This window comes from Anaerobacillus alkalidiazotrophicus (assembly GCF_001866055.1).
Map to the genome: position 1 here is coordinate 1267211 of NZ_MLQS01000001.1, position 57671 is coordinate 1324881.

General features: G+C 34.3%; 49 protein-coding genes and 1 tRNA gene (1 of these 50 cut by a window edge). 45 read left to right on the forward strand and 5 right to left on the reverse strand.

The genetic code is table 11. The features are described 5' to 3' along the window. Positions 1-608: 608 nt before the first annotated feature. Together BKP45_RS06200 and BKP45_RS06205 are read left to right on the forward strand one after the other, a co-directional pair. A complete protein-coding gene (locus tag BKP45_RS06200; protein WP_071388794.1) occupies positions 609-2051 on the forward strand; it encodes an NADP-dependent glyceraldehyde-3-phosphate dehydrogenase in 1443 nt (480 codons plus the stop codon). Between the two features lie 113 nt (positions 2052-2164). Next, the gene (locus tag BKP45_RS06205; protein WP_071388795.1) at positions 2165-2959 is read left to right on the forward strand and encodes a DUF6612 family protein; all 795 of its coding nucleotides are present in this window, start codon (positions 2165-2167) and stop codon (positions 2957-2959) included. Positions 2960-3045: 86 nt separating this feature from the next. Here BKP45_RS06205 and BKP45_RS06210 read toward each other — a convergent pair whose 3' ends face one another. Beyond that, the gene (locus BKP45_RS06210; RefSeq protein ID WP_071388796.1) at positions 3046-4284 is read right to left on the reverse strand and encodes an EAL and HDOD domain-containing protein; all 1239 of its coding nucleotides are present in this window, start codon (positions 4282-4284) and stop codon (positions 3046-3048) included. Between the two features lie 423 nt (positions 4285-4707). Here BKP45_RS06210 and BKP45_RS06215 point away from each other — a divergent pair, with 423 nt between their 5' ends. The 11 genes from BKP45_RS06215 (at position 4708) to yugI (ending at position 16398) form a co-directional block, all read left to right on the forward strand. Beyond that, a complete protein-coding gene (locus BKP45_RS06215) occupies positions 4708-4965 on the forward strand; it encodes a DUF3006 domain-containing protein (protein WP_071388797.1) in 258 nt (85 codons plus the stop codon). A gap of 166 nt (positions 4966-5131) precedes the next feature. Further along, positions 5132-5602, forward strand: a complete 471-nt coding sequence (locus BKP45_RS06220; protein ID WP_071388798.1) for an S-ribosylhomocysteine lyase — start codon at positions 5132-5134, stop codon at positions 5600-5602. Positions 5603-6524: 922 nt separating this feature from the next. Further along, complete coding sequence (locus BKP45_RS06225; RefSeq protein WP_071388799.1) at positions 6525-7349, forward strand: electron transfer flavoprotein subunit beta/FixA family protein; 825 nt, start codon at positions 6525-6527, stop codon at positions 7347-7349. 3 nt (positions 7350-7352) lie between these two features. Next, positions 7353-8384 (forward strand): electron transfer flavoprotein subunit alpha/FixB family protein, encoded by a 1032-nt coding sequence (locus BKP45_RS06230; RefSeq protein WP_071388800.1) that lies wholly within the window; start codon positions 7353-7355, stop codon positions 8382-8384. Then, entirely contained in the window at positions 8377-9672 is a 1296-nt protein-coding gene (locus BKP45_RS06235) for an FAD-dependent monooxygenase (RefSeq protein ID WP_071308137.1), read from the forward strand. The genes BKP45_RS06230 and BKP45_RS06235 overlap by 8 nt, the downstream gene beginning before the upstream one ends. Further along, positions 9672-9950, forward strand: a complete 279-nt coding sequence (locus tag BKP45_RS06240) for a ferredoxin family protein (RefSeq protein ID WP_071388801.1) — start codon at positions 9672-9674, stop codon at positions 9948-9950. Before BKP45_RS06235 ends, BKP45_RS06240 begins: the two co-directional genes overlap by 1 nt. 295 nt (positions 9951-10245) lie before the next feature. Further along, the gene (locus BKP45_RS06245; protein WP_071388802.1) at positions 10246-10758 is read left to right on the forward strand and encodes an Lrp/AsnC family transcriptional regulator; all 513 of its coding nucleotides are present in this window, start codon (positions 10246-10248) and stop codon (positions 10756-10758) included. Then, on the forward strand, positions 10755-11930 hold the full coding sequence (locus tag BKP45_RS06250) for an aminotransferase (RefSeq protein WP_071388803.1): 1176 nt from the start codon (positions 10755-10757) through the stop codon (positions 11928-11930). Before BKP45_RS06245 ends, BKP45_RS06250 begins: the two co-directional genes overlap by 4 nt. Before the next feature lie 393 nt (positions 11931-12323). After that, complete coding sequence (locus tag BKP45_RS06255) at positions 12324-13466, forward strand: DEAD/DEAH box helicase (protein ID WP_071388804.1); 1143 nt, start codon at positions 12324-12326, stop codon at positions 13464-13466. Between the two features lie 445 nt (positions 13467-13911). Next, on the forward strand, positions 13912-15831 hold the full coding sequence (locus BKP45_RS06260; protein ID WP_071388805.1) for a tetratricopeptide repeat protein: 1920 nt from the start codon (positions 13912-13914) through the stop codon (positions 15829-15831). A 153-nt stretch (positions 15832-15984) separates the two neighbouring features. Continuing rightward, positions 15985-16398 carry a S1 domain-containing post-transcriptional regulator GSP13 gene (gene yugI / locus BKP45_RS06265; protein ID WP_071388806.1) on the forward strand — a complete coding sequence of 138 codons (414 nt, stop codon included), beginning with the start codon at positions 15985-15987 and terminating at the stop codon, positions 16396-16398. A gap of 311 nt (positions 16399-16709) precedes the next feature. Here the strand turns inward: yugI and BKP45_RS06270 are convergent, their stop codons facing one another. Then, positions 16710-16937 (reverse strand): DUF378 domain-containing protein, encoded by a 228-nt coding sequence (locus tag BKP45_RS06270; RefSeq protein WP_071308144.1) that lies wholly within the window; start codon positions 16935-16937, stop codon positions 16710-16712. A gap of 265 nt (positions 16938-17202) precedes the next feature. Here BKP45_RS06270 and BKP45_RS06275 point away from each other — a divergent pair, with 265 nt between their 5' ends. Beyond that, positions 17203-18366 (forward strand): iron-containing alcohol dehydrogenase, encoded by a 1164-nt coding sequence (locus BKP45_RS06275; protein WP_071388807.1) that lies wholly within the window; start codon positions 17203-17205, stop codon positions 18364-18366. Positions 18367-18563: 197 nt separating this feature from the next. After that, positions 18564-19919 carry a glucose-6-phosphate isomerase gene (locus BKP45_RS06280; RefSeq protein ID WP_071388808.1) on the forward strand — a complete coding sequence of 452 codons (1356 nt, stop codon included), beginning with the start codon at positions 18564-18566 and terminating at the stop codon, positions 19917-19919. Between the two features lie 39 nt (positions 19920-19958). Here BKP45_RS06280 and BKP45_RS06285 read toward each other — a convergent pair whose 3' ends face one another. Together BKP45_RS06285 and BKP45_RS06290 are read right to left on the reverse strand one after the other, a co-directional pair. Then, a complete protein-coding gene (locus BKP45_RS06285) occupies positions 19959-21509 on the reverse strand; it encodes a GGDEF domain-containing protein (protein ID WP_071388809.1) in 1551 nt (516 codons plus the stop codon). A 113-nt stretch (positions 21510-21622) separates the two neighbouring features. After that, on the reverse strand, positions 21623-22618 hold the full coding sequence (locus tag BKP45_RS06290) for a potassium channel family protein (RefSeq protein ID WP_071388810.1): 996 nt from the start codon (positions 22616-22618) through the stop codon (positions 21623-21625). A gap of 186 nt (positions 22619-22804) precedes the next feature. On the opposite strand from BKP45_RS06290, the gene BKP45_RS22455 reads away from it, so the two are divergent. The 12 genes from BKP45_RS22455 (at position 22805) to BKP45_RS06345 (ending at position 36274) form a co-directional block, all read left to right on the forward strand. After that, positions 22805-22963 (forward strand): hypothetical protein, encoded by a 159-nt coding sequence (locus BKP45_RS22455; protein WP_169824071.1) that lies wholly within the window; start codon positions 22805-22807, stop codon positions 22961-22963. Between the two features lie 87 nt (positions 22964-23050). Continuing rightward, positions 23051-23126: transfer RNA gene (locus BKP45_RS06295), tRNA-Ala, on the forward strand. 358 nt (positions 23127-23484) lie between these two features. Next, complete coding sequence (locus tag BKP45_RS06300; RefSeq protein WP_084787642.1) at positions 23485-23871, forward strand: hypothetical protein; 387 nt, start codon at positions 23485-23487, stop codon at positions 23869-23871. After that, on the forward strand, positions 23861-24424 hold the full coding sequence (locus BKP45_RS06305; RefSeq protein ID WP_071388811.1) for a hypothetical protein: 564 nt from the start codon (positions 23861-23863) through the stop codon (positions 24422-24424). Before BKP45_RS06300 ends, BKP45_RS06305 begins: the two co-directional genes overlap by 11 nt. A 598-nt stretch (positions 24425-25022) precedes the next feature. Next, positions 25023-26582 carry a response regulator transcription factor gene (locus BKP45_RS06310; RefSeq protein WP_071388812.1) on the forward strand — a complete coding sequence of 520 codons (1560 nt, stop codon included), beginning with the start codon at positions 25023-25025 and terminating at the stop codon, positions 26580-26582. Positions 26583-26596: 14 nt separating this feature from the next. Next, entirely contained in the window at positions 26597-28363 is a 1767-nt protein-coding gene (locus BKP45_RS06315; RefSeq protein WP_071388813.1) for a sensor histidine kinase, read from the forward strand. A gap of 293 nt (positions 28364-28656) precedes the next feature. After that, complete coding sequence (locus BKP45_RS06320) at positions 28657-29940, forward strand: ABC transporter substrate-binding protein (protein WP_071388814.1); 1284 nt, start codon at positions 28657-28659, stop codon at positions 29938-29940. A 247-nt stretch (positions 29941-30187) separates the two neighbouring features. Then, the gene (locus BKP45_RS06325; protein ID WP_071389062.1) at positions 30188-31057 is read left to right on the forward strand and encodes a carbohydrate ABC transporter permease; all 870 of its coding nucleotides are present in this window, start codon (positions 30188-30190) and stop codon (positions 31055-31057) included. Further along, entirely contained in the window at positions 31050-31874 is an 825-nt protein-coding gene (locus BKP45_RS06330; RefSeq protein ID WP_071388815.1) for a carbohydrate ABC transporter permease, read from the forward strand. Before BKP45_RS06325 ends, BKP45_RS06330 begins: the two co-directional genes overlap by 8 nt. A gap of 26 nt (positions 31875-31900) precedes the next feature. Next, a complete protein-coding gene (locus BKP45_RS06335) occupies positions 31901-34954 on the forward strand; it encodes a glycoside hydrolase family 2 TIM barrel-domain containing protein (protein WP_071388816.1) in 3054 nt (1017 codons plus the stop codon). Positions 34955-35086: 132 nt separating this feature from the next. Next, positions 35087-35272: a hypothetical protein gene (locus tag BKP45_RS06340; protein ID WP_071388817.1), complete on the forward strand. Its 186-nt coding sequence runs from the start codon at positions 35087-35089 to the stop codon at positions 35270-35272. Between the two features lie 222 nt (positions 35273-35494). After that, on the forward strand, positions 35495-36274 hold the full coding sequence (locus BKP45_RS06345) for a Cof-type HAD-IIB family hydrolase (protein WP_071388818.1): 780 nt from the start codon (positions 35495-35497) through the stop codon (positions 36272-36274). Positions 36275-36348: 74 nt separating this feature from the next. Here BKP45_RS06345 and BKP45_RS06350 read toward each other — a convergent pair whose 3' ends face one another. After that, positions 36349-37038, reverse strand: coding sequence for a hypothetical protein (locus tag BKP45_RS06350; protein WP_071388819.1), 690 nt, complete (start codon positions 37036-37038; stop codon positions 36349-36351). Between the two features lie 553 nt (positions 37039-37591). Between BKP45_RS06350 and BKP45_RS06355 the strand changes: the two genes are divergently transcribed. The 18 genes from BKP45_RS06355 to BKP45_RS06435 form a co-directional block, all read left to right on the forward strand. Further along, a complete protein-coding gene (locus BKP45_RS06355; protein ID WP_071388820.1) occupies positions 37592-37927 on the forward strand; it encodes a S1C family serine protease in 336 nt (111 codons plus the stop codon). Then, positions 37893-37973 (forward strand): trypsin-like serine protease, encoded by an 81-nt coding sequence (locus tag BKP45_RS23450; RefSeq protein ID WP_322788159.1) that lies wholly within the window; start codon positions 37893-37895, stop codon positions 37971-37973. The genes BKP45_RS06355 and BKP45_RS23450 overlap by 35 nt, the downstream gene beginning before the upstream one ends. A 184-nt stretch (positions 37974-38157) precedes the next feature. Beyond that, positions 38158-38289, forward strand: coding sequence for a YjcZ family sporulation protein (locus tag BKP45_RS06360; protein WP_139193746.1), 132 nt, complete (start codon positions 38158-38160; stop codon positions 38287-38289). A 526-nt stretch (positions 38290-38815) separates the two neighbouring features. Then, on the forward strand, positions 38816-39766 hold the full coding sequence (locus tag BKP45_RS06365; protein WP_071388822.1) for a sugar ABC transporter substrate-binding protein: 951 nt from the start codon (positions 38816-38818) through the stop codon (positions 39764-39766). 373 nt (positions 39767-40139) lie between these two features. After that, the gene (locus BKP45_RS06370; RefSeq protein ID WP_071388823.1) at positions 40140-41087 is read left to right on the forward strand and encodes a sugar ABC transporter substrate-binding protein; all 948 of its coding nucleotides are present in this window, start codon (positions 40140-40142) and stop codon (positions 41085-41087) included. A 538-nt stretch (positions 41088-41625) separates the two neighbouring features. Beyond that, a complete protein-coding gene (locus BKP45_RS06375) occupies positions 41626-42570 on the forward strand; it encodes a sugar ABC transporter substrate-binding protein (RefSeq protein WP_169824072.1) in 945 nt (314 codons plus the stop codon). A 281-nt stretch (positions 42571-42851) separates the two neighbouring features. Continuing rightward, a complete protein-coding gene (locus BKP45_RS06380; protein WP_071388825.1) occupies positions 42852-43862 on the forward strand; it encodes a Gfo/Idh/MocA family protein in 1011 nt (336 codons plus the stop codon). Between the two features lie 166 nt (positions 43863-44028). Continuing rightward, on the forward strand, positions 44029-45114 hold the full coding sequence (locus tag BKP45_RS06385) for a Gfo/Idh/MocA family protein (protein WP_071388826.1): 1086 nt from the start codon (positions 44029-44031) through the stop codon (positions 45112-45114). Positions 45115-45410: 296 nt separating this feature from the next. Beyond that, the gene (locus BKP45_RS06390; protein ID WP_071388827.1) at positions 45411-46010 is read left to right on the forward strand and encodes a sugar ABC transporter substrate-binding protein; all 600 of its coding nucleotides are present in this window, start codon (positions 45411-45413) and stop codon (positions 46008-46010) included. A gap of 8 nt (positions 46011-46018) precedes the next feature. After that, on the forward strand, positions 46019-46357 hold the full coding sequence (locus tag BKP45_RS23240) for a sugar ABC transporter substrate-binding protein (RefSeq protein WP_071388828.1): 339 nt from the start codon (positions 46019-46021) through the stop codon (positions 46355-46357). A gap of 168 nt (positions 46358-46525) precedes the next feature. Continuing rightward, positions 46526-46798 carry a phosphocarrier protein HPr gene (locus tag BKP45_RS06400; RefSeq protein ID WP_071388829.1) on the forward strand — a complete coding sequence of 91 codons (273 nt, stop codon included), beginning with the start codon at positions 46526-46528 and terminating at the stop codon, positions 46796-46798. A 733-nt stretch (positions 46799-47531) separates the two neighbouring features. Then, a complete protein-coding gene (locus BKP45_RS06405; protein WP_071388830.1) occupies positions 47532-48467 on the forward strand; it encodes a sugar ABC transporter substrate-binding protein in 936 nt (311 codons plus the stop codon). A gap of 448 nt (positions 48468-48915) precedes the next feature. Then, positions 48916-50223, forward strand: a complete 1308-nt coding sequence (locus BKP45_RS06410) for a sugar ABC transporter substrate-binding protein (RefSeq protein WP_071388831.1) — start codon at positions 48916-48918, stop codon at positions 50221-50223. 65 nt (positions 50224-50288) lie between these two features. Next, positions 50289-51683 (forward strand): carbohydrate ABC transporter permease, encoded by a 1395-nt coding sequence (locus tag BKP45_RS06415; RefSeq protein WP_084787646.1) that lies wholly within the window; start codon positions 50289-50291, stop codon positions 51681-51683. After that, positions 51683-52519: a sugar ABC transporter permease gene (locus tag BKP45_RS06420; RefSeq protein WP_071389063.1), complete on the forward strand. Its 837-nt coding sequence runs from the start codon at positions 51683-51685 to the stop codon at positions 52517-52519. The genes BKP45_RS06415 and BKP45_RS06420 overlap by 1 nt, the downstream gene beginning before the upstream one ends. Before the next feature lie 295 nt (positions 52520-52814). Next, the gene (locus BKP45_RS06425) at positions 52815-54395 is read left to right on the forward strand and encodes an alpha-amylase family glycosyl hydrolase (RefSeq protein ID WP_071388832.1); all 1581 of its coding nucleotides are present in this window, start codon (positions 52815-52817) and stop codon (positions 54393-54395) included. Positions 54396-54789: 394 nt separating this feature from the next. Further along, on the forward strand, positions 54790-56586 hold the full coding sequence (locus BKP45_RS06430) for a cache domain-containing sensor histidine kinase (RefSeq protein ID WP_071388833.1): 1797 nt from the start codon (positions 54790-54792) through the stop codon (positions 56584-56586). Continuing rightward, positions 56579-57671, forward strand: partial view of a response regulator transcription factor gene (locus BKP45_RS06435; protein ID WP_071308217.1) — the 5' portion only. The gene runs 443 nt beyond the window's last position; 1093 of the gene's 1536 nt are visible here — the first part of the coding sequence; it begins with the start codon at positions 56579-56581; its stop codon lies off the right edge, out of view. Before BKP45_RS06430 ends, BKP45_RS06435 begins: the two co-directional genes overlap by 8 nt.

Here is a 57671-nt window from a genome sequence, read left to right on the forward strand (position 1 = left end):
TTAGTCAGTTGTGTACAAATCGGAACAAATCTTAGGCCATATAATAGATTATCAACAAAAAATTAAAAGTATGAACACTTATGAGCCAGTAAAACCCGATGAACAAAGTTAATAGTAGTATAAAACTATAATTATGCACATACTTATTCAGTTTTGTGTAAAAATAGACACAGTTAAAAAAGCAATCTTAGTAATCCACATGTTAGTAAGTTCTTATCCACGTATATTGATTCATCATTAAGGTTTATGATCATCTATTTTCCCCTTTTAATAATTTCCGTCTTGCTAATTAACAGTCTTATCCCACTCTTAAGGGGCAGTAAGACCCCCACCTCAAAACTTAAGAAAATTGAGAAGTTTAGGTGGTGGATGAAGTAAAACCCCCACTGATTGAAGTGCAGCTTTATATTGTTTTTTAGATACATTAAGTAGACTTTATTCCAACTTTTAGAATTTTCAAAAAAGGTAAACAAAATAGTTGCCTGAAAGTGCTTTCAAATGTTTTAATTAGTTTTAATATGTTTTATCATTATAGGGGAAGTGATGGAACATTGTTTTAGAATTATCGTTAAAACAATTAAAAATATCTGAATGGAGTGTATTAATAAATGAAAGCTACTGAAGATTTAAAATATCAATTTTTAATAAATAATGAGTGGAGTAAGAGTACAACAGATAAATGGGTGAACATTTTTGCTCCTGAAACAAATGAACTAGTTGGTTCAGTTCCGGCGATGAGTCAAGAAGAAGTGGATAAAGCAGTTCGTTTAGCAAAGGAAGCTCAAGTGAAATGGGCAGACACACCTGTTCACGAGAGAAGTAACTTGTTATATCGTTGGGCGGACAAGCTAGAGGAAAGAAAAAATGAAATTGGAGCAATGATTGCTTTAGAGGTTGGGAAATCTCCATCCTCAGCAGTTGGCGAAGTTGTAAGAACAGCTGAAATTATTCGTTATACAGCTGAAGAGGGAGTTCGTATACATGGTGAATTAATGAAGGGAGATTCATTTCCAGGTGGATCCAAAAACAAGCTTGCGCTAATTCAAAAGGAACCACTAGGAGTTGTGTTAGCTATTTCACCATTTAACTATCCAGTTAACCTTGCTGCTGCTAAAGTTGCTCCTGCGCTTATTGCTGGTAATACGGTTGTATTTAAGCCAGCAACTCAAGGTGCAATTAGTGGTATCTTAATGGTTGAAGCATTAGTTGACGCAGGACTTCCAGAAAGTGTCGTAAATGTTGTGACAGGTAGAGGTGCTGATATCGGTGATTTTGTTGTTACTCACCCTGACATTAATATGATTTCATTTACTGGTGGAACGAAAACGGGTCAAGATATAGCACAAAAAGCGAAGATGATCCCTCTAGTATTAGAATTGGGAGGGAAGGATCCAGCAATCGTTTTAGCAGATGCAGACTTAGAACATGCTGCAGACCAAATCATTGGTGGTGCATTCTCTTATTCTGGTCAACGTTGTACAGCAATTAAAAAAGTTTTCGTAATAGATACAATTGCTGATGAGTTAGTAAGTAAACTTGAAGCAAAGATCCAAAAGCTTAAAGTAGGTAAAGCGAGTGAAGAAGCAACGGTTGTTCCACTAATTAACGAAAAGGCAGCAGATTTCGTTGAAGGCTTAATAATTGATGCTAAAAGCAAAGGTGCTACAATTGTAGCTGGCGGTTCAAGAACAGACAACCTAATTGCACCGACTTTAATTGATCATGTAACTGATGACATGGTGGTTGCGTGGGAAGAACAATTTGGTCCAGTGTTACCAATTATTCGAGTATCTAGTGTCTTTGAGGCGATTGAGTTAGAGAGAAAGTCGGAGTATGGTTTACAAGCAAGTATCTTTACAAAAAATGTTCAAGACGCTTTTGCTTTAGTATCTAAGCTAAATGTAGGAACTGTACAGTTAAATGGTAAACCAGAACGTGGACCTGACCATTTCCCATTCATTGGTGTGAAAAACTCAGGTCTTGGTGTACAAGGTGTTGGTAGAAGTATTGAGTCAATGATGAGAGATAAAGTAATGGTAATTAATTTATAATTAGGATTTGAAAGGCAGTCCAGTTTTTGGACTGCCTTTACTATTGAAAAAATTGAAACTTCTGAAAACGGTTAGCGTAAGTATTAAGGAAGTCTAAATTTTGGAGGGATATTATGTTGAGAAAATTAAAGTCGGTTGGGATTGCCATCGTATTCATGTTAGTCATGTCTGCTTGTAATAGTGAAAGTTCAGGATCTTTAACGAGCGCTAGTGATGTACTAATAAAATCGTTAGAATTAATGGAAGGGTTAAATAGTTATTCTATGAAAATGGAAAGTAATCAAACGTTGACAATAAATGATGATGAAACAGTTGAAATGTTTCTAACTTTAAATGCTGATATGACACTTGCCCCTTTAGCATTTTATCAAAAAATGATGATGGAAACAGATATGGAAATGATGAGTACAATTGAAACTGAAATGTATTTTGTTGATAATCAAATTTATATGTATGAACCTATGACTAATGAATGGATGCAATTACCTCCAGAGTTAATAGGAGAAATAGGTGCACTATCTGAATTGCAAATAAGTCCGGAGCAACAGCTAAATGTGTTAACGAGCTTTATCGATGAAATTGATATGACAGAATCGGGTAACGAATATGTATTAAAGCTTACTGGTGAAGGTACAGAATTTCTTGAAATTGCTAAACTTTTTGGTGGGGTAGGGACTGAAGATTTTGAAGAAATGTTAGAGCTGTTTAGTCATCTAGAATTAAATAACATAGATTATGAGATTTTTATTGATAAAGAAACGTTGTACCAAACAAGACTAAATATGATTATGGAAATGGAAATGGTAGTCGATGGCGAGAGGGTTCATACTGTACAGACAATGAGTGCAACAATATATGGGTATAATGAAGTTGATGAAATCGTTCTTCCAGAAGAAGTAATTAAATAGTTTAAACTAAATCAGTGGGGACTTATATCCCCACTGATTTTAGATGAAAGTATATGGTATCAAATTAAAGGTATTTCACATAAGAATTACTTAGAAAACGCTTTCGCACTATCGTATTCATTATCTATATTACTATTAATTTTTGTTGCCCACAAAATAGCATCCTCGTAATGCTTAGATAGATTTTTAGGAGCGATCAACTTTAGTTGGTTCCAATCGGCCTTTTCAATTGCGACAATCAAATCTAATAATAGCTTATATGGGCTTTGATAACCGAGTAATGCATATTTTATATCATCAGATAAAGGTAATGCTTCAAGAGTTTTTTCAAGAGGTTGTTTTAATATTACGTCTAATAATGAAAACATCCCTAACATAAAACATTCTGATTTTTTCTTAGTACCAAATAACATATCACCTAAAGATTCACACAATTTTGCTCTAGTTAATGATCTTAGTAAAAGTTCATTAGAAACAGCAGAACTATCTATTTGCTTACTTAAAGAGATGATGGCAATTAAGTTGATTAATTCATTAATTCCTAAAGTTAAGATTGCTTGTTTAATTGAAGTAATTTTTATACGTGTATAATAATCCATCGTGTTAACAATTTTTAATATTTTATAGGAAAGGGAAAGATCACACTCGATTATTGCTGTAAGATTATCAATGCACGGTTCGGGACTATGCAATTCATATAATAGATCTAAATAATCGTTTGTATAAAATGGAACATCTTGAGTAGATAAAATGACGGGCTTACTAAAGAAGTACCCTTGAAATAAGGCATAACCTTCCTTTAATGCGCGATTAAATTCAGCTCTTGTCTCAACTTTTTCGGCAAGTAGAGTAATGTTATTGAATTGGGCAATATTTTGAATAATCTTTCGTTGAGCGTAAGAAGTTTGACGAAAATCAACCTTTATTATGTCTGCATAAGTAATTAAACTTTTATTAATATCTTTAAGGAGAAAGTCGTCAAGTGCAATAGTATAACCTAGTTGTTTAAATTCACTTATAGCATCAATTATTTCAGCATCGCCTTCTACGTCTTCGAGGATTTCAATAATAATTTTTTCAGGAGAAAGAAGAAGTGGTACACGTTTTATGAGTAGGTTTCTAGTAAAGTTAATAAATAATTTTTTTCCACTAGAAATTTTTTTGTTGCCAATGCCAATAAAACTATTTAACAGTAGTTCAATAGTTGCTCCATCTCCGTCAATTTTAGTAAAGGTGTTGTTGTGACTATTTCGATATAAAAGCTCGTATCCTATTACTTCTTCGGTTTTTGTTAAAATTGGCTGCCTAGCAACGAAAATCTCCATAGTTCACCTCTTGCTTTTTTGTATTATCTATATTTTACCATATGTGTATGTGGATGCTAGATGATTAGTAAATTAGTATTGAAAACAAAGTGAAAATAGGTACAAAGACCTAGTCCGATATACAATGCAATAAAAAAACTAAAAAACTGGTTTAAAGTTGTATGAAAGGAGTGAATTTCATAATACTATTAATCGAGTGACAGTATACTTACCTAGTTATTTAAAATCGCACTAATACAACTAGATATAGGTTTGTGCGATACGTTTTTGGTAATTATGAAATCACTCATTTAAAGAAATTTTAAGTAGACCTCATGTCAAACCATATCTTCAATACTACAAAGTATTACTTTAAATTTGATAATCAGTTTGTTTTAAAACATGTAGCAATCTTAAAAGTTGAAACTCTGGAGGTGGGAATTCATGAAAGGGATTATAGATCGAATCATAGATGGTAAATGGGCAGTTATACTAGTGGGAAAAGATGAGACAGAATACAATGTACCAATTGAAAAGCTGCCACTGAAGGCGAAAGAAGGTAGTGTTGTTTCTGTGAAACTAGAAGGTAATGTAGTTGTTTCAATGAACCTTTTAGAAGATGCAACAAATTCTCAAAAAAATATAATCAATGATAAAATGAATTTGTTAAAATCTAGGCAGCGAAGCAATTTTAAACGTTAAGATTATTTATAGTTAGGATAAATACATTAACTTTTTAGCTTCTTTGAAGTTGGTTATACTCCTAATCTTTTGTATGTGTTATATTCAGTTTATTTAGACAAATCTAAATAGTTGATATATAATAAATACTTACTGAAATTTCATGTTGAAAGGAATGGGATGACAAATGCCTTCAGTCGAAAGTTTTGAATTAGATCATAATCTTGTAAAAGCTCCATTTGTAAGACATTGTGGAGTTCATAAAATAGGTACAGATGGTGTTGTGAATAAATTTGATATACGTTTTTGTCAGCCTAATAAACAAGCGATGAATCCTGGAGCTATTCACACGCTAGAACATTTACTAGCAATTAACATTCGTAGATTCACAGAAAAGTATGATCACTTTGATGTGATAGACGTATCGCCAATGGGATGTCAAACAGGCTTTTATCTTATTGTAAGTGGCGAACCTACTATCGATGAAATTATTGATGTAATGGAAGCTGCTTTAAATTATAGTCTTGAAATAGCAGTAGTTCCTGCAGCTACAGAAAAAGAATGTGGTCAAGCAAAGCTTCATGATTTAGAGGGAGCAAAAAAGCTAATGAAATATTGGTTAACACATGATAAAGAAACATTACGTACTGTATTTTAAAGATTAATATTACTAAGAAGTTCATTCAGCTAAGATATTTTTCTTAGTTCTGAATGAACTTTTTTTGTAGTAGAAATAGATAGTAGAGTATCGAGGTTAATTGAACTGATTTGTTCTTAAGGGGTCATAGACCCCCACCTCTAAGCGTAGCGTAGGTGGGAATTTCCATTCAGGTGGAGTTGAGACTCCATCTGAATTTTCGATGTTCTAGAGAAGCTAGAACGAGTTCTCTTGGTATCCTTAGCAGATTGGTAGTATAAAAAAATTCTTTTTACATTTTATTTTCTAAGCATACTGGTAGTTTCTTGTTCATATTATGTTCAATATGTGACAGATACGAAAAAGTACTGGTAACCTCGCTAATAAAAATAAAGGTTTTAAAATAAAGAATTCATTATTTTAAAAAAACAATAAAAATATCGGGCAGGTAAGCGGGACTAACAGTACGGCTCTTTTGAACTACTTAATTGTTAAATATCACTATACCAAAGTAAGGAAAAATAGAATTCAGTGTAAAATTATACAAAATGTGGTTGTTCAAAATCAATTATTTTGGTATAAATAAACTAAGAAATCGCTTTCATTACATCGAGTTATTTTTGGTTGAAAGCAAACATTATCCTCTATTCAACACCACAACTAACTTCTTAGTATGATACTAGAATGATAGACTTACAGAAATTAGAAACAAGTTCGTCACAATTAGTGTCAAAGCTTTTTTATTTTCAACAAGTAAGTGAATGATTGAACTTACTTATTGCTCCACTGAAGATATTCAATGTTTTTATTATTTCATTCACTTATTAGTAATTTTCGTTTAGAAAATAGTGGTATAAAAAGCAATTACATATGTTTTTCGTATGCCAATATTTTCTAAACATAAAAATTTAATAATAAGAGTATACGTGAGGAGTGGGAAGCAATGCACATTGTCGTCTGTATTAAGCAAGTTCCAGATACTAAGATTATTAAAGTTAATCCCAAAACAAACACACTAGATCGATCTAGTGCTCCAGCTATTTTAAATCCGTATGATGCCCATGCGGTTGAAGAGGCTGTTCGCCTTAGAGCGCTGCATGGTGGCAAGGTTACAGTACTTTCCATGGGTCCACCACAGGCGGTAAATGCCATTAAAAAATGTATAGAAATAGGAGCTGATGAAGGAGTGTTAATTTCTGACCGTGCGTTTGCAGGTGCAGATACGTTAGCCACTAGTTACGCTCTAACAAAAGCAATTGAAAAAATTCAAAAACAAGAACCGATTGATTTAGTACTTTGTGGAAAACACGCTATTGATGGTGATACAGGTCAAGTTGGTCCTGGTATTGCTCGACGAATGGAAATTCCACCAATTACAAATGTATTAAAAATTGAAAACGTTAAAGTGAATGAAGGCAAGGTTGAAATACGTCGCAAAATTGAAAATGGCTATGAAGTTATTCAATCAACCACTCCTTGCTTATTAACAGTAGAGAAAGAAATCAATGAAGTTTCCTACTCGCCACTTCCGAACATGATTAGAGCTGCTAGATATAAGCCGACGGTTTGGACAGTTGCAGATCTTGAAGATGTAGATCGTAAACAGCTAGGGATTAAGGGATCTCCGACAATTGTAGGGAAAATGTGGCCACCAGCCAAGAGTGAAGGGGCGAAGCTAATTGAAGGTGATGCAAAATCACAAGTTAGTCAACTTGTTTCAATAGTTCTAGAAAAGCGTGAACTGTTCGCACAGAAAGGCGGGAAGTAATCGATGAATATAGAAGAATACAAAGGTGTCTGGGTATTTATTGAACAAATTGAAGGACAAGTGGTTGGAGTATCGTTAGAACTTCTTGGAGCAGGACGTGCGTTAGCGGATAAACTTGACGTAGATCTTTGTGGAGTATTGCTTGGATCTAATGTAAAAGAGCTTTGTCCACAGCTTTTCGAATATGGCGCTGATAAAGTCTATGTCATTGATGATCCTATACTTGAGCAATATCGCTCTGAAACATATATGAAGGCTGTTGGTGATCTTGTACGTAAATATAAACCTGAAATTTTCCTATACGGTGCTACAGCTAATGGAAAAGATTTAGCAAGTGCTGTTGCTACAGAGGTAATGACTGGTTTAACAGCAGATACAACGATGCTTGATATTGATTTGGATAAACGTTTATTTGAAGCAAGTCGTCCTGCATTTGGTGGAAATATTATGGCGACGATTCTTTGTAAAAAGCATCGACCACAAATGGCTACCGTTCGTTCGAAAGTAATGAAAGCATTAGAGCCAGAGTCAGGACGTACAGGTGAAGTCATTGAGGAGACAATTAGTTTAAAAGAAGAAGACTTACGTACGAAAGTATTAGAAATTGTACGTGACACTAGTAAAAAAGTGAACTTAGCAGATGCAGATATTATTGTAGCAGCTGGTAAAGGAGTGAAAGATGCCGCTGGTTTTAAATTAGTTTGTGATTTAGCTGACGCTTTAAATGCAACAGTTGGAGCAACACGTGACGTGGTGGAAGCTGGATTAATCGGGCATTCACACCAAATTGGTCAAACAGGTGAAACAGTCACACCAAAGCTTTATTTTGCTATTGGTATTTCTGGAGCCGTCCAACATGTTGTAGGTATGAATAACTCTGAAACTATTATTGCTATTAACAAAGATTCAGATGCACAAATTTTTAATGCATCACACTACGGAGTGGTAGGGGATTTATTTGAAATTGTTCCACTGTTAACTGAAGAATTCAAAGCAGCGCTAAATGATGTTGGAGGTGTCAAAACTCATGCCTGAACAATTTGATGTAATCGTCGTAGGCGCTGGACCAGCAGGTGCAGCCTGTGCAAATATTTGTGCTCAAAATGGATTAAAAGTAATGATGATTGAACGTGGTGAATATCCAGGTTCTAAAAACGTAATGGGTGGAATTTTATATCGAAAGCAAACAGAAGAAATTGTACCAGAGTTTTGGAAGGAAGCACCGATTGAAAGGCCAGTGGTTGAACAACGTTTTTGGTTTTTAGAAAAAGAGTCTATGATGTCTATGGGCTACAAAGGAAAAGAGTGGGCCCAGGAGCCTTACAATAACTTTACAGTACTACGTGCACAATTTGACCAATGGTTTGCAAAAAAAGCTGTTGAACAAGGTACACTTTTAATTAATGAAACCGTCGTATTAGAGTGTATTCAAGAGAATGGAAAAGTTGTAGGTGTTCGAACCGATCGCCCAGATGGTGACATTTATGCGAATGTAGTTGTTTTGGCAGATGGCGTTAACTCATTACTTGCCAAATCACTAGGTTTCCATAAAGAGTTTAAGCCTGACGAAGTAGCTCTTTGTGCGATGGAAGTTTTAAATATGCCAAAAGGAAAAATTAACGACCGCTTTAACCTAGAAGGGAATGAAGGCTGTTCGGTTGAAATCTTTGGTGATGCCACACACGGTCAGCTTGGAACAGCATTTATGTATACAAATAAAGATAGTATCAATATTGGAGTAGGTACCACTCTTTCAGGAATGATTAGGGCAAAAGTAAAGCCATACGAGTTATTAGAATATGTAAAAAATCATCCAATGATCCGGCCGTACATCTCAGACGGTGAGCCTGCGGAGTACTTAGCTCATTTGATCCCGGAAGGTGGGTATCATGCAATTCCGAAGCTCGTAGGTGATGGTGTTCTTGTTATTGGTGATGCAGCTCAATTAGTAAACGCCATTCACCGTGAAGGGTCGAACATGGCGATGGCTTCAGGTAAAATGGCAGCAGAGGCTATCGTTAAGGCTAATGAAAAGAAAGACTTCTCAGAGGCTTCATTAGATTCTTATCGTACTAGTATTTATGATAGTTTTATAGGAAAAGATTTAAAGAAATACAAAGACCTTACTCATACGTTTGAGGCAAACCCTCAGTATCTAAATGAGTATATTCCTTTAATGAATCGTGCGGCGAGCCAGTTCTTCACCATTGATGGAACACCGAAAAGAGAAAAACAATCGCAAATTATGAAATCTTTCACAGCAAACCGAGGTAAGTTAGGTGTCGTAAAAGATATTTATCAAGCTTGGAAGGTGATGAAATAATGGCGAAAACAATTGAAGAAAAACAATATCTAGTTCGGTATAAAGCAGATAAGAAATCCCATTTAACCATTTTAAACCATGAAGAATGCGCCAAGTGCGAAGGGCAAGTTTGTACATTATTTTGTCCAGGTGAAGTTTATAAGTGGGAAGGAGACCGAATGTTTGTAGGTTACGAAGGCTGTCACGAATGTGGGAGCTGTCGCATCGGATGCCCGAGTGATAATATTAAATGGGAATATCCATTAGGAGGACATGGCATAGTTTTCCGCTTGGCTTAATAATACTTTCGAACCTTGAAGAACTTATGAAAGTTCCTCAAGGTTCTTTATTAATAAATTTCTAACTTGGAAACTGTCTAGCTCCAGGCGCCATCGGCTCGATCGCTTCAGACCTTCTCTTTCGGTCAAAAACCGACCGCTACGAGCAGGTCTTCCAGTGTTTGTCGCCGATAGGCGGGCGCCTTGCGCTTTTCATAATATAATCAACAAAAGTTCTGAATTTATAAATAATAATTTCCATTGAGTACTTTAATTATGATATGATAAACTGCATAAATGAATATTTTTAGGATAAATGCAAGGGGGATTTTCTTTGGAATCTAAAGAGCGAGAAATCTTACAACTAATTGAAGAAAATGCAAGGATAGCAGTAGACACATTAGCAAAAATGGTTGACTTATCGATAGAAGAAACTCAAGCAATTATTCAAAAGTTAGAAGACCAAAAAGTTATCTTAGGTTATTCTGCGGTTATTGACTGGACAAAGGTTAAAACGACTGAGACAGTAACGGCAATGATCGATGTGAAAGTGACACCAAAACGTGGAGTTGGTTTTGATGATGTAGCTGAACGAATATATCGTTTCCCGGAAGTTCGTGCACTGTATTTAATGTCTGGTGCTTATGACCTTTCTGTAGTGATTGAAGGAAAGACAATGAATGAAATTGCACGTTTTGTCTCAGATAAGCTCTCTACCATTGATTCAGTTATCTCAACTACAACACACTTCCAGTTAAAAAAATATAAACATGATGGAGTTGTGTTTAGCGATGGTGAAGAAGATCGTAGGATTGTGATTACGCCATGACATCAAAGGTAAAAGGCAGCATTAGAACTTCTAAACTTGTAAATGAAATTCAACCATCAGGCATTCGTAAATTTTTTGATTTAGCATCATCAATGGATAACATTATTTCTCTTGGGGTTGGTGAGCCAGACTTTGTTACCCCATGGGCAACTCGTGAAGCGTGTATTTCTTCTTTAGAAAGAGGCTACACAGCTTATACAGCTAACGCAGGTCTTCTGGAACTAAGAGTTGAAATTTGTGAGTATATGAAAAAGCAATTTCAACTATCTTATGATCCTAAAAATGAAATTATTGTTACTGTAGGAGCTAGTGAGGCTTTAGATATCGCTTTACGTGCTATTGTTGATCCAGGAGATGAAGTCATTGTCGTTGAACCGACTTTCGTCTCTTATGCACCGTTAGTGACTCTAGCTGGTGGAAAGTCAGTTTCGGTAGGGACAACAGTAGAAACAAATTTCAAACTAACTCCTGACCAACTACAAAAGGCTATTACACCACGAACGAAGGCAATTATGTTAAGTTTCCCGAATAATCCGACAGGGGCAACGATGACGAAGGAAGAACTAGAAGCAATTGCACAAATCGTGGAAGAACATAATTTGATCGTTCTATCAGATGAGATCTATGCAGAATTATCGTATGACAGTAAACATGCGAGTATTGCTAATATCGAAGGAATGAGAGAGAGAACAATCATTATTTCAGGTTTTTCAAAAGCATTTGCTATGACAGGTTGGCGCTTAGGGTTTGTAACTGGACCTAGTGATATCATAAGCGCAATGCTGAAAATTCATCAATACACATTAATGTGTGCTCCTACAATGGCTCAGTATGCTGCCGTTGAAGCATTACAAACTGGTATGGAAGATGTAAATAAGATGGTGCAAAGTTATAAACAGCGTCGGAATTACTTTGTAAAGTCATTCGAAGAAATCGGACTTCCTTGTCATGTACCAGGTGGAGCTTTTTATGCGTTTCCATCAATCAAAGATACAGGACTAACATCAGAACAATTTGCAGAACAACTTTTAATATCTGAACGAGTGGCTGTAGTACCTGGACATGTTTTTGGTAGTGGTGGTGAAGGGCATATTCGTTGCTCCTACGCAACCTCACTAGATAATTTAAAAGAAGCAGTTACTAGAATTGGACGTTTCTTGGAGAAACTATAATTTAGGAGCGATTAGCATTTTCGAGCTAATCGCTTCTTTGTGTGTGTTGATTTTTATGAAGGACGTCGCTCCGTTAGTGAAATCATATTTTCGATAAGTAAATGAGGAATTCGCAAAGTAAAAAGTAAATTTCTGAAACTAACTTGCAAAAGTTTTTCAATACTAAAGCCGGGGTACAAAAAAAGCGAAACTATAAAAGTTTCGCAAAAATAGGGGGAATACTAAATTGTATACATCTATATCTTTTCCGGAAATTAATTATTTAAACATAAAATTATCACAAATTTAGATATTTATGATAATTTTTACTGTAATATATAAACAATTTGTTCTTTTACATTGTTTTCTGTATAGTAACAAGTAGAATGAACATTGAATTGAAAGGTGAATGAGATGGAGATAGACTTTGAAAAGTTAGAAATTGCCCCGTTTTTATTAAAAGGGTTAGAAAAAATGAAAATAACGACACCGACACAAATACAACAAGAGGCGATCCCTACTATCTTAAGAGGTGAACATGTGATTGGCCGTTCTAAAACGGGTTCTGGAAAAACATTAGCATTTTTACTTCCATTGCTATCAAAAGTAGATGAAGCGAATAAAGAATTGCAAGCAATGATTTTAGCACCGACTCATGAGCTAGCAATGCAAATTTATCGAGTGGTTGAGGAGTTAGTAACAGAAACGAACATTCAAATTGATGTGTTCATTGGAAGTGCCAACATCAAAAGGCAAATTGATAAGTTGAAAAAGCAAAAACCACAAGTGGTTGTTGGAACACCAGGGCGCATTCTTGAACTTGCTCAGCAAAAAAAGCTGAAAATTCACCAATGTAAAATGGTGGTTGTTGATGAAGCAGATCGTATGTTAAAAGAGAGAGAAACGAGACAAGCGTTTGTAGAAATTTCCAAGCGGATGGATAAAGAAACAAAGTATATGTTTTTCTCAGCGACCATTTCTGATGAATTAAAAATAGATATTGAAGCTTTAATTAGAGCAAATGCAACACTTATTTCTAGTGATGAAAAAATAGAGACAGAAAAGGTACAACATGAGTTTATTAAATGTGACGATCGTGATCGAATAGATACGGCAAGGCGCCTTATTCATAGCTTAAAAGTAACACGAGGAATTATTTTTGTGAATCACTTAGATAAAGTGGTAGAAACGACCAAGAAACTTCAGTATAAAGGTATGAAGGCAGCTGCCCTCTCAAGTGAAAGTGATAAACAGCAAAGAGCTAAAGTCATTCAACAACTTCAAAATGGTGAAATACAGGTTGTTGTAGCATCTGATTTAGCAGCTAGAGGTCTAGATGTTGATGATGTGACACATATTATCAACCTTCATCCACCTGTTGATGAGGACGCTTATGTTCATCGTGCTGGTCGAACTGGGAGAATGGGGAAGCTTGGTGCAGTCCTTACATTGGTTACGCCTAAAGAATTGTTTATTATTGATAAATTTCAGAAGAAATTAGGCATAACAATCACAGAAAAAAAATTAGCCTACGGAAAACTTTATAATAAAGCTTAACTTTCATGCACGGGGGATTTTAACATCCCTCGCGGATTGAAACATGCGACCTTTAGGGCGGCTTATTCTCCACCAAATTATTCCTCTTTAATTTTGAGGTGGCGATTTTGCTGCCCTACATATTTTCTGGAAAAATTGTAATAAATGAATGAACTTTCAAAAGTCGGAATGAGCCCGAACTCTATTTTAAAAAACGAACAACTCTATTTGTTTCCGTTAATCCAACTGATTTGAACTTAAGGGTCATACCCCCCACATCTAAGGGTAGCGTAGGTGGGAACTTCCATTCGGGTGGAGGTGAGACTCCATCTGAATTTCCGATGTTCGAGCGTTGCTAGAACGAGTTCTCTTAGAAGATAATAAAATTAAATTGGCTAGAATTTAAAAATTGTATTATGATAGATAGTTGGTAGAAAGTATTGGTCGGAAAAAGGAGTTAACAACTATGAAGAAAAATCATGTAAAAAAGAAAAAAAATAAGACATCATCGATAGCTAATACATTAGAGCGTCTAAATCAATTTCAAACGAAACAGCCACAAAAATTTAAACAAGTATTTGATTTTTATCAAAAAGGTCAAAATGAGTTAAATCAAGGGTTAGTTTACCAAGCGAAAGATAGTTTCGAAGCAGCTTTACGTATTTATCGTGAATACATACCAGCTCAAAATTATTTAGCGGTTATTCATGGTTTACTTGCTAATTATCTTGAAGCATTAAAAATTGTGAAACAAGTTATAAAGTTAGATGATAAGAATGTTTTTGCTTATATCCAGGGAGCAATCTTTCTTTATCGACTAGAGCGTCAAAAAGAGGCAGAAGCATATTCACAAAAAGCGCTAAGTTCATTTTATGAACGAGAGGGCCATGACTCGTATACCGATTATGATCTACTCCAAAAGTTGGTTGAAATGCTCTCTGTACTAAGGGAAGATGCAACTTTATCAAAGCTTTACCATGAACGAAAAAGTCAATTATCACCAATGTCTTTATATCGTTCGGCATTATCATTAAGTAATGAAGGCCAATACGATGAGGCTAGAGTAGCTTTTCAAACGATATATGATCATACACCTATCAAAGAACAAGTAAGGTTATTAGATAGAAGTTTGAAGCTCTTTGTCGAAGTAGGGATACCAGTACCATTACTATTTGCTGAAGAGGAAGAAGGTTTTAAACTGACTATGGCAGTCGCTTCATTATTTGATGGTGAGGAAAATAAAAAACAAGCTAGTTTTAATTACATAAAAAATAATGAAAGCATAGAGACGAAAAAATTAATAAAACGTTTACTCAAAACAAATAAGCTAGAAGATTGGGTGAAAAAATCGCTACTTTCTATACTTGCGGATTTTGGGGAGGCAATGGAACCTGTTACCGTTTTATTAGATGGCGAAATACAATTAATATCACTACAGCCCGTAGAGTTAACTTTAAACGAAAATTTAGGTGAAGTTTTCATGAAAGGGAAAGTTAAAGCTTCAGAAGGAAGTTATCTTGAAGCAATTGACCTCTTTACTAAAGTGAAAAGCGAAGCTCCAACCTATTTACCTGTATACCTACAGTTGGCCAATACTCATCTGCAAATGAAGGAATTTGAAAAAGCGAAAACCGCTCTTGATGAAGCCAATAATATTGCTCCGTTAGCATCTGTATTTTTAGGGTACAGCAAATATTATTTCGATATTGGCGATATGACAAGTGCAATGGAACACGTAAATCAATTTGATACACGTGAATTAGAGAACAAAGAGGATATTTTTGAAGCTGTTTTACTCAAAATAAAAATAACTGCAGAGTTGACGGATAAGACAAAAGCATTAGATGTGTTAAAGGAAGAAAAGGAAAAGTTTGAATTAGTATTAGATGGTTGGAAAGAGTTCGAAATAGAATTAAATAATTTAATTCCTAAGGAAAAGCCGAAAGTTGAAGCGGTTGAACCGGTAAATAGTAGACAAGTAGCCGTGACAGAACCACTAGATTTACTCGAAATCTTCGAACGATATACTAAGGATAAACTTATTTCAATAGTGAAATTTTATAAAATTAGAGGTTATTCTAAGTTAAATAAAAAAGATCTTATTTCACTTATCATAAAAGAAGTTTATGAAAATAAATTATGGAAAACGTCTCTGACACAAAATGAACTGTCGTTATACAATAGCTTAGCGGAAAAAGGTACATCTCTTTCTGAGGAAGAGGTTGTGAAATATAGTGCTACTGATGCAAATTTATTTTTTAACGAACTTAAAGGTAACACAGATTTTAGCGAAATGAAATCCGATCATGGTAGCCTATTACTAAAAGGTGCGTTAATAGCTACACTCAATGATGAAAAGGAGTGGCAACTCCAAATAGTGAAATAATTTTTATGTAGCTTCATTTAGGTAATTATGAAATTCACTCAAGTAAGTAAGTTTAAAGAGTGTTTTTGGAATAACTACTATAAGAACAATCTTTGTTTATTCAATCGATCTATGCTATACTTAGTTAGTTAAAAAAATTTAGGAGTTGTTTTTATGTCAGATCAATTAGAAGTTGGAAGTGTAGTTGAAGGTAAAGTTACAGGAATTAAGCCTTTCGGAGCATTTGTTGCTATAAACGAAGAAAAACAAGGTTTAGTTCATATTTCACAAGTTGCTCACGGGTTTGTAAAAGAAATTAACGAACACCTATCAGTTGGTGATGAAGTTAAAGTTAAAGTAATGTCTATAGACAGCGAAACAGGGAAAATTTCATTATCTATCCGTGAAACAGTCCCAGCACCAGAGCGACCAGAAGCGAAACCACGTTTTGACAAACCAAAAAAGGTAGAAGCTAAAGTAAGTCAAGAAAAGAACCAAGGTTTCAATACACTTGAAGAAAAGTTGAAAAGCTGGTTAAAGCAATCAAACGAAATTCAAGCTGACCTTAACAAACGTACAAAAAAATAAATAAAATGGGCAATCGATCATTCGGTTGCTTTTTTATTTTAGGAAAATCTTTTCTGTTTCCATTCACTATTCAGTTGCAATGTTAAGGTCTTCAATCTAGTATCGGAATTATTGGGATTAAATGGTAACGAATAAAATACTGTCGAACGGTAAATGTCTTTTACAAATTCTCCATGAAGTAAACATTTCTATGGGAAATTTGACAAATTATTCCCCTGGAAATGAAAAAAAGCTGACTGAAAATATACCATTACAAACACAGTTGCAAATGTAAATGGACAATTTCAGTCAACCTCATGTTGAAAGATGGATTATCTTTCTGGCTGTGGGCTTCTTTCTAATTCCTCATCAGGTTTAAATAGGATGGAAATACAGTATAAGCCAGCAAGTCCAACTAGTGCATAAATAAATCTAGAAAATCCTGCTGCTTGCCCTCCAAAGATAGCAGCAACTAAATCGAAGCGAAAGAACCCAATTAAGCCCCAGTTAATAGCACCAATAATCGCAAGAACTAAAGCAAAACGTTGAATTCCACTCATTTCTTTCACCTCCTTAAGCGGGGGATAAGTAAATTTAGAAGAACCCACCTTCGTCAGTAGGTATTAGTTTATCTTGTATCATCTATTTTAAAATTGATGATAATACAAGAATCCTAACATCTTCTACTGTTAGAATGACAAATAATTGAGTTATTTATACATTTATTAATTAAAAATAGAAAAATATGTATGTAGAAAAAGTACTTTAGCTTTACGAATGAGTTTAGAATCGTACATAATAAAATGGAAAGGATGTGGATAAGATATGGAAAATTTTGTGTTTCATAATCCGACAAAGTTAATCTTTGGGAAAGGGCAACTTCAGCACATTAAAACTGAGGTTCCTAAGTATGGCGATAAGGTACTTTTAGTTTATGGCGGTGGCAGTATTAAACGGAATGGTTTATATGAGAAGGTAATCCAACAATTAGAAACTATTGGTTCAGTTGTCTTTGAGCTGGGTGGAGTTGAACCGAATCCACGCATTACGACTGTACATAAAGGTGTAGAAATTTGTAAACAAGAGGAAATCCAATTTATTCTAGCCGTAGGTGGTGGAAGTGTTATTGACTGCACGAAAGCAATAGCGGCTGGTGCGAAGTATGATGGCGACCCTTGGGATATCGTAACAAAGAAACATCTGCCGACTGATGCTCTTCCATTTGGAACAGTCTTGACTTTAGCGGCTACAGGAACAGAGATGAACTCAGGGTCAGTTATCACAAACTGGGAAACAAAAGAAAAGTATGGTTGGGGAAGTCCACATGTGTTTCCGAAATTTTCTATATTAGATCCTGTAAATACTTTTACTGTACCAAAAGAACACACTGTCTATGGAATCGTCGACATGATGACACATGTTTTAGAACAATATTTTCACCCTGCTACAAATACACCGTTACAAGAAAGAATGTGTGAAGCGGTTTTATTAACAGTTATTGAATCAGCACCACAACTTATTAATCATCTCGACAGTTATGAATTACGTGAGACAATTCTTTTTTCAGGTACAATTGCTTTAAATGGCTTTCTACAAATGGGAGCCAGAGGAGATTGGGCATCACATAATATTGAACACGCCATATCAGCTGTTTACGACATCCCACATGCAGGTGGTTTAGCAATTATTTATCCGCAGTGGTTACGCCATGTGAAAAGTCTTAGTATATCTAAATTAAATCAATTAGCAATTCGGGTGTGGAGCGTAGATCCTATTGGTAAAGCAGAAGATGAAATTGCAGAAGAGGGGATTGTGAGATTAGAGGAATTTTGGAGAAGTCTTGGAGCACCCAGTAAATTAATCGATTATAAAATTGACTCAAAGATTGATTTAATTGCAGATAAAGCAATGGCTAGAGGTGAGTTTGGAAATTATAAAAAATTAAATAATGATAATGTCATTGAAATTTTAAAGAGATCGTTATCATAACAATACTCTAGAACATCGGCTAGCTTAGGCCGGTGTTCACTATATTTTAATATTTCCTAAGTGGTAGCGCTTACATCAAAAAAGTAACTTGATTTGTTTGTCCTATTTTAATAAAGTGTAGATGATGAGTTTTCTTAGTTTAAGACATATTAGCTTTATGGAAAAACTAAAATAAAAAATTCGGGAGGTTTTAATTAATGAGTGAAAAATTGCAATTTGATTACTCCAAAGCTTTAGATTTTATTCAAGAACATGAGGTTACATATTTACAAGATGCAATTACTACAGCGCATACAGCATTACATAATAAAACAGGAGCAGGTAATGATTATCTTGGTTGGATTGATCTCCCAGAGAACTATGACCGTGAAGAGTTTGCACGTATTAAAAAATCAGCTGAAAAAATTAAGTCTGATTCAGATGTATTATTAGTAGTTGGAATTGGTGGATCATATTTAGGAGCACGTGCAGCTATTGAAGCATTAAATCATACATTTTATAACGTTTTATCAAAAGAAGAAAGAAAAACACCTCAAGTAATCTTTGTAGGTCATAACATTAGCTCTACTTATGTGAAAGATTTAATGGATCTTCTTGAAGGGAAAGATGTTTCTGTAAATGTTATTTCAAAATCAGGAACGACAACTGAACCTGCCATTGCATTCCGCATCTTCCGTGACTACTTAGAGAAGAAATATGGTGTAGAAGAAGCTCGTACACGTATCTATGCAACAACTGATAAAGCGCGTGGAGCTTTAAAAACGTTGGCAACTGAAGAAGGTTATGAGTCATTTGTTGTTCCAGATGATGTAGGTGGTCGCTTCTCAGTACTAACTGCTGTAGGATTATTACCAATTGCAGTTAGTGGAGTTGACATTGATGCATTGATGCAAGGGGCTGCTGATGCTCGTACAGATTTAGAAAATCCAGACTTAAATACAAATATTGCATATCAATATGCTGCAGTTCGTAATGCTTTATACAATAAAGGAAAAACAATTGAATTAATGGTTAACTATGAGCCAGCTCTTCATTTCGTTGCTGAATGGTGGAAACAGCTTTACGGTGAAAGTGAAGGGAAAGACCAAAAGGGTATCTTCCCTGCTTCAGTTGATTTCTCAACTGACTTACATTCTATGGGTCAATATGTTCAAGATGGGCGTCGCGATCTTTTCGAAACGATCCTTCATATTGAGAGAGTCGAAAAAGAAATTGTCATTGAAGAAGCATCTAGTGATTTGGATGGATTAAACTATTTAGCTGGAAAGACAATGGATTTTGTTAACAAGAAAGCTTTTGAAGGAACAATGCTTGCTCATACAGATGGTGGGGTACCAAACTTAATCGTTTCTATTCCAGAATTAAATGCTTATCACTTTGGTTATTTAGTATACTTCTTTGAAAAAGCATGCGCAGTTAGTGGATACCTGTTAGGTGTTAACCCATTTGACCAACCTGGGGTTGAAGCTTATAAGAAAAACATGTTTGCGCTTCTTGGAAAACCGGGATTCGAAGAAGAAAAAGCAAAATTAGAAGCACGTTTAATTAAATAATAAAAATAAAGCCAGTTCCTAAATAAAAAGGAGCTGGCTTTATTTGTAATAACAGTATTCGAGTGAATATTCTTTTGCTATGTACATAGCTTTATCGGCCAATTTGATTAGTTCATCAATATCCTTTGCGTCCTTTGGGTACTGAGAAATACCAATACTTAAACTTATTGTTATTTCTTGATCAAAAATATGGACAGGTTTCATTACGTCATGAATCAATTTTTTTATGACCTCATCAATACACGTATGGTCCACTTCGTTAATGATTAGGATAAATTCATCACCGGCTTGTCTATACACAATACCAATATCTTTTATGGCTACTGTTAATAACTTTGCAATTACCTTCAACACTTCATCGCCATAATTATGCCCAAATGAATCGTTAATTGGCTTAAACTTATTTACGTCAATAAAAACTAATGTGAAAGGCTTTGAATCTTTCATGAAATTATTAAGATCTTCATAAAGTGCACGACGATTAAGAAGGTTTGTTAAGTCATCATGGAGAGCCATATAATTAATTTTATCGATAGCCTGGATCAGTTGTTGATTTTTATTTGAAAGTTGCTCAGTTCGTTCAATTACCTTCTCTTCTAATTGATTTTTCATATCTGAAATTGTTTTGAGAAGTCTATGAATATGATAGCTAGACAATATTTGCCTTAGAAGGATTAAAAAAATTGTTCCAAATAAAAATATTGTATATATATTGTTATTTGTTTGAATATAAAATATGTGTAGAGCCAATATACATCCAATTTGTAAAATCATTCGGAAAACATTCCATTTAAAACGCTCAGGAAAAAGTGATGTCTTTTGTTGAGTAACTTCTTGAGTTTCAGATAAACTATACGTGGCTACCCCAAACAATAATATACTTAGACTCCATAATATTTCCAATAAACTATTATACGTATAAATATAATGATATAGTGTTATAGCAAATAACATATCCCCGATAACTTGAAGTGAAATAGCTGTAAGGAAAATTTTAATGGTTAGCTGAGAAAATAAGGTGTTTTTATTAAAAATAAAGCAATTTACTATTGCGAAAAGTAAAAATAAAACTAAAGCAGGATAAAACGTTGAAGCAAATGTTTCCAATAAAGTAAACCCACTAGCCTTAAAAACTGGAACAAAAAACTCTACTGATAATAAGACAACAATGGTTGCGTAGATAATTAATAGATCTAATAAATAAATCATAAATTGAAGGCGTTGATTATTAATTGAAACAAGATAGAAAAAAGCAACAATAAACAGTATTGTACTCAAATAATAAAAAATATCACTCAGTCCTGGAAAAACAATTTCTTCTTCGTAAATATAGGTAACTTGATATTTCCAAACAAGTTCAGCAATCAAATAAGATAAAGTTGCTAATAAAAACAAAAGGAGAAATTTCCGTTTTTGACCTACGGCATGACGATATACTGTTAATTGTAATAAAAATGATATAACCACTGCGGTTATAGCAAATAGACTTGAACCCAATATAGTCAAGCTTTCTGGAGAAAAAAGTAACCAAAGAAAATAAATGCTAACAAAGGAAAAACTTCCAATGATAAAGGACATTGTTTTTTTCATCTATATGTTTCTCCTATTTCTTAATCATTAGGAAAATTATACTATTTCGAAAGTACTTATTTCAATGGGGAAATGTAAAAAAGACTACCACTGATTAACTATCTGCAGTAGCTTTAACTTTTAATGACTATAAATTGGTCTCCATTTTGAATAGTGAAGGATGGTTTTGGTTGTAATAATACTTCGTTTTTTCGGTAAATACCGATTATTAACTTACCTTGATTTTCGTATTGAGAGATACACTCTTGATAATTTTTTCCAACCATATTATTTTCAATTTTTTCATATAACATCATATGTTCATTTTGGTGATCTAAAATTTGATGTATCACTTTTGTAATTCCATGATATAACGTACTATTAACCATAGCTAAGCTAGACAATAGTGATGTTTCGATAATCTCATCGGCTCCTGCACGTATGCAATTATTTTTTTGATTGGGAGTTAATATTTCCACAATACTATAGATACCTGGATTAATTCCTTTGATAGCTAATAAGGTAATAATACTTTTAGCATCAGATTCTGCTTCCTGTCCATGTAGGTTAGAGGTGATCACAACTGTATGTGCCTTCTGTATATTGGCTCTTTTTAGCGTTGCATCTTCTAATGGATTGCCACGAATAAAATGAATCATATTACTTTTCAAGGGACATTGCTTCATTGTTTGATCTATTAATACAATTTCTTGCCGAGGATTAAGTTGTTGTAAGTGAAAAATCACATTTTTTGCTCGTTCATTCCATCCAACTACAACATAATGGTTATCTTTCTTAAAAGAAAGTTCCCCATATTTAAGAGAATTTCTAGTTGTAATGGTAGACGAAGCTAATGTCGTTACGAAAAATGACACAACTCCAATCCCAAACATAATGACTAAAAAAGCTAATAATCGACCGAATACTGTAACTGGTGTATAATCTCCGTACCCTACAGTTGAAGCGGTCACAATTGCCCACCAAACGCCTTCAAAAAGAGTAGGGAACGTTTCAGGTTCAATAAAGTGAATGCCAATCCCAGCAGTAATTATTAAAGCAATGACAATTAAAAATAACCGAAGGACAACCGGAAACCTAGCGTACGTATGAATAACAGCGGTAAAATTCATGTAAATCCCCTCATTATAATAAAAGGTTATTGTAAAAATATACATGTATTACATAGTATGTCCTAAGCGTTTTATTCTACTTACTATCTCTTGAAAAAATAAAATGAGGAGAGTGCAGTAACTCGTTTTCATTATTTTACTATGGTATGATATGCAAGATAAAACTCGTAAATAGGCGGTGGTTACATGGTTCAAGTAACCGTACTTATGGTTACAATATTTGTTGGTTGGTTACTATTAGATTTTACTAAACATAAAAAATTGACGAAAGAAAACGTTTTGTCAGCACTTATTTCCGGCTTTATTGCAGGAGCTGTATATTATTTTCTGTTCGGTTTGTTTTAAATCCTAAAAAAATGTCGAAAAAAATAAAAAAATATGTTGAAATCTTCATTGGTTTTCATTATAATCATCTTATTGAGTTCAAGAGACGGGGGCTTAGCTCAGCTGGGAGAGCGTTTGGCTGGCAGCCAAAAGGTCAGCGGTTCGATCCCGCTAGTCTCCACCATCCCTAGGTGGCTTAAACAACTCAACTATAGGAGTGCATGTAATGCACCATACATATTGTGTACAACGACGTAGTTTTTCGTAATAGAGCGAGGAATTATGTCGTTTTTTATTTTTGTTGTTAAGAATCTTATTATTTATGCTTAAAAAATATAGAAGTATGTAATTAAATAAAACATTTACAAAATCGCACTTATCAAAATCGCACTTATCGGAGGTAAGGTATTTTCTTTTTTTTTGACTTGTCGAAAATACCCGACTATTGTATTGTTTTCTTGTTTTGGGTCGATAATGTTCTCTATTCAATGTATAATAGGATAGGTGCTTGATAATAGATTTTATTAAGGGAGGATGAATGTATGATGGAATGGGCGTTAACCATTTTGGTTGGTGCAGCAATGTTGTTGCTCGTTTTATCTTTTTATAATAATAAACAAGTACGGAAGGCTGAGGAACGAGGAATTGAACAGTTTTCTATTACTATTATGAAAGAAGTGCAACAATTAGAGAAGCAAATTCGAAAGGTCGAACTTGATACAGAAATTATAAAGAAAGAAACGGGGATTCAGGTAAGTTCTTCATCTGAAAACAGCCTATTGCAAGAAGTTTTTGATTTATATAAATCAGGCTATTCAATAGAAGGAATTGCTGCTGAAAAAAAGGTAACAGAGAATGAAGTAGCACTCATGCTTGCTCCTTTTATGGAAAAAAGCGTTGAAAGGAGAAATGTCGCAAATGGCAGCTAAATCGATGCAAAGTTTTGCGAGTGGTCTTTTAGTCGCGACAACTGTAGTTAGTGCAGTTTATTTCTTTGGGCCTACGGAAGCGATTAGTAAACAGACTGATGAGACACCAACTGTTGAGGAAATGAAAGTATTACTAAACTCCGAAGGGTATGTAGTAACGACTGAAGAAGAGATAGATAGTATGCTTCCTAGTGATGAGATCCAAACTGATGATGAGATGAAAAATTTACTTATTTCCAGTGGGTATGTGATCAAAACTGAGGAAGAATGGCAGGAGCAGCTTGAAGCTATTAAAGAGCTGGAAAAAGATAATCAGAAGCTTAGAGAAAGTGCGGATGAAAAAGTTGTTTATCGAACAATGCTAACTGTAGTTTCGGGGATGACGAGTATCGATGTTGGGCAAGCATTAGTACGTGCAAACATTATCGATAGAGCTATGGATTTAGTTAACGAAGTAGAGAAACGAGGCGTAGCCAACTCATTACGTCCAGGGACTTTTGAGATTGACAGTAATATGACCCTCGATGAAATTGTTAGAACGGTATTTAAATAAGGCGATCTATTAAGCTATATTATTAGCAAAAATGCAACCATATTTGGTTGCATTTTTTGAACTTAAAAAATCTTTACCATTTCAATAGCTATTGAAATTAGCATCTTAGTGTCACTTTTAATTCCTAAAATGATCGTGCCGCTAGAACACAGGAAAAGTAACTAATTAAATAGCTATTAGTATTGAATATTGGTATTGTGTGTTAGCGCACTTCTATCCGCTTTTGATTAATCCGACATATTTCTTCAATGAAACGGTGAATAATGTCGGTATTTTTGTGCGAAAAATGGCGGTGAGAAGTGCTATAATTATAGTTACTCAATGCTAGTGTTTTAGTAATTGTCATACTCGAAAACAGCCATAACAAGGTTAGACGTATCTATTTGACTAGGTATAGGTGTCTAGTAGTGAAAACCTATAATATCAAAATTTTTAAAAATAATAATAAAAAATGAGTGTCTTGGAGTAGGAATAGAACCACTTTGAGTCACTTATTTTATTACTATATCTTACTACAATTTGAAAAAAATTTTCAGATCAAACTTTGGACTTATTTTAATTCATTTTTAGCAAAAGTGTCAATAATAAAGGAGTGAGCATGTTGGTTCATAATGAATTATGTCGAGTAATTATTGTTGACGATGAACTTTTAATAAGACAAGGAATTAAGCACTTTTTTAACTGGGAAGAGGAAGGTTTTCAAATAGTCGGGGAGGCTTCAAATGGAAAGGAAGCTTTATCCCTCATTTCATCGACTGATCCACATATTATCATTACGGATATTGTGATGCCTATTATGGACGGAGAAGAATTGACACGGGTCGTGAAAGAGAATTATTCGCATATTGAAGTTATCATCCTTAGTAGTTTTGGAGAATTTGACTATGTACGATCGACTTTCCAAAACGGTGTTGTTGACTATATTTTAAAGCCGAAGCTTGATGGAAACATACTTTTAGATGTTTTAAGAAAAGCTGTAGCAAGGATCCCCCATTTTCAATTAGTAGAAAAACATTCCGATCATGAACTATCGATTGAAAAAATGATCAAAAGTCTGATTTCTGGGTATGAGTTCAGTCATACATCTGAGCAAATTTCTCAAACCTTTTCCTATGATAGTTATTGTTTATTAGGTATTAACTTTCATAATCAACCAATTAATGAAATAGATAATTACATAGCTGAAAAACAAAAAAAGATTGGGATAAAGCTTAGTTCGAACCTTTATCACTTTCAGTATTATCCCTTTAGACCTGAGAAAAACCTTCTCGTATTCCTATTCAATTTTAAAAATAGTGAGTTAGTTAATGTTATTAATTTAACTAGAAAATTAGCAGAAACGATGCAAGATACCTCTTTTATAATGACGGACGATTTTACTAGTTTCAACAATTTGGAAATCGCTTACAATGAAAAACTGAAAAAAATGGTTCAGTATAAATTTTATTTTCCAGATTGTTCATTTTTTATTAATAAAGATCTACCTCAGCCTACACCACGGTATGAAAAATTTAACTTAGATTGGTTTACAAGTGAGTTTAAGAGGGAGAATTTTGATTCAGCTTTAAGGTATTTAGAGGAACATGTACTGACTTTGTCTACTTGCTATACGACAGATATTTATGAGTTTAAATCTTTTTTTAATAATATTATTTTTAATATAACGATTTTACTAAGTAATATGGAATACGAAATACAGGAGTTAGATAAAGCAAAGTATACATACTTTCGATCAATAGATGAGTCAGAAAATGCTAGCGAAGTTCTTAATCATTGGAACAAGTTTCTATTAAACGCGAAACAACATATTACATCTTGTAAAAGTAAAGCGTGGAATCCGAATATAAAGAAATTAATGCAATATATTGCTAATCATTATGCAGAGCCAATCACATTAACTGAAGTGGCCAAACATTTTCATTTTAATCCATCCTATCTATCAAACTATTTCACAACACATAATAAAGAAAGTTTTACTGAATATTTAAATAAAATTCGAATAGAAGAGGCGTCAAAACTATTAAAACAAAATACAGCAGCGATCTCTGAAATAGGCAGTATGGTTGGATATTCGGACCACAGCTATTTCTGCAAGGTTTTTAAAAAAACAATGGGTATATCACCTAGTCAATATCGAAGAGAACAACAATTAAAATAAGAAATGAGTTTTTTATGAGATTAATAATTAACCGTATAAAACAAAGCAGTATGTTCATTATCATGTTTCTAATTACTGTTATCAGTATAATAAGTGTAACAATTATCATAACCTTTAATAACATACGGATGTCGGAAGAATTCTTTATAGAAACCTTTAGTATAACAAATCAAAAAGTGATAAACCAGATTAAAGGTAAATTTGAATCGTTCAACTACTCAGTTGTTATGGCATCAAATAATCTTTTACAAAACGGAACACTTAAACGAATACTCACTCAAGAGTATTCAAATATTGAGTTGATGACTGTTTATTATGATTTAAATGCACAGATGGAGCGTAATAAATCCTATTTTGGTACCTTTGAAGTTGGGATTATGGTTTCGGGTATGAATGGGATCCATTATGCAACAGACCACCGTATGCATTGGCCTATTTCTGATAAAGAACTAGAAGAACATCCAATAACAATTAATGTACGTAATGAACCTAAGTGGCTAAAATATTATTACTTTCAACATTTAGATAATGGACAAACTCACATAGTAGCATCACGAGCCTTTATCGAAAGACCTTCTTCTAATGTATATGGGGTAATGTATTTTTCCATGAAGGAAACGGAATTTAGACAGTTCTATTCTGACTTCACTAGTCCTGGTAATGATGTCCTTGTTTTGGATGAAAGAGGTATCATTGTGTCTAGTAATCGAGCAGAGTTAATTGGTGAGCAAGAAGAAAAACTTCTCGACTATGCTGTACAGTTATCAGGAGAGTCGGAAACTTATACAAATATAAGTTTCATGGGAGAGGATTATATACTTTTGTCTGAGTATCTCCCTACATTTAATATGTACTTGGTGAATTTAATTGATAAAAAGACGGCAATTGGAAATTTTGTAGATAAAAAGGCCATTTTCCTTATTAGTATGTCGATTGTTTTTGTGGCGTTAATTATTGTATTTTTTATTTCAAGAAAAATGACAAATTCATTATCAAAACTAGTAAAACAAATTGAAAATGCACCAAAACAAGATTTTCATCAATACGTTACTGTAACAGGTACTTATGAAACGAGACAAATTGGTATTGCATTTAATGCGATGCTTGATGAAGTTCATGAGTATGTCGATCGGTTAGTTCTTTCTCAAAAGCAAAAACGAAAAGCAGAGCTTGCGGCACTTCAGCAGCAAATAAATCCGCATTTTTTGTACAATACACTAACTTCCATTAAATTTATGGTCCTGCAAAAGGATAAAGATGATGCTGTAAATACAGTTAATTCGCTTATTTCATTATTACAAAACACGATAGGTAACGTGAGTGAAACAGTAACGATAGAGCAAGAATTAGATAACTTGAAAAACTATGTGTTTATTAATCAAAAAAGGTACGGAAATCGCATCAAAGTGAACTATTTCGTAGAACCGAAGTGTTTGGAATATTATATTCCAAAATTAGTACTTCAACCGTTTATTGAAAACTCTTTTTTTCATGCTTTTAACCAAAAGGCAGAAGGGTATATTAATGTTCTTATATGGCAAGAGGGTGAAACACTAATATGTGAAATTACAGATAATGGCGATGGAATGAAGGTTTCAAAAGAAAGCAAGTTACCGGATACCAAGCGTAATCAGCAACTCTTTAGCGGCATCGGAGTAAAAAATGTTCATGATCGAATCCAATTAATCTATGGTGAACCCTATGGTGTAACGATTACGAGTAAAATTGGTGAAGGGACAAAGGTAAGAATTACTTTTCCAACAAATAAAGCTAAAACTTAAATTCAATCAGTGTGGGGGCTCCTTTATCAATCAATAGGGCAGTGATCTCACATCAAAACTTTGCGTTTTTTTAGTTTTGGTGTGGGTTTTTACTGTCTTTTCTAATTATGAGAATAAAATTTTTATGAAATCTAAAAATATTCCAATTTTGCTAACCGCAAAAATAAAACAATAAAAATATCACAAATTTAAGAAGATATCGTCCTAACGGTAGCATTTAAACCAATGCTAATATGAAAAGTGTAAGAGGAAGCGCTTACAAAAAAGTCACTAAGACACGGGGGGAAGAAAAAATGAGGAAAATAATCATTGGTTTGTTATTAGTAAGTTTCATGATGTTAGCTGCTTGTTCATCTGGTTCTAATGAAACAGCTTCTGAAACAGAAACAGAAAAAATTACAGTCTGGGCTTGGGATCCGAATTTTAACATTAAAGCAATGAATTTGGCGAAAGATGCCTATGCTTCAGTAAATCCAGATTTTGAAATTGAAATTATTGAATACGCTCAAAATGATATTATTCAAAAATTAAACACAAGTTTAAGCTCTGGAACAAAATCAGGATTGCCAAACATCGTTTTAATAGAAGATTACCGTGCACAAAGCTTTCTTCAAGCTTATCCAGATGCATTCCACAAACTAACGGGTTCTTTTAATACTAATGATTTTGCACAGTATAAAATTGCTCCAACTAGTTTAAATGGAGAAAATTACGGCCTCCCGTTTGATACTGGGGTTACTGGGATGTATGTACGAACTGATTATTTAGAGCAAGCTGGATATACAATAGATGATGTTACGAATATTGATTGGAATCAATACATTGAAATCGGTAAAAAAGTAAAAGAAGTTACAGGAAAGCATATGCTTACTCTTGATCCGAACGATCTAGGTCTTGTTCGCATGATGATTCAATCAAGTGGTTCATGGTATTTGAAAGAAGATGGTACTACACCTGATTTAATTGAAAATGAAGCATTGAAAGAAGCATTTGCTTTATATAAAGAATTAATCGAAGCTGACTTAGTGAAACCAGTTTCTGATTGGAGTCAATTCTTAGCAGGATTTAATGGCGGAGATGTAGCCACGGTAGTAACAGGTAATTGGATTACGCCTTCAGTCAAAGCAGAAGCTTCGCAATCTGGAAATTGGGCAGTCGTTGCACAACCTAGACTTCCTGGAATGGCGAATTCAGTTAACGCGTCTAACTTAGGGGGAAGCTCTTGGTATGTGTTAGATCTTGATGGAAAAGAGGAAGCTACCGATTTCTTAGCCAAAACTTTCGGATCAAATGTTGAGTTGTATCAAAACTTCGTTACAGAAATTGGTGCAATGGGGACGTACAACCCAGCTTCTGAAGGTGAGGCGTATCAAGTAGAAGACGAATTTTTTGGTGGGCAACAAATTCTTGTTGATTTCTCAAAATGGTCTGAAGCGATCCCTCAAGTAAACTATGGATTACACACTTATGTTGTGGAAGATATATTAGTAGTAGCAATGCAGGATTACCTAAATGGAAAAGACATTGATAGTGCTCTTAAAGACGCTCAACAACAAGCTGATGCTCAAATTAGATAAAAAATAAAATGTTAATGTTTGCAAAGTTAGTATAGTAAAAAGGTTTGAGTTTCAGTAACTTCGTTGAATTTGTCTCTTTGTGACTATGTACGGTCTAGTTTCTCATCAGCGAGTGATACTGAAACTCTATCTTTTTTAGAAAGGTAAGGAGTGACTTCCCGTGATTCAAACCAAGACTAATGTAAATCAAGATATAGTTTCAAGAAAACCAAACTACAGCAGACCACATAAAAAGCCTAGAAGTAGTATTAAAACAAAAAGTACTATTATTGGTTGGGTATTTATTGGCTTTTCTGTATTTCTTATCGGGTTGTTTTACTTTTACCCAATGGCTCAAGCGCTATTATTATCTTTTCAATCGGGAACAGGAACGAATTTACAATACGTTGGACTAGATAATTATAGGCGCTTATTAGGAGACCCTACATTTCATGCATCTGTAAGAAATACAGTGATTTACCTTCTTGTTCAAGTACCAGTTATGATTATATTAGCTTTACTGTTCTCAGTTTTATTAAATGACAAGAAATTAAAGTTTAAAGGTTTTTATCGAACTGCAATCTTTTTACCATGTGTTACCTCATTAGTTGCCTATTCCGTTGTTTTTAAATATTTGTTTGGTTCTGACGGATTAATAAATATGATGCTTATAAATTTGTCTATCATTTCTCAACCAATTCAGTGGATAACCGATCCCTTCTGGGCAAAAATTACGATCATTATTGCCATTACATGGCGTTGGACAGGGTATAATATGATTTTCTATTTATCAGCACTTCAAAACATTGATAATTCGATCTATGAAGCTGCAAGAATTGATGGAGCAAATGCTTTTCAACAGTTCTTTAAAATTACTATTCCTATGCTAAAACCTATTATATTATTTACTTCAATAACGTCTACAATAGGTACTCTTCAGTTATTTGATGAGGTTATGAATATCACTGGTGGTGGACCGGGAAATGCCACTTTAACAATTTCCCAATATATTTATAATATCTCATTTAAATATACTCCAGACTTTGGTTACGCGGCTACTGTATCGTACGCTATTGTGTTTATGATTGTCTTCTTTTCTATTATTCAGTTTAAAGTAGCAGGTGATAAAAATGTCTAAATTAAAACGAGTATTTATCTATGTTTTTCTAACTGGAGCTGCTATTGTCTCGATATTTCCATTTTTATGGATGATAGTAAGTGCGACAAATCGATCGGTGGATGTGACAAAAGGTAGATTATTACCTGGAACTCACCTTTTTGAAAACTTTCAAAATTTAATAGAGACTGTTAATCTCGTACCGTCTCTAATTAATTCTGCAAAAATATCTATTTCGACGACGGTACTTTCTCTTCTAATTGCATCTTTAGCGGGTTATGGATTTGAAATTTATCGAAGTAAGGCAAAGGATGTTGTCTTTAATATTTTACTTTTATCAATGATGATCCCTTTTGCAGCTTTAATGGTACCATTGTTCCGCATGTTTGCTGGATTTTCTCAAGTAGTTCCTTTTATTGGCATTAATACATTGTCAGCAGTTGTTTTACCGACTCTTACAACTGCATTTCTTATCTTTTTTTTCCGCCAAAGTACAAAAATGTTTCCTAAGGAGTTACTTGAAGCTGGACGTATAGATGGATTAACGGAAATAGGAGTGTTTTTCAGGATTTACGTTCCAACCATGAAAACAACGTATGCTGCAGCAGCTATTATTACGTTTATGGCCAGCTGGAACAACTATTTATGGCCGTTAGTCGTCTTACAATCTACAGATAAAATGACAATCCCGTTACTTATATCGAATTTAGGATCAAGTTATGCACCTGATTTTGGAGTAATTATGACTGCCATCGTTATAGCAACACTACCAACCGCTTTTATCTTCTTTATTATGCAGAAGCATTTCGTTGCTGGAATGATGGGATCAATCAAATAGATTTATAAAGGATGTGTTTGTGAACAATGTTAACAAAACCTAGTATTCAATGGTTAACAGATTTAAGTATTTTTGCTGTAAATCGTCTCCCTGCTCATTCGGATCATGTTTATTTTGAAACGCTAAAGGAAGCAAAGAGTTGCGCACCAATGTCGTTAAGGCATGATTTGAATGGATACTGGAAATTTAATTATGCAGTTAATGCTTTAAACAGACCTGAGCGGTTTTATGAGCTTGATTATCATTGTGCTGGATGGGGGGAGATTTGTGTACCAGGGCACATTCAGTTGCAAGGATATGATGAACCACAATATGTAAATACGATGTACCCGTGGGATGGTCATCATGACATTCGCCCACCAGAAATTCCAAATGACAAAAATCCAGTAGGTAGCTATATTAAATTGTTCAATCTTCCTGAAAATATGCAAAATGGTAAGCCAGTTTATATCTCTTTTCAAGGAGTAGAAGCAGCCTTTTATGTATGGTTGAATGGAGAATTTGTTGGCTATAGTGAAGACAGCTTTACCCCAGCTGAGTTTGAATTAACGCCGTATCTCGTCGATGGTGAAAATAAGCTTGCTGTTGAAGTCTACCAACGATGTACCGGAAGTTGGATAGAAGACCAGGATTTTTGGAGATTTTCAGGGATCTTCAGAGATGTTTATTTGTATACTGTTCCGGAAATTCATGTTTATGATTTACATGTTCGAACAGAACTAAGCTCTTCCTATGAAAATGGGACAATTGAGGCTGACCTTACCTTTCTTGCCCCTGTGCCTGACGGTTCTAAGGTGACGGCTGAGTTATATGATAAAACGGGGCAGGTGGTAGTTAGTGGTGAGGCAAAGCGATTAGATGATGAAAAATGGACACTTTCAATTCCTGTAAATAAACCAGAGCTATGGAGTGCGGAAAAACCGTATTTGTATACACTCTATATTCAAGTACATAACCAATCTGGAAGTTTAGTAGAGGTCATCCCACAAAAGGTTGGTTTCCGTAGATTTGAGTTGAAAGATAAGGTTATGTACTTAAACGGTGAGCGTATCGTATTTAAAGGTGTAAACCGTCATGAATTTAATTGTCGTACAGGTCGGTCTGTTACGAAGGAAGATATGCTTTGGGATATTAAGGCGTTAAAACAAAATAATATCAATGCCGTTCGCACATCTCACTATCCAAACCAAACGTATTGGTACGAGTTGTGCGATGAATATGGTATTTATGTTATTGATGAAATGAACTTGGAAAGTCATGGATCGTGGCAAAAAATGGGTGCTGTCGAACCGTCTTGGAATGTGCCAGGTAATAAACCTGAGTGGCAAGATATAGTCATGGATAGGGCTATTTCTATGCTAGAACGAGATAAAAATCATCCATCTATTTTGATCTGGTCTTGTGGGAATGAATCTTATGCAGGAGAAGTTATTTTGAATGTAAGTAAATATTTTAAATCAGCTGATCCGAGTCGTCTTGTCCACTATGAAGGTGTATTCCATGCTCGTGATTACAACGATACAAGTGATATGGAGAGTAGGATGTACGCGAAACCAAACGATATCGAGGAATACTTAAATAATGATCCAGAGAAGCCGTATATTAGCTGTGAATATATGCATGCAATGGGTAATTCTGTCGGTGGAATGTACAAATATACAGACCTTGAGAAGACGTATCCGATGTATCAAGGTGGATTTATTTGGGACTACATTGATCAATCACTCGTTAAAAAAGATCGCTACGGTCAAGAGTTTTTTGCTTATGGTGGAGATTATGGAGATCGTCCGACAGATTATCACTTCTGTACCAACGGAATTGTGTACGCGAATCGTGAGTTGTCACCGAAAATGCAGGAAGTAAAATTCTTGTATCAAAATCTTAAATTAGACGTTGGTCAAAAGAGTGTAACAATAACGAATGATAATCTTTTTATTGATACGAATGATTATGAATTAGAGTATATTTTGTATTTAGATGGTAAGGAGCTATACCGGAGTAAACTTGAAGAAATTGTGGCTCCACAAAGTGGGAAAGAAGTTCAGTTTGATTATCCTGTTGAGTTGATAAGTGAACCCGGAGAATACTGTATCCATGTGGTATTTAAGCTAAAAGAGGAAACGACATGGGCTAGATCGGGACATGAAGTAGCATTCGGACAATATGTGTTTACTAAGAGTGGCGACAGTAACTCTTCAAATTTCGACCCTCGAAATGGTAATATGAAAATAGTACATGGTGATGTAAATATTGGTGTTCACGGCTCTGATTTTAGCATCTTGTTTTCAAAACAAGTGGGTAGCTTAATTTCAATAAATTATGGTGGGAACGAAATGATGTCTGTTCCACCTGCACCGTTGTTCTGGAGAGCCACTACGGATAATGATCGAGGCTATTCTCAAGGATTTCAATCGGGATGTTGGTACACAGCGAGCCTTGCCAGGAAGTGTGTGAAAGTAGATGTGCTCGAGGAAAATGACTTTGTAACTGTTTCCTTTACGTATAAGTTTTCTATTAATCATGAAATTGAGGTTAAGACTCAATATTCGGTTTTCCCGGATGGTAGGATAAAAGTTAAACAATGCTATAATGGCACTACAAGTCATCTCCCGCAGATGCCAATCTTTGCTTTATCTTTTAAAGTACCAGCAGATTATGATCAATTGGATTGGTATGCGTTTGGACCAGAAGAAAATTATTCTGATCGTTCTATGGGAGCAAGGTTAGGTACGTTCAAAAATACGGTGAAGGAAAATGTATCTAAGTATGTAATGCCGCAAGAGTCCGGCAACCGTACTGGGGTACGTAGAGTGAGCCTATCCAATTCAGGTGGAAAGGGTATGGAAATTTCCTCTGTGAATGAACCGTTAGAATGTAATTTTTCACCATATACTGCGTTTGAATTGGAGAATGCAACTCATCATTATGAATTACCGAATGTCCATTACACTGTTGTAACTGTAGCAGGTAAACAAATGGGAGTTGGTGGAGATGATAGTTGGGGAGCTCCAGTACATGAAGAATATCTGATTAAATCAAATGACGAGATGGTATTTGAGTTTATGATCCAACGAATATAAAAAAGTCGAAAAGCATATCGAATTTGGTATGTTTTTCGACTTTTTACTTTTGGTGGACGGTACTAGTTAATGAATATTATGATTATGAACTACGTTGTTCACATTCTATCTAGGCCAACCTAGGGCTTATGGATGGAGCAGGCAAGAGAAGATGGAGGTCTAGGTGGAGATCGTGGACGTATCCAAAGGCAACCGATCCTTATAGAAATGGCGGAGGAATTACTTAACTATCCAGAAGTCATAGGATATAATTTATCCTCATCTACATCAGCCAACTCAACTGATTTTGAACAAAAATTTGCGCCTAACCCGGACTAAATCAGAGATTCTGAAGGGGAATGCGACGTAAATTTTTTGTTCAAAAGGAAACCTAACGATTATAGGAATAATGGCTGTGGATTAAATGATTAAGGGATGAATAATTTTCGTACCTTCTTTAACGACAAAAACCAATTTTTCTTTGGTGTATGTTACTTTTATAGAAACGAAACACTAACCATGAAGTTGATTTATGAATAAATATAGAAAGTTGGAACAAATATGAAAGATCGAAGCGTTATTTTTTTTGATATTGACGGAACGTTACTCACTCATGAAAAAGAATTACCAAGGAAAACAAAAGAAGCAATATTTACATTAAAGGAATATGACCATAAGGTAGCAATAGCAACAGGGAGAGCCCCATTTATGTTTGAGAACTTACGTAAAGAATTAGACATAAATACGTATGTAAGTTATAACGGTCAGTATTGTGTATTAAATGGAGAAGTCTTATATACAAATCCTTTAAGGATACCACCTCTAGAAAATTTAACCGAAATGGCTCTTGGAAACAATCACCCTGTTGTTTTTATGGACCATGAAGATATGAAAGCAAATGTCCCAGAACATGATTATATAAAAGAAAGCATCGATACGTTAAAAATTAACCACTTTCCAACTCATGATCCTCATTATTATATAGGGCGAGACTTATATCAAACACTTCTTTTCTGTCCGGAAGGGGAAGAGAAACAATATGAACAAGAATTTCTAGACTTCGATTTTGTTAGATGGCACCCTGTTTCTGTAGATATACTTCCAAAAGGTGGGTCAAAAGCCAAAGGTATTGAAAAGATAGTGGAGAAGCTAGGATTTGCACCAGAAAATCAATATGCTTTTGGAGACGGATTAAATGATATGGAAATGCTCTCAACGGTAAAAAATAGTGTAGCAATGGGAAATGCACATGAAAAGGTAAAATCAGTTGCAAAATATGTAACTAGATCTGTTGATGATAATGGAATTTCCCATGGTCTTCAAATGGTTGGGTTGTTATAGCAATAGCATTAAAACAAGAAAAACAGCCTTTTTAAGATAGTTGTTTCTACTTTAAAAAGGCTGTTCTTTAATTTTTATCTTTTAGCTTTGGTAGAAAACTTTCTAAAAGAGATCCCTCCACCTAGCAACACAATAGACGCTACGATAATAGCAAAAATCGTTAATTGAGAAGTGTTTGAATTACTTGTGTCACTTAAAGTAAGCGAAGCGGCATCAGCAACTATATCTGCTGCTTCTTCTGTTAGTTCCATTGTATTTCTTGTAGAAAGTTCTGCTCTTTCCTCTGGTGTTGGTGCGTCGATGTGATCTGTGTTTGAAACAGGTTCGTCCATTGTGGATACTGGTAAATCGAGTGTTACTGCTTCAATTCCTTCAACTACTTGGATATCATCAGTGCCGAATATTTCATATAGGTGTTTGGCATAGGACTCTTTAAAAGGGATAATGCCAATTTCAATTTTACCCTCGTGAGGTCCTGTATTTGTTACCTTAAACCCAATATCGCTGAAATCCCCACTTTTTTCTCCAAATAAGAGATGATCGATTTCTCGATGCTTATTCATTAATTCTTCGCTTTTATATCCGTTGTAGTCTTGTGGAAGTTCCCGGACTGTACTAACATCCTCATTAATTTCAATAAGTTCTCTTGTTTTTGGTTCATCAGAATTTGCGAACACGCCACTTGTTGTTATGAGTGTAAGACAACTCCCAATCAACAATCCTTTAAACCATATCGATTCTAATATCTTCATTTTCTTTTTCATAGTTTTGTCCTCCTAAATTAATCAGTGTTTATTAAGTGATTTTCACCACTTTAATGGTGTTGTTTCTGAAATAATAAAAATAATCGTTCTTAACAAAGAGTGTTTTATCTATACGGTTTTGCTTTACTTCTTCGATTTACTCAATTAGACGAGTTGATTCAATTTTCGTTACACTTTTTTGAAATAATTATCATTGATTTCTAACAAATATTTTTTTAATGTTCCAGTTAGTCTTTGAAACTGAGAGTGAAGGTAGCATAGGAGCCGATAATGTCCCATTAGCTTGTTATCCTAACAGAATAGGGAACGTAATGTAGCTAGCGTTCCCTTTGATCAGGCTAATCTAATATTGAAGCCTCAATAATAGGGTTCTTTACTCACATTTTCCCACCCAGAAAAACTCTAATTATCCTAAATTCGACACTAGAAATAAAATGTCCAACAAGGAAGGGACTTCTTTTCAAGGAATAATCAAAATGTTGAAGTAGGTACAGGATCAGGTGTCATCTTTCAAAAAGAAAATGGAAAAGCGTATATTGTAACGAATTCACATGTGATTGAAGGAGCGCAACAAGTCGAAGATGTATTGAAGAATACGAATAGAGTGACAGCTGATGTTATTGGCGATGATCCATTAACAAATTTAGCCGTGTTACAGATCGATGACACGGATATAACTCATGTGGCTTCTTTCGGTAATTCAGAACAATTACGAGTCGGTGAATCTGTTATTGCGATTGGCAATCCACTAGGGTTAGAGTTTTCTCATACGGTTACCCAAGGAATTATTAGTGCGACAGAAAGAAATAAATATACCGATCATGACAAACAACGGTCAATGGACATTATCGGTTATTCAAACAGATGCAGCTATAAACCCTGGAAATAGTGGTGGAGCTTTAGTTAATGGAAATGGTGAAGTTGGAGTATCCTAAATTTTAGACATATGCTTGAATTTATTCCTCTGTTTCGAATAAAAAAAGCCAAAGAGTAAGTACTAATAACTCACAAATAAACTTATAAAAAATAAAAAACATATGCAAACGTCCAGACATTTATACCCGTATCTGCATAAGGTAAAAGTGAAAGGAAAGTTATTTTATGAAAGGGTGGGATTTTATGTACGGTTGTTATGATCCATGTGGTTACGGCTACGGATACGCTCCTACGTATGGTGCTGGTAGAGGATTTGCACTGATTGTAGTGCTATTTATCCTTCTAGTAATTATTGGAGCTGCTTGGGTAAAATAAATTAAGATTTATCAAAAGAGTGCCCGTAAATTTATGGGCACTCTTTTGATAAATTTATTCTTGTACGAGTAATAAGTCCTTTGCTCAGTTAAACAAAATTAGCAACAACTTAAGGCTTTACACCCTATCGGTTTAAGGTTTAAAAATTTTGAACTGAAAAGTAAAAATAATGAAAACTTTAAACAATACTAGCAAAATCAAGATAGACAATGGACATATTTTGTCCATTGTCTATCTTTTTAGTTAATTTTCCTATATATTAATTATATTAGGGTGTATTTAATAATTACCAAAACAGAGCCACATAAATCATAACTGTTTCAAACTTTTTAACATGACTAGATATAAATTCTTAGTGGCGAAAATATTGAATGATATTTTTTATGGTGATTTTAGGTAGTAATTAAAAAGCTTAAAAATATGTTAAATATGGATAGAAATAATAATTCGTGTTTAGAGTAATAGTTCTTTCAGTGATTTGCAGTTAAACTTATGAGTCTAAAAAATTCAATAAGGTGAGGTTTGAATGTTGAGAAATAAACTTATTATTCTAACGATTGCTTTTACTTTTATTAGTATTATGATTGGTGTTGTTAATAATAAATACCTAGCCCAAAAGCCAAAGGTTGTTGTTGTTTTAAAAGGTTTAGAAACACAATATTGGGAGATAGTGAAAGCGGGAGTGGAAAAAGGCTTTCATGATTTTGGGGTGGAAGGGAAAGTTGTTGCACCAATATCTGAAACAGAAATAGATGCACAAGAAATGTTATTATATCGTGTTCTTAACGAAAATCCGGATTTATTGGTTGTATCTCCTATTGACTCTGACATTATCCCAGTATTAGAAAAGTATGTTGAGAAAAATATTCCGGTATTACTACTTGATACAGATTATCCTTTTGAAAACAAAACAGCCTATATTGGAACGAATAATTTTCAGTTAGGGAAAATGGGAGGTATGGTTTTAGCGTCAAAACTTCAGCCTGGAAATGAAGTGGCTCTAATTTCTGGTGATATTAATCATTCAATTGCGGGAGAACGTATCAAAGGAGCAAAAGCTAGTTTAGAAGCAGCAGGAATTATTGTCGCAACGAAAGAGGTAGATTTACCTAATGAATCTGAACTTGTTAAACAAGTAATGGAAACTATCTTACTGAACTATCCTAATATTAAAGGTGTTTTTGCTGATACGGACATTAGGGCATTAGGTGCCTTAGAGGCTATTGGTGAATATGACCTCAAGCTTCCTGTTGTAGGTGTAGACGGAATTAATGAAATGATTGAATTAATAGAAGAAGGAATTATAGCAGGTTCAGTTGCACAAAATCCCTTTGATATGGGCTACAAAAGTATTGAAAGCGCTAAAAAAGTAATAGATGGTGAGAGCTTAGAACAGAATATCGATACTGGTGTTGATATAATTATTAAAGGGAACGCTACGGAAAGATTAAACTTTCAGCAAAAATTATTAAAATAAGAATGTGAAAAACTAGTAATATTAACCAGTCAACACTAACGAAAGTCACCTCTCGCTACTTTGGGGCGTTAGGAGCTGTGGAGTTGTCACATGTCGATGATAGAAAACAGATGTCAGATAAAAATGTAAAAATATGGGTTTTTCATTGATGTGTAGTAACATTGTAAGTTACAATAATAAGCAAGATGTTTTTTACAACCATGTCTTAACATTAAGGAACCATAGATATTTATACTTTCATTCGTACGTAAGTATATATTTGAAATTGAATTTAGTAGACAATTGATTAATGTACAAATTATTTATGCATTAGTCTTATGATAAAATCATTGAATGTAATAGACTGCTAATATATTGAAATGGTGAGGTTTGAATGTTGAGAAATAAATTAATTATTCTAACGATTGCTTTTACTTTTTTTTCTATTTTTATGGGTGTTTTATTTAAAGTAAATACAGTTCAAAAGCCAAAGGTAGTTGTTGTCTTAAAAAGTTCTGAAACACAATATTGGCAAATAGTAAAAGCGGGAGTTGAGAGGGGCTTTCGTGATTTTGGAGTGGAAGGTAAAATTATTGCTCCTAAGTCAGAAACCGAAATAGAGGAACAAAAAAAAATAGTAAATCGCGTTCTTAATAAAAACCCAGACGTATTAGTCGTTTCTCCTATTACATACGACATTATCCCAATATTAGAAAAGTTTAATGAGAAAAATATCCCAGTATTATTATTAGATACAGATTATCCTTGGGAAAATAAAACAGCTTATATTGGAACGAATAATTTTCAGTTAGGGAAAATGGGAGGTATGGTTTTAGCGTCAAAACTTCAGCCAGGTAATGAAGTTGCCTTAATAGCAAGTGATATACACAATATTTCTGAAGACCGGATACAAGGAGCAAAACTTAGTTTAGAAGCTGTGGGAATAAAAATTGCGACAGAAATAGTAGGTTTACCGAACGAAACAGCGGTAACTATAGAAATAATGGAAGAATTGTTACAGAAACATCCTAATATTAAAGGAGTATTTACCGAAACTGATATTAAGGCATTAGGTGTTTTTGAAGCAATAAAAAAAAATAATCTAAGGATGCCGATTGTAGGCGCAGATGGAATTAATGAAATGATTGAATTAATAGAAGCTGGAATTATACCAGGGACAGTTGCACAAAACCCGTATGACATGGGCTACATTAGTATTGAAAGTGCTAAAAGAGTACTAGACGGGGAAAGTTTAGAAGAATACATCGATACAGGTGTTGATATTATCATTAAAGGAAACGCTACGCAAAGACTAAACTTCCAGCGGAAATTACTAGAATAGAGATATAAACAAAAAAGCAGCGGTGGCTGCTTTTTTGTTTATATCTATAGGAAATTCTTCTTTTATGATATTCGACAATTTTGTGGCGACAAGTTTTTTATCCCACTCTTAAGGGGCAGTAAGACCCCCACCTCAAAACTTAAGAAAATCGAGAAGTTTAGGTGGGGGATAAACTGCCCCTAAAGGTCCGATAAGTTGAACTAACAATCAGTGGGGGATGAAGGAAAACCCCCACTGATTGAAGTTCAGCTTTATAAAAAAAGTAAAACTTTATGTCAAATATAGAATTACACAGTTTTTATGTAATAAATGTTCATATCTTAAAGAAATACTTTAAAACAAAATATGTAAAAATATAGATATTCTTGTTGAAATATACCGTCATTGTGAGTTACAATCATGAGCAAGATGTTTTTGTATAACATAAGAATACTCTCAAATAATTATTCTATAAAGCATGAAGTACTAGAAGAGGCAATATTCAATGAATAATTAATAGAAAACTATTAAAAAAAGTAGTAACAGCGAGGTATGAATATTGGGAAATAAATCTAAATTATTAATTCTTATTTTAACTTTTTTTGCTATTTTAATAGGAGTGAAGTTTTACCCACTTGTAAATAACAAGCCAACAGCAGTTGTTGTTGTAAAAGACTTAGAGACACAGTATTGGGAATTAGTGAAAGCTGGAGCAGAAAAAGGTTTTCGTGATTTTGGTATAAAGGGAAAAGTTGTTGCACCAAGATTCGAAGATGTAGAAAGTCAGAAAGAGTTGTTGAAAGGTGTTCTTAATGAAAAGCCAGATTTATTAATTGTCTCTCCTCTTAACTCTGAGGTTGTTCCTGCATTAGAAAAGTTTAATATGAATAATATTCCAGTATTGTTATTAGATACCGATGATGCGTGGGGAAATAAAACAGCCTTTATAGGCACTAATAACATTGAGTTAGGAAGAATGGGTGGAATGTTGTTGGCTTCACAATTGCAACCTGGAAATGAAGTAGCTTTGATATCAGGTGATTTTACCCATTCTATTTCAGGCGATCGGGTAATAGGAGCGAAACATAGTTTAAAAGCAGCAGGAATCAAAATTGCAACAGAAACATCTAATTTACCAAATGACTCTAAGGATGTTAAAGACGTAATGGAAAAAATCCTTCTTGATTACCCTCAAATTAAAGGCGTATTTGCTGATACGGATATTAAGGCATTAGGTGTCATTGAGGCATTAGGGGAACATAATCTAAATATACCTGTTATTGGAGCAGACGGTATTAATGAAATGATTGAGTTAATAGAAGAAGGAATGTTATCAGGAACAGTAGCACAAAACCCGTATGATATGGGATATATAAGTGTTGAAGTTGCAATGAAAGTGCTAAGTGGTGAGACTGTCGAAAGAAACATAGATACAGGTGTAGACATTATTATTAAAGGAAATGCCACACAAAGATTAGCGTTTCAAAGAGAGTTATTAAGATAATATCTATTTTAAAAAAGCAGCCTAGGCTGCTTTTTTAAGTTTTTTCATATTATTAGCAAAATAGTATAGGTATTAATGATATTGTCTATTTTTACCTATAGAAATATTACATATGATGTAGTCATATAGTAAATTTAATTTAAATAAAACGATTTGTCAGGAAATAATTTATTGTAAGGCTGAATCCTTTCAACTAATTATCTAAATTATACGAGTTAAAATTCAATCTTGTGCTTTGAATAAAGTAATAAGAAACATTCCATTAAAACGGGGAGGGAAAAATGGTTAATCTCGCATTAATTGGCACATGGCATGTACATACAAAAGATTTTGTAAAAGAAGCATTAAAAACCGGAAATGCAGAGTTAAAAGTTGTTTGGGATGATGATCAAGCAAGGGGAGTGGCGTTTGCCAAAGAATTTGGAGTTCCCTTTGAAGAAGATTTGGACAAAGTACTCAGTGACAATGAGATAGATGCAGTTTTAGTAGAATGTGCTACAACAAAGCATAAAGAAGTGATAATAAAAGCTGCTAACGCCAAAAAACATATTTTTTCGGATAAAGTGTTAGCGCTTTCAGTAAACGACTGTTTGGAGATAAAAAAAGCGATTGAAGAAAATCAAGTGAAATTTGTGGTGTCATTAGAAGCGAAGACGATAGGTGTATATCGTTATGCAAAACAATTGGTTAACGAAGGTAAGCTCGGGCGAATAACATCCGCTTACTTTAGACGTGTCCATCAAGCGGCACTAGATAAAAACATGTTACCAGCTTACTGGTTTGATCCTACTCAAACTGGTGGTGGAGTTACATTAGATTTAGGTTGCCACGGATTGTATCTCCTACCACACTTTTGTGGAACACCAAAAAAAGTAACTTGTTTCATGAATGAGTTGTATGGTACTGGAAGTGATGAAAATTCTACTGCCGTTATCGAATTTGAGGATGGAGCTATCGGAACAGCTCACACATCCTTTGTTGGGTACCGAATTGATAATATGTTGGAGATTATTGGTACAGAGGGTATTTTAATTATTTCTGGTGTTGATCAATCAAACTTAAGGGTATTTTTGCAATCGAAAAATGTACCTGGTCACGAAAACTTAGTCCCAGTACGTCAAGAGCTACTCCCGTCCGATGATGAGATACCGTGTGCGCAATTTGTGAAACTAGTGTCAACAGATGGTATGCAGAACCTACCTGACTTTGACATAGATAAAGCGATTTCTTTAACCCGTCTAATCGAATGTGCGTATGAATCTGCAAAAGAACAGAAAGCTGTTTTGTATTAAAGGAATTTACCAAACAAAATTTTGTGTTGACTTTTTCATTTGGAACTAAGTCGCATGAGCTATATCGCATATGATGTATTTGGATTGAAGCATTATTTAAAGAATATTCACTATGCGATTGTTTTACTAAATGCTAAGAATAACTTGTTCAAAGGAGTGGAGTGTTATGGCCAAGAAATTAAAAGTAGCTATTATCGGTTGTGGTGGAATTGCTAAGGGCAAGCACATGCCTAGTTTGGCAAAACTAGAAACAGTAGAAATGGTAGCTTTCTGTGACAAAGAACTGCAGCGAGCAGAAGAAGCGGCTATTAAATATGGTACAGAAGATGCTAAAGTATATGAAGATTATCAGGAGTTATTGAAGGATAAAGCAATTGACGTCATTCATGTATGTACACCCAACAGCTCTCACTGTGAAATTTCTATTGCGTCTTTAGAGGCTGGGAAGCATGTGATGTGTGAAAAGCCGATGGCCAAAACAGCAGAAGAAGCCCGCAAAATGATAGAGGCAGCAAAACGTACGGGAAAAAAACTTACAATCGGCTACCAAAATCGTTTCCGTCCAGACAGCCAATATCTGCATAAAGTAACCTCAAGCGGAGACCTTGGCGAAGTTTATTATGCAAAAGCACATGCAATCCGCCGCCGTGCTGTACCAACTTGGGGAGTATTCTTAGATGAAGAAAAACAAGGTGGTGGACCACTTATTGATATTGGTACACACGCATTAGATTTAACGCTATGGATGATGAACAATTATAAACCAAAAGTAGTGATGGGTTCTACGTTTCATAAGTTAGGAGAAAAAGAAAATGCCGCTAATGCATGGGGTTCATGGGATCCAAAGAAATTTAAAGTAGAAGATTCTGCTTTTGGATTTATTAAAATGGAGAATGGCGCCACCATTGTTCTTGAATCTAGTTGGGCTCTTAATTCCTTAGAAATAGATGAAGCAAAATGTACCCTTTGTGGTACAAAAGGCGGTGCCGATATGAAAGATGGCTTACGTCTCAATGGTGAAAAATATAGTCATTTATTTACTGAAAAAGTAGAGTTAAATGCTGATGGTGTTGCTTTCTACGATGGAACAAAGGAAAGTGATGCAGACAAAGAAGCTAGATTATGGATAGAAGCAATAATAAATGATACGGAACCAGTAGTTAAACCCGAAGAAGCATTAGTCGTTACTGAGATTTTAGAGGCTATTTACGAATCAGCTAAGACTGGGGAAGCAGTATATTTAGGTAAGTAATTTTTTAGAGCATATTTCTTGATTATTTTAGGACACCTATAACTAACAAGCTCCTATGATTAAAAAGAAACAAAATACAAGCACCGATGGTTTCGTGATATTACAAATTAAAACCTCTCTTTCTGAGAGGTTTTAATTATTCTTTTGAACTGAACATTTATTAAAGACTCGAGTAAAATAAATCGTTACAATTCTTAATAAAACACACACATTTTGTAATGTAATTGGTTCATTAATAACATTTTAAGTAGATAATAGGTAGTGAATATAATTTAAAGTGAAATGGCGAGGTTTGAATGTTGAAAAAAAAATCAAAATTTCTAATTACAATTTTTACTTTTTTTATTATTTTAATTGGTATTATCTTAAATCCATTTGGTGCCGAAAAAACAACGGCAGTGGTTGTCGTAAAAGATTTAGAGACACAGTATTGGGAATTAGTGAAAGCGGGAGCAGAAAAAGGTTTTCGTGATTTTGGTATAGAAGGAAAAGTTGTTGCACCTAGTTACGAGGATGTAGATAGTCAAAAGGATTTACTGAAAAGTATTCTAAACGAAAAACCAGATCTATTAATTGTTTCTCCTCTTAATTCTGAGATTATTCCCACATTAGAAAAGTTTAACGCAAATAATATTCCTGTATTGCTATTAGATACTGATGATGATTGGGAAAATAAAACAGCTTATATTGGTACAAATAACATTCAGTTAGGGAGAATGGGTGGAAAGCTATTAGCATCACAACTCCAACCTGGAAATGAAGTGGTTTTAATAGCAGGTGATATAGACCATCCTATTTCAGGGGATCGGATAAAAGGAGCGAAACATAGTTTAAAAGCAGCAGGTATTAAAATTGCAAAAAAATATTTGATTTACCAAATGAATCTAAACATGTAAAGGACGTTATGGATAAAATCCTTCTTGACTACCCTCAAATTAAAGGCGTATTTGCAGATACTGATATAAAAGCTTTAGGTGTCATTGAGGCATTAGGGGAACATAATCTAAATATACCAGTTATCGGAGCAGACGGTATAAATGAAATGATTGAGTTAATAGAAGAAGGGCATTTATCAGGAACAGTAGCACAAAACCCGTATGATATGGGATATATAAGTGTTGAAGTTGCAATGAAAGTGCTAAGTGGTGAGACTGTCGAAAGAAACATAGATACAGGTGTAGACATTATTATTAAAGGAAATGCCACACAAAGATTAGCGTTTCAAAGGGAGTTATTAAGATAATATCTATTTTAAAAAAGCAGCCTAGGCTGCTTTTTTCAGTTTTTTCATATTATTAGCAAAATAGTATATGATTTAATTAGATATTGTATGTTTTATTGGATCGTTAACTTATATGATAGAGATAAAATTAGTATATTGAACAGAATAAAATGTGAGGTGTAAAGATCAATGGTTCAAAAAAGGTTTTTAATTACTGCCGATACAGGAATTCATGCTAGACCGGCAACTCTATTAGTGAATAAGGCCAGTCACTTTAATTCAGAAGTTACATTAACATTTAAAGAGAGATCAGTTAATCTAAAATCAATCATGGGTGTCATGTCTTTAGGTGTAGGAAAAGGTTTTGAAGTAACGATTACTGCTGAAGGCCACGACGAAGGAGAGGCACTAGCTGGAATTGAGGATGTAATCAAAGAAAATTTAGGAGAAGTTATTGCTTAAATAATTAAGGTTTTGCGTCATCGTGTAGTACGTAGTAGGTTTTAACAATTACGTTACTCGTTGGATATAATGAGTATTAGTTGCGGAAATTTATAAACTATTAATTTTTAAAATCCTTCCTTCCTTCCCTAATGTTAGATGAAAGGAAGGATTTTATTTTTCTTATAGTATCAGAATTTATAAGTTTCTAACTCGGAAACTGTCTAGCTTCAGCGCCCTATCGACTAGAAAGCTTCCTTCGTCTCGTCTACGATAAGTCGAGAACGAAAGTCTAACCACTTTCGACTCTCCTATATCTCACTCGACTCAGTCCATCTTATTACGTAGATGAGCAAGGGCGCTTGCGCTTTTCTTAACTTTATTTACCCATTTGTAGATTAATAAATATTGGGTAAAAGGTGTGAAGCAAAATGAGTTTACAAGATTGTACAACCTTTAGAAAAATACAAAAATTCATTCATTGTACGTTGTTAGGATTTATAAAATTCATTACTCCCACTCTTAAGTGGCAGTAAGACCCCCACCTCAAAACTTAAGAAAATCGAAAAAGTTGGCGGGGGATGAAGGTAACCCCTACTAATTGAAGTTTAGATTTTTAAGACACCTATTTCGTAATAGAAAAGGTTTTAGTAATGCGGTTTACGAAAGATAATGAAAGTGTTCTATAGAAATAGAAAGTAGATGACGGTTGTCATTGATTATTTTAATAAATTAAAACTGTGAGGTTTAGGTGTTGAGAAGTAGAATTTTATTTCTAATTTTTATTTTTACTATCGTAACTATTATTGTGTTTAATCAATTTGTTGACGAAAAAACAAGGGTAGTAGTTGTATTAAAAGATTTAGATACAGAGTATTGGAATATAGTAAAAGCAGGAGCAGAAAAAGGTTTTCGTGATTTTGGTATAAAGGGAAAAGTTGTTGCACCAAGATACGAAGATGTAGAAAACCAGAAAGAGTTGTTGAAAAGTATTCTTAATGAAAAGCCAGATCTATTAATTGTTTCTCCCCTAAATTCAGAAAGTGTTTCTATATTAGATAAGTTCTATGAAAATAATATTCCCGTAATGTTACTAGATACTGATGATCCTTGGGAAAATAAAACAGCCTATATTGGTACAAATAACATTGAGTTAGGGAGAATAGGGGGAATGTTACTAGCATCACAACTTCAACCTGGAAATGAAGTCGCATTAATTTCAGGCGATATAAACCACCCTATTTCAGGTGATCGAATAAAAGGGGCAAAGATCAGTTTAGAAGCAGTAGGCGTTAACATAGTTACAAAAGCAGTAGATTTACCGAATTATTCAGGGCACGTTAAAGAAGTAATGGAAGAAATATTGGAAGAACACCCTAACATAAAAGGTGTATTTGCTGATACAGACATTAAGGCATTAGGTGTGTATGAAGCAATAGAGGAATTTAATATAAACATGCCTGTTATTGGAGCAGACGGTATTAATAAAATGATAGAGTTAATTGAAGGAGGAATGTTATCAGGAACAGTTGCACAAAATCCGTATGATATGGGATATATAAGTGTTGAAATGGCAAAGAAAGTGCTAAGTGGTGAGATAGTAGAAAGAAATATAGATACAGGTGTAGACATTATTATTAAAGGTAATGCCACACAAAGACTAGCGTTTCAAAGGGAGTTATTAAGATGATTAAAATGAGTTATTTAAAGTCAATTTATGAAGCAGCCTAGGCTGCTTTTTTGTTTTGTCCTAACGCAAAAGGTGTAATATGTTCCGGTACAAAGATTAATAAAAACCACCATTGCTAATTAAATCGAAAAAACGTTTTATTTTATCATAATATACTACACTTTGCTCGTAATGAAAGCGGTTTCCTAAAAGCGCTTTCCGATAGATAATAAGGTTGTACCAAATAAATAAGGGGGAACTAAAAAATGAAAAAAATAAAAGTTTATTTAAATTTATCCCACTCTTAAGGGGCAGTAAGACCCCAACTGATTGAAGTTCAGCTTTAAAGTTATTTTTTGTTGGAAGTGCTACATACCACCAAGTACTGATACTTTAAGAAGGATGACAAAATCGTTTGCATTAGCAGTAATGATCTTGTAAGTACATTAAATTGGGAGGGATTAATGAAATGAAAATCAAAAATATTTTTAATGTGTTAGCAACTGCCACGTTATCCGTTGGTATTCTTGCAGCTTGTTCAGCACCACCACAAAGTGCTCCGCCAGTGAATACTACTGTCGCTGAAGAGAAGAGTGGAGAAACTCAAGATGTTGAATTTGAAATCATTCCTGAAGAAGGTGCAGAATTACTCATATGGGACAATGGTGATACTCATCGCGAGTGGGCAGAATATGTTGCTGAAAAATTCACAGAAGAATATGGTGTCCCTGTAACGGTAGCAGAAGTAGGTCATACTGATGCACCGGGTATACTGCAAACAGATGGACCGGCGGGTCTTGGAGCGGATGTATTTGCAGGTGCACATGACCATGCAGGAAACATGGATTCTGCAGGTCTAATTATAGAAAACTTCTTTCCAGAGTATTATGAAGAAAAATTCATGGATGCAGCTGTCCTTGGGACATCAGTAAATGATACAATCTTCGGCTATCCATATGCGATTGAAACATATGCCCTTTATTACAATAAAGATCTTGTTGATGAAGTTCCAGAAACATTTGAAGAATTACTAAAAATATCAAAAGAATTTACAAACGTAAGAACTGACCATTACGGGATTATGTTTGAACCTGGTAACTATTACTTCGTTCATGCATTTTTAGGTGGATATGGAGGCTTTATTTTTGGCGACGATAACACCGATCCTTCCGTAACTGGATTAAACAACGAAGGTGCAATTCGAGCAGGTGAATTTATGCGTGAAATTAGAGAAGCGAGTTTACCACTGAATTCAGAAGATGTAACTGGTGACGTTATTGGAACGCTTTTCAACGAAAATCAAGTGATGTTCCGAATTTCTGGTCCTTGGGATATTAGACCACATACTGAAGCAGAGGTTAACTTTGGTGTTGCACCATTACCATTACTAAGCAATGGTGAACGTCCAACAAGTTTTTCAGGTATCAAAGGTTATTATGTGAGCGCATACACTAATTACCCTGATGCTGCTGCGCTTTATGCAAAATTTGCAACGAGTGAAGAAATGCTTGAGAAACGTTTTGAAATGACAGGTGAATTACCACCACACTTAGATCTTCTTGAAAGTGAGGTAATTTTAGATAATCCAGTTTTAGCCGGTTTCTTAGAACAAGCACAATATGCACAACCTATGCCAAATATTCCTGAAATGCAAATTGTATGGGGACCAATGGGTGATGCATTTATAAGCATTTGGAATACAGATCGCGACGTCCAAAGCATTTTAGATAGTGCTGTAGAACAACTTAGTGAGTCGATTGATATCTTAAACAAATAATAAATTTAGGTTCCCAAGCTTAGAAATTCTAGATTGGGAACCTTCAAATAAAGGTGGGACAAAAGATGGTAGGATTACCGACTCCAGAATCAAAACCAACTGAAAATAAATCATTAGTAAATTTCATAAAAACCAAAGCTTTTATCGCTTCTTTATTATCTTTTCTATTTATGGGATTGGGACAAATTTACAATCGACAAATTGTAAAAGGTCTTTTCTTCATAGTTCTATGGTTATACATCATCATTTTTTATTCGCAACCTTTTCAATGGGCGATGTGGGGACTTCGTACATTAGGAGAAACACCTCAAATTCGTGAAAGAGGAAGAGTTGTTTTTGAAGGACACCATTCCATTTTCTTAATGATAGAAGGAATTATCGCTATATTAATAGCGCTGATTATTGTATGTGTTTATATTATTAGTGTACGTGATGCTTATAAAGTCGGAAGAGCAAGAGATAAAGGGTTAGTACCACGAACCTTTAGACAATCATTACAAAATAGTTGGGAGAACGGATTTGCCTATATTCTTTTAACTCCAACAGTCATTTTTACGCTTTTCTTAACAATTTTACCTCTAGTCTTTTCAGTTATGATTGCGTTCACAAACTATTCAGGACCTAACTACCTACCGCCAAGAAATTTAGTCGATTGGGTTGGTTTTCAGACCTTTATTGATCTATTTAATAGAAACTCATGGAGCAGAACGTTTTACGGTGTGTTTACATGGACAATTATTTGGGCGGTACTCACAACTTTTACGACGTTCTTTCTAGGATTTTTCTACGCCGTATTGATCAATTCTGAAGGTGTGAAATTCAAACGGTTTTGGCGTGGAATATTTATTTTACCTTGGGCAATTCCTGCGTTTGTTATGATTTTAATCATGCGTAATATCTTTAATGGTCAGTTTGGACCAATCAATAAATATATCAATAACTTAATAGATCATTTTCCGATTTTAGCGGAATGGGGACTTAGTGCAATTCCATTTTTCTCTGACCCGACATGGGCGAAAATAACATTAGTCGGTGTGAACATGTGGTTTGGCTTCCCGTTTTGGATGATTTTGATGGCAGGAGTCATGACAGGGATTGATAAAGAACAATATGAAGCAGCGGAAATTGATGGCGCTAGCGCTTGGCAAAAGTTTAAAAGTATTACGTTTCCAATTGTTATGTTTTCAACGTCACCACTATTAATTATGAGTTTTGCGGGTAACTTTAATAACTTTAATATGATCTACCTTTTTACAGAAGGACGTCCGACAAATCCAGATTATAGCTATGCAGGCTCGACAGATATCTTAATTAGTTGGATTTATAAAATGACTTTTGACCATAACCAATTTGCTATGGCATCTGCAGTTGGACTATTAATTTTTATTGTAGTGGCAATTTTCTCTGTTTGGAACTTTAGTAAAACAAGAGCATTTAAAGAAGAGGATATGATGAAATGATGAATAAAAAAATAAAAAAATTTATCCGGATGTTTGCCATATATGGAGTGCTAATAGTCACGAGTATTATGATTTTATATCCTGTTTACTTTGTTATTATAGGTTCACTAAACCCTGGAAATACGCTTTTTGCAACGAGTTTACTTCCTGAAAACTTATCACTTCGCCACTATATTTATTTGTTTACCGAAACCGACTATGCACGTTGGTATATGAATACTCTTAAAATTGCTTTTTGGAATATGATTATATCGACCTTTTTAGTTCTAACTGCAGCTTATGCTTTTTCACGTTTCCGTTTTCCGGGCAGACGAGCTGGTTTGATGACCATCTTGGTACTACAAATGTTTCCCAGTTTTATGGCGATGATCGCTATCTATATTTTACTTCTACAAATGAATCTTTTAGATAATCATTGGGGCTTAATTTTAGTTTACGCAGGTGGATCAATCCCATTTGGAGCATGGCTTGTAAAAGGGTATTTCGATGGAATGCCAAGAAGTTTAGAAGAAGCTGCAAAAATGGATGGAGCTGGACATTTAACGATCTTTTTTAGAATAATGATGCCTCTTTCAATGCCAATCTTGGTATTTATTGCGGTAATGAACTTTATTGGACCATGGATGGACTTTATTTTAGCAAGACTTGTACTTAGGACGGATACTAATAAAACGTTAGCTGTTGGCCTTTTTGAGATGGTACAAGGACTTGGTAACACGGAATTTACTACGTTTGCTGCAGGGGCAGTACTTGTAGCTGTTCCAATCACGATCTTATTTATGGTACTTCAAAAACCATTAACAGAAGGGTTAAGAGCAGGAGCGAATAAAGGCTAAATTCTTTGGATTCGTCTAAAATTTCGCGGTGGAAAATAATTGTATGAAACAGTAGTTTTGATGAGAGTCTCTTAGAAGGAGACTCTCATTCTCTATATTTTTCGTTTGTCCCACTCTTAAGGGGCAAGTAAGACCCCCACCTCAAAACTTAAGAAAATCGAGAAGTTTAGGTGGGGGATAAACTGCCCCTAAAGGTCCGATAAGTTGAACTAACAATCAGTGGGGGATGAAGGAAAACCCCCACTGATTGAAGTTCAGCTTTATTTTTAAAAGAATAATAACAGGAGCTGAATTTATGTTAAAAAAGAAAAAAAGATTAGTTTTAACAGTCGTACTTGCAGTCATATTTTTGTTGGTTGGTTGTTCAGACAAAACAAATAACCAAATAACATTTGAAAGGGGAAATCTGAAAACAATTGAGCCGCATGGTGTCTATTATGAAATATTTATTAGAGCTTTTTATGATTCAACAGGAGATGGAATTGGGGATTTCAAGGGAGCCACATCCAAACTTGATTATTTACAAGAGTTGGGTGTAGAAGGGATTTGGTTAATGCCAATTAATCCATCGCCTAGTTATCATGGATATGATGTCATTGATTATATGGATGTAAACCCGGAACATGGGACCCTCGATGACTTTAAAGAGTTTATTGAAGAAGCACACAAAAGAGGAATCAAAGTAATTAAAGACTTTGTGATTAACCATTCTAGTAGAGAACATCCATGGTTTCAAGCAGCACTTAAAAATGATGAGAAATACCGTGATTTTTATGTTTGGGCAGATGAAGATACAAACACTAGTCAACGGGGAGAATGGGGACAACAAGTTTGGCACGGTACAGGGAATAATATTTACGAAGGTGTGTTTTGGGATGGAATGCCTGATTTGAATATTGATCATCCAAAAGTCCGAGAAGAAATCTATAAAATTGGAAAGTTTTGGCTTGGAGAGGTTGGAGTTGATGGTTTCAGGTTGGACGCTGCCAAACATATATATAGTTCATACCATGGAAGTGATTATCAAGAGAAAAATCATCAGTTTTGGAGAGAATTTAGAAGTGAAATGGAAGAAGTAAATCCTGAAGTAATCCTAGTAGGAGAAATTTGGGATACAGCAACAGTCGTTGCTCCATATTTAGATGGTGGTCTACAATCAGCCTTTAATTTTGATTTATCTGATAAAATTTTAGCTTCTGTAAGGTCTGAAGCTGACGCTGGGTTAGTGACAGAACTTGAAAGAACAAGAAATTATTTCAATAAAATGTCTGAAGACTTTATCGACTCAACTTTTATTACCAATCATGATATGAACCGTGTGATGAGTGAACTAAATAATAATATGAACCATGCCAAAATGGCCGCAGCATTATTATTAACATTACCAGGAAATCCGTATATTTATTACGGGGAAGAAATTGGCATGTTAGGTAAGAAACCAGATGAAGATATTCGTTTGCCGATGAGGTGGTATGAAGATCCTAAGGGAGTGGGTCAAACAACGTGGAGGATAGATCGGTATCATAGTAGTGAAAATGGAATTGATGTAGAAACTCAAATGCAAGATGAAAATTCCTTATTAAATTATTATAAAGAATTGATTTATGCACGAAGATCTAGTGAAGCGTTAATTGCAGGAGAAATAAAAAGTACACGTATAAGTGAGCGAGGCATCTTGTCCTTTAAACGAGCAACTGACAATGAAGAGAAACTCGTTGTACACAATTTAACAAGTGAAATAAAAGTAATAGACCTTGAAGGTGATTTGAGTAAATATCAAAAATACTTTTTTTACATTGGGAATATTGAGGAAATTGAATTAAACAGTAATGTCTTAAAGATACCAGCCTATACCACAGTAATATTGCAAAAATAAAGAGCTGACATTTAAAATAAAAAACACCATCTTAATTAATGATTAAGTGGTGTTTTTTCACACTTTTAGAAGGTGGAAATTATTGAAGGAGAGTACCTGATGTAACGTTTTTATATAAAGGTGTCTTTTTTTACTACGTTATATAGAAATAAGACACCGTTTTTTATTGTATAAATAACGACGAGAGATTAATCGTAATATAAGACACTATGATATTTGTGGAAACGGTTTCTAACAGTTGATTAACGATAGATAATAAGTGTGTGTTACTCTATAGTGAGGGGAACAATATTATATCCAATGAAGCTAGTATGTAGGACAAGTCATATTCCTTTAACATAACAACAAATTTATGAATGGTAAAACAGAAATTATGTATAAAAAGAGTGATAAGATGATCAATAATAATATGAAAAAAACTCAATTTGCGACAAAGGTTATTTTGGGTATTTTAATTGTAAGCTTAATTCCCACCTTGTTTATTAGTATTTTCTTTTATGTGTCATCTTCTAACATAATAAAAGAAAATGTAAGAGAATCTTCAATTCAAATTACCCGTCAAGCAGCAGATTCGCTCTCAAACATTTTGACAACCGGAAGTGATATGTCGGATCTTATCTATAGTAGTGAAAAGCTTCAGGAGATAGTTAAAATGGATTTGGATCAGGAACTTCCTGACCGTGTTCGTCAGCAAAACAATGAACTGATGAATTCATTCTTAAGCGTCCATATTCATTCAAACTCACTTGTCAAGATGATTTATGTATTAAAAGAAGAAGGAACCATTTGGGTAAGTCGCTATTTTTCATGGGAAAAATTCTATCAGACTAATCTAAATAGGTTAGATTGGGTAATTGGCTCAATTGAATTAAATGGACAGTTGTTTTGGGAGGGGCTTCAATATGAACGATTTAGTGGTTTAGAAGAAAGCACTGAATTGGTCTTACCGATTAGTCGGGTAATGAAAAATTTCGACAATTTAAATAATATTGCTTACATCCAAGTTTTTCTTGATGGAAATGCTGTTCTTGATAATATAAATCAGCTTAAATTAGGAAAAACAGGGCGTTTTTTCGTTGTTGACCAACAAGGAAGAATTATGATCAATTCAGATATTGAGAAGATCAATCAAACGATTTCAAATGACCAGTTATATCATCGTATAGTAGATAGAGAAGAAATAGAGTTTGAGTATGTAGAAGACGGGATTAATCACTATGGAGTAAAGCAGCCACTCGCAAATGGCTGGATGATAGTAGGGACTGTTCCCATTAAAGAAATTACTGATCAATTACTATCAGTTCAAAAAGTTGTTATTCTTTCATCTATTATTTTCTTTATATTAGCCATAGTAATTGGTTACTTTTTTGCTAATCGAGTAACTAACCCAATTAAAGTCCTTACAAGTCAGATGAAGCTTGTTGGTGAAGGGGACCTCAATGTTAGAACGAGTGTACAAACATCCGATGAAATTGGATTGATGAGTATGGAGTTTAATCGGATGCTCGACAAAGTTGAACACTTAATGGAGCAGGTGAAAAGGGAACAAATTCAAAAAAAAGAAGCGGAGTTACGAGTAGTTAAACACCGAATTAACCCACATTTTTTATTTAATACACTTAGTACAGTTAGATGGTTAGTTAACTTTAAACAGGTTGATCGTGCTAATAAGGCTTTAACTGCATTAACGAGATTACTTGAAGCAAATATGGGTAAAAAAGGAACGTTTGTTCCTATCCGAGAAGAATTAGACATTATAAAAAAATTTATTATTATTATGCAAATTCGTTATGATCAAACCTTTCATCTTCAAGTAGATATTGATGATGATGTTTATGAATTTCTTATTCCGCAAATGTTACTTCAGCCGATTGTTGAAAATGCAATTTTTCATGGGATTGTGCCAACTGGTAAGGAAGGTATAATTCATATTTCTGGACGGCAGTCAGAAGGTGGAATTGTATTAGTCATCTGTGATAACGGTAGAGGGATGGAGATGGAAAAATTAAATGCGCTTCAACAGTCTACTGTCGTATCTAATGCGTCTATTGGCATCGGTTTACTTCATGTATTTGACTCAGTCAACCTATATTTCACATCAGATTCAAAAGTTGAAATTAATAGTAGTAAGGATGGAACAAGCGTAAAATTGATCTTGAAACCAGAAAATAGAGGTGATAAGCGTGTATAACGTTATGATTGTTGATGATGAGCCTGTTATTCGATTTGGTTTAAAGGCTTCGGTGGAATGGGAGAAAGAGGGATTAACTTTTTTAGGAGATTTTCCAAATGGAGAAGAGGCCTTGACAGTCATGATGGAAAACCATGTTGACATATTAATTACGGATATTAACATGCCCATCATGGATGGATTGACGTTAATGAAGAAAGCTTTGAAGCTCTACCCAAAATTAAAAGTTATATTAATTAGTAGTTATAACGAGTTTGAATATGTCAAAGAGGGTATTAAATATGGGGCAATTGACTATGTATTAAAGCCAACATTAGAACAGGAAGAGTTTGTCGAATTAATTCAGAAGTGTGTTAAGCTCTTGAATGAAGAAAAGGAAGTTGAGACAAAACTAATGTTTGCTGATCAATCTACCAACTTGAATGAACGGAAAAAGCAAGAGCAAGAAATTAAACGTTTATTATTAAAAGGAAAAGCTTTTTCTCGTGATCATGAAATTTGTACGATGATGCCTGGTTCAATTCTTGTCATTTATATGAAAATGAATGATTTAGCAATGATTGAAGAAAGATATGGGGTATTATACAAAAATTTTATTCTTGAAGAGATTCAAGAGCGTTTTTACTGCGAATTTGAGCGTGGGGTTTGCTTTTCAATTGGCGATGCAGATTTACTTTTTTTCATCAATACTGAACTTGATTCAAAAAAAATGATACATCAATTACAAGATGTATTGATTAAAGAGGCAGAGGTAAGTTTCTCATTTGGATATGATGTAATTTCAAAAATAGAAGAAGCTAGTGAAGGTATAAGGCGAAGTTCCCTAGCTTGTGAGAGACGTTTTTTTAACCCTGAAGAATCAGTATTTTCCTATGTGGAGCCAAAAGAAATTAGTGGAAAACGTTTGATGACAAATGAAATGAAGCAATTTATCATGCCAGTTGACCAAAATAAAGTAGCGATGTTTATGGAAAAAATGTACAACGAATGGAAGCAAGAGGAGTTGCAAGCTACAGTCATTAAGCAAGAAGCAAGTGATATATTATCTAGCTTATTTGTAGGTAAGTTAAATCTCTCAATACTAA

Coding starts and splice junctions, on each gene's coding strand:
- BKP45_RS06200 (WP_071388794.1), top strand. CDS start 609: ATGAAAGCTACTGAAGATTTAAAATATCAATTTTTAATAAATAATGAG.
- BKP45_RS06205 (WP_071388795.1), top strand. CDS start 2,165: ATGTTGAGAAAATTAAAGTCGGTTGGGATTGCCATCGTATTCATGTTA.
- BKP45_RS06210 (WP_071388796.1), bottom strand. CDS start 4,284: ATGGAGATTTTCGTTGCTAGGCAGCCAATTTTAACAAAAACCGAAGAA.
- BKP45_RS06215 (WP_071388797.1), top strand. CDS start 4,708: ATGAAAGGGATTATAGATCGAATCATAGATGGTAAATGGGCAGTTATA.
- BKP45_RS06220 (WP_071388798.1), top strand. CDS start 5,132: ATGCCTTCAGTCGAAAGTTTTGAATTAGATCATAATCTTGTAAAAGCT.
- BKP45_RS06225 (WP_071388799.1), top strand. CDS start 6,525: ATGCACATTGTCGTCTGTATTAAGCAAGTTCCAGATACTAAGATTATT.
- BKP45_RS06230 (WP_071388800.1), top strand. CDS start 7,353: ATGAATATAGAAGAATACAAAGGTGTCTGGGTATTTATTGAACAAATT.
- BKP45_RS06235 (WP_071308137.1), top strand. CDS start 8,377: ATGCCTGAACAATTTGATGTAATCGTCGTAGGCGCTGGACCAGCAGGT.
- BKP45_RS06240 (WP_071388801.1), top strand. CDS start 9,672: ATGGCGAAAACAATTGAAGAAAAACAATATCTAGTTCGGTATAAAGCA.
- BKP45_RS06245 (WP_071388802.1), top strand. CDS start 10,246: ATGCAAGGGGGATTTTCTTTGGAATCTAAAGAGCGAGAAATCTTACAA.
- BKP45_RS06250 (WP_071388803.1), top strand. CDS start 10,755: ATGACATCAAAGGTAAAAGGCAGCATTAGAACTTCTAAACTTGTAAAT.
- BKP45_RS06255 (WP_071388804.1), top strand. CDS start 12,324: ATGGAGATAGACTTTGAAAAGTTAGAAATTGCCCCGTTTTTATTAAAA.
- BKP45_RS06260 (WP_071388805.1), top strand. CDS start 13,912: ATGAAGAAAAATCATGTAAAAAAGAAAAAAAATAAGACATCATCGATA.
- yugI (WP_071388806.1), top strand. CDS start 15,985: ATGTCAGATCAATTAGAAGTTGGAAGTGTAGTTGAAGGTAAAGTTACA.
- BKP45_RS06270 (WP_071308144.1), bottom strand. CDS start 16,937: ATGAGTGGAATTCAACGTTTTGCTTTAGTTCTTGCGATTATTGGTGCT.
- BKP45_RS06275 (WP_071388807.1), top strand. CDS start 17,203: ATGGAAAATTTTGTGTTTCATAATCCGACAAAGTTAATCTTTGGGAAA.
- BKP45_RS06280 (WP_071388808.1), top strand. CDS start 18,564: ATGAGTGAAAAATTGCAATTTGATTACTCCAAAGCTTTAGATTTTATT.
- BKP45_RS06285 (WP_071388809.1), bottom strand. CDS start 21,509: ATGAAAAAAACAATGTCCTTTATCATTGGAAGTTTTTCCTTTGTTAGC.
- BKP45_RS06290 (WP_071388810.1), bottom strand. CDS start 22,618: ATGAATTTTACCGCTGTTATTCATACGTACGCTAGGTTTCCGGTTGTC.
- BKP45_RS22455 (WP_169824071.1), top strand. CDS start 22,805: ATGGTTCAAGTAACCGTACTTATGGTTACAATATTTGTTGGTTGGTTA.
- BKP45_RS06300 (WP_084787642.1), top strand. CDS start 23,485: ATGATGGAATGGGCGTTAACCATTTTGGTTGGTGCAGCAATGTTGTTG.
- BKP45_RS06305 (WP_071388811.1), top strand. CDS start 23,861: ATGGCAGCTAAATCGATGCAAAGTTTTGCGAGTGGTCTTTTAGTCGCG.
- BKP45_RS06310 (WP_071388812.1), top strand. CDS start 25,023: ATGTTGGTTCATAATGAATTATGTCGAGTAATTATTGTTGACGATGAA.
- BKP45_RS06315 (WP_071388813.1), top strand. CDS start 26,597: ATGAGATTAATAATTAACCGTATAAAACAAAGCAGTATGTTCATTATC.
- BKP45_RS06320 (WP_071388814.1), top strand. CDS start 28,657: ATGAGGAAAATAATCATTGGTTTGTTATTAGTAAGTTTCATGATGTTA.
- BKP45_RS06330 (WP_071388815.1), top strand. CDS start 31,050: ATGTCTAAATTAAAACGAGTATTTATCTATGTTTTTCTAACTGGAGCT.
- BKP45_RS06335 (WP_071388816.1), top strand. CDS start 31,901: ATGTTAACAAAACCTAGTATTCAATGGTTAACAGATTTAAGTATTTTT.
- BKP45_RS06340 (WP_071388817.1), top strand. CDS start 35,087: ATGGAGCAGGCAAGAGAAGATGGAGGTCTAGGTGGAGATCGTGGACGT.
- BKP45_RS06345 (WP_071388818.1), top strand. CDS start 35,495: ATGAAAGATCGAAGCGTTATTTTTTTTGATATTGACGGAACGTTACTC.
- BKP45_RS06350 (WP_071388819.1), bottom strand. CDS start 37,038: ATGAAAAAGAAAATGAAGATATTAGAATCGATATGGTTTAAAGGATTG.
- BKP45_RS06360 (WP_139193746.1), top strand. CDS start 38,158: ATGTACGGTTGTTATGATCCATGTGGTTACGGCTACGGATACGCTCCT.
- BKP45_RS06365 (WP_071388822.1), top strand. CDS start 38,816: ATGTTGAGAAATAAACTTATTATTCTAACGATTGCTTTTACTTTTATT.
- BKP45_RS06370 (WP_071388823.1), top strand. CDS start 40,140: ATGTTGAGAAATAAATTAATTATTCTAACGATTGCTTTTACTTTTTTT.
- BKP45_RS06380 (WP_071388825.1), top strand. CDS start 42,852: ATGGTTAATCTCGCATTAATTGGCACATGGCATGTACATACAAAAGAT.
- BKP45_RS06385 (WP_071388826.1), top strand. CDS start 44,029: ATGGCCAAGAAATTAAAAGTAGCTATTATCGGTTGTGGTGGAATTGCT.
- BKP45_RS06390 (WP_071388827.1), top strand. CDS start 45,411: ATGTTGAAAAAAAAATCAAAATTTCTAATTACAATTTTTACTTTTTTT.
- BKP45_RS23240 (WP_071388828.1), top strand. CDS start 46,019: ATGGATAAAATCCTTCTTGACTACCCTCAAATTAAAGGCGTATTTGCA.
- BKP45_RS06400 (WP_071388829.1), top strand. CDS start 46,526: ATGGTTCAAAAAAGGTTTTTAATTACTGCCGATACAGGAATTCATGCT.
- BKP45_RS06410 (WP_071388831.1), top strand. CDS start 48,916: ATGAAAATCAAAAATATTTTTAATGTGTTAGCAACTGCCACGTTATCC.
- BKP45_RS06415 (WP_084787646.1), top strand. CDS start 50,289: ATGGTAGGATTACCGACTCCAGAATCAAAACCAACTGAAAATAAATCA.
- BKP45_RS06420 (WP_071389063.1), top strand. CDS start 51,683: ATGAATAAAAAAATAAAAAAATTTATCCGGATGTTTGCCATATATGGA.
- BKP45_RS06425 (WP_071388832.1), top strand. CDS start 52,815: ATGTTAAAAAAGAAAAAAAGATTAGTTTTAACAGTCGTACTTGCAGTC.
- BKP45_RS06430 (WP_071388833.1), top strand. CDS start 54,790: ATGATCAATAATAATATGAAAAAAACTCAATTTGCGACAAAGGTTATT.